General features: G+C 73.0%; 51 protein-coding genes, 1 other RNA gene and 1 pseudogene (1 of these 53 only partly in view). 26 read left to right on the top strand and 27 right to left on the bottom strand.

The features are described 5' to 3' along the window. A protein-coding gene (locus tag ACF08W_RS07000) for a polysaccharide lyase 8 family protein (RefSeq protein WP_392278692.1) crosses the window boundary here: on the top strand, positions 1-849 show its 3' end. 1,593 nt of this gene lie to the left of the window's left edge; the window shows 849 of its 2,442 coding nt (coding positions 1,594-2,442); its start codon lies off the left edge, out of view; the stop codon is at positions 847-849. A gap of 12 nt (positions 850-861) precedes the next feature. On the opposite strand, the gene ACF08W_RS06995 is transcribed toward ACF08W_RS07000, so the two are convergent. Beyond that, on the bottom strand, positions 862-1,476 hold the full coding sequence (locus tag ACF08W_RS06995) for a TetR/AcrR family transcriptional regulator (RefSeq protein ID WP_392278691.1): 615 nt from the start codon (positions 1,474-1,476) through the stop codon (positions 862-864). 106 nt (positions 1,477-1,582) lie between these two features. Between ACF08W_RS06995 and ACF08W_RS06990 the strand changes: the two genes are divergently transcribed. Beyond that, positions 1,583-2,518, top strand: a complete 936-nt coding sequence (locus ACF08W_RS06990; protein WP_392278690.1) for a class I SAM-dependent methyltransferase — start codon at positions 1,583-1,585, stop codon at positions 2,516-2,518. Between the two features lie 97 nt (positions 2,519-2,615). On the opposite strand, the gene ACF08W_RS06985 is transcribed toward ACF08W_RS06990, so the two are convergent. Continuing rightward, the gene (locus tag ACF08W_RS06985) at positions 2,616-4,058 is read right to left on the bottom strand and encodes an MFS transporter (RefSeq protein ID WP_392278689.1); all 1,443 of its coding nucleotides are present in this window, start codon (positions 4,056-4,058) and stop codon (positions 2,616-2,618) included. Positions 4,059-4,317: 259 nt separating this feature from the next. Here ACF08W_RS06985 and ACF08W_RS06980 point away from each other — a divergent pair, with 259 nt between their 5' ends. Next, positions 4,318-5,181 carry an RNA methyltransferase gene (locus tag ACF08W_RS06980; protein ID WP_392278688.1) on the top strand — a complete coding sequence of 288 codons (864 nt, stop codon included), beginning with the start codon at positions 4,318-4,320 and terminating at the stop codon, positions 5,179-5,181. Positions 5,182-5,280: 99 nt separating this feature from the next. Here ACF08W_RS06980 and ACF08W_RS06975 read toward each other — a convergent pair whose 3' ends face one another. The 3 genes from ACF08W_RS06975 to ACF08W_RS06965 all read right to left on the bottom strand — a co-directional run bounded on the left by ACF08W_RS06975 (position 5,281) and on the right by ACF08W_RS06965 (position 7,089). Next, the gene (locus ACF08W_RS06975; RefSeq protein WP_392278687.1) at positions 5,281-5,817 is read right to left on the bottom strand and encodes a hypothetical protein; all 537 of its coding nucleotides are present in this window, start codon (positions 5,815-5,817) and stop codon (positions 5,281-5,283) included. 27 nt (positions 5,818-5,844) lie between these two features. Next, positions 5,845-6,600, bottom strand: a complete 756-nt coding sequence (locus ACF08W_RS06970; RefSeq protein WP_385204867.1) for an SDR family NAD(P)-dependent oxidoreductase — start codon at positions 6,598-6,600, stop codon at positions 5,845-5,847. Between the two features lie 156 nt (positions 6,601-6,756). Further along, the gene (locus ACF08W_RS06965; protein WP_392278686.1) at positions 6,757-7,089 is read right to left on the bottom strand and encodes a hypothetical protein; all 333 of its coding nucleotides are present in this window, start codon (positions 7,087-7,089) and stop codon (positions 6,757-6,759) included. A gap of 83 nt (positions 7,090-7,172) precedes the next feature. On the opposite strand from ACF08W_RS06965, the gene ACF08W_RS06960 reads away from it, so the two are divergent. Further along, the gene (locus ACF08W_RS06960) at positions 7,173-7,637 is read left to right on the top strand and encodes a MarR family transcriptional regulator (RefSeq protein ID WP_352277749.1); all 465 of its coding nucleotides are present in this window, start codon (positions 7,173-7,175) and stop codon (positions 7,635-7,637) included. 27 nt (positions 7,638-7,664) lie between these two features. Here the strand turns inward: ACF08W_RS06960 and ACF08W_RS06955 are convergent, their stop codons facing one another. From ACF08W_RS06955 to rnpB, 10 genes and pseudogenes are all read right to left on the bottom strand, one after another. Then, a complete protein-coding gene (locus ACF08W_RS06955; RefSeq protein ID WP_385204860.1) occupies positions 7,665-8,183 on the bottom strand; it encodes a GNAT family N-acetyltransferase in 519 nt (172 codons plus the stop codon). 58 nt (positions 8,184-8,241) lie between these two features. Continuing rightward, entirely contained in the window at positions 8,242-9,486 is a 1,245-nt protein-coding gene (locus ACF08W_RS06950; RefSeq protein WP_392278685.1) for a serine hydrolase domain-containing protein, read from the bottom strand. A gap of 121 nt (positions 9,487-9,607) precedes the next feature. Next, positions 9,608-9,745 (bottom strand): annotated as a pseudogene (locus tag ACF08W_RS06945) (GNAT family N-acetyltransferase); the annotation flags it as partial. A 107-nt stretch (positions 9,746-9,852) separates the two neighbouring features. Beyond that, positions 9,853-10,212, bottom strand: coding sequence for a hypothetical protein (locus tag ACF08W_RS06940; protein ID WP_392278684.1), 360 nt, complete (start codon positions 10,210-10,212; stop codon positions 9,853-9,855). 287 nt (positions 10,213-10,499) lie between these two features. Continuing rightward, complete coding sequence (locus ACF08W_RS06935) at positions 10,500-11,519, bottom strand: HNH endonuclease (RefSeq protein ID WP_385204851.1); 1,020 nt, start codon at positions 11,517-11,519, stop codon at positions 10,500-10,502. Further along, positions 11,516-12,169 (bottom strand): class I SAM-dependent methyltransferase, encoded by a 654-nt coding sequence (locus ACF08W_RS06930; RefSeq protein WP_385204848.1) that lies wholly within the window; start codon positions 12,167-12,169, stop codon positions 11,516-11,518. Before ACF08W_RS06930 ends, ACF08W_RS06935 begins: the two co-directional genes overlap by 4 nt. A gap of 188 nt (positions 12,170-12,357) precedes the next feature. Further along, positions 12,358-13,338 (bottom strand): hypothetical protein, encoded by a 981-nt coding sequence (locus tag ACF08W_RS06925; RefSeq protein WP_392278683.1) that lies wholly within the window; start codon positions 13,336-13,338, stop codon positions 12,358-12,360. Beyond that, complete coding sequence (locus ACF08W_RS06920; protein ID WP_392278682.1) at positions 13,316-14,431, bottom strand: DUF3696 domain-containing protein; 1,116 nt, start codon at positions 14,429-14,431, stop codon at positions 13,316-13,318. The genes ACF08W_RS06925 and ACF08W_RS06920 overlap by 23 nt, the downstream gene beginning before the upstream one ends. Further along, positions 14,428-15,597, bottom strand: coding sequence for a DUF262 domain-containing protein (locus ACF08W_RS06915; protein ID WP_392278681.1), 1,170 nt, complete (start codon positions 15,595-15,597; stop codon positions 14,428-14,430). The genes ACF08W_RS06920 and ACF08W_RS06915 overlap by 4 nt, the downstream gene beginning before the upstream one ends. Positions 15,598-15,818: 221 nt before the next feature. Continuing rightward, positions 15,819-16,219, bottom strand: an RNA gene (rnpB, locus tag ACF08W_RS06910) — RNase P RNA component class A. A 77-nt stretch (positions 16,220-16,296) separates the two neighbouring features. Between rnpB and ACF08W_RS06905 the strand changes: the two genes are divergently transcribed. From ACF08W_RS06905 to eda, 3 genes are all read left to right on the top strand, one after another. After that, positions 16,297-17,040, top strand: a complete 744-nt coding sequence (locus ACF08W_RS06905) for a MerR family transcriptional regulator (protein WP_392278680.1) — start codon at positions 16,297-16,299, stop codon at positions 17,038-17,040. Positions 17,041-17,148: 108 nt separating this feature from the next. Further along, entirely contained in the window at positions 17,149-17,949 is an 801-nt protein-coding gene (gene yaaA, locus ACF08W_RS06900; protein ID WP_352277762.1) for a peroxide stress protein YaaA, read from the top strand. Between the two features lie 79 nt (positions 17,950-18,028). Further along, a complete protein-coding gene (gene eda / locus ACF08W_RS06895; protein WP_352277763.1) occupies positions 18,029-18,652 on the top strand; it encodes a bifunctional 4-hydroxy-2-oxoglutarate aldolase/2-dehydro-3-deoxy-phosphogluconate aldolase in 624 nt (207 codons plus the stop codon). Between the two features lie 212 nt (positions 18,653-18,864). On the opposite strand, the gene ACF08W_RS06890 is transcribed toward eda, so the two are convergent. The 4 genes from ACF08W_RS06890 to ACF08W_RS06875 form a co-directional block, all read right to left on the bottom strand. After that, positions 18,865-20,142 (bottom strand): bifunctional RNase H/acid phosphatase, encoded by a 1,278-nt coding sequence (locus ACF08W_RS06890; protein ID WP_392278679.1) that lies wholly within the window; start codon positions 20,140-20,142, stop codon positions 18,865-18,867. Next, positions 20,142-20,885 (bottom strand): zinc ribbon domain-containing protein, encoded by a 744-nt coding sequence (locus tag ACF08W_RS06885; RefSeq protein ID WP_392278854.1) that lies wholly within the window; start codon positions 20,883-20,885, stop codon positions 20,142-20,144. The genes ACF08W_RS06890 and ACF08W_RS06885 overlap by 1 nt, the downstream gene beginning before the upstream one ends. Next, positions 20,882-21,721, bottom strand: a complete 840-nt coding sequence (locus tag ACF08W_RS06880) for a Nif3-like dinuclear metal center hexameric protein (protein ID WP_392278678.1) — start codon at positions 21,719-21,721, stop codon at positions 20,882-20,884. Before ACF08W_RS06880 ends, ACF08W_RS06885 begins: the two co-directional genes overlap by 4 nt. A gap of 118 nt (positions 21,722-21,839) precedes the next feature. After that, positions 21,840-22,883, bottom strand: coding sequence for an ABC transporter substrate-binding protein (locus ACF08W_RS06875; RefSeq protein WP_392278677.1), 1,044 nt, complete (start codon positions 22,881-22,883; stop codon positions 21,840-21,842). A gap of 197 nt (positions 22,884-23,080) precedes the next feature. Here ACF08W_RS06875 and ACF08W_RS06870 point away from each other — a divergent pair, with 197 nt between their 5' ends. Beyond that, a complete protein-coding gene (locus ACF08W_RS06870; RefSeq protein ID WP_392278676.1) occupies positions 23,081-24,298 on the top strand; it encodes a hypothetical protein in 1,218 nt (405 codons plus the stop codon). Positions 24,299-24,438: 140 nt separating this feature from the next. Continuing rightward, positions 24,439-24,606: a hypothetical protein gene (locus ACF08W_RS06865; RefSeq protein WP_352277771.1), complete on the top strand. Its 168-nt coding sequence runs from the start codon at positions 24,439-24,441 to the stop codon at positions 24,604-24,606. Between the two features lie 163 nt (positions 24,607-24,769). Here ACF08W_RS06865 and ACF08W_RS06860 read toward each other — a convergent pair whose 3' ends face one another. The 3 genes from ACF08W_RS06860 to ACF08W_RS06850 form a co-directional block, all read right to left on the bottom strand. Then, entirely contained in the window at positions 24,770-25,711 is a 942-nt protein-coding gene (locus ACF08W_RS06860; protein WP_392278675.1) for a 3-oxoacyl-ACP reductase, read from the bottom strand. A 33-nt stretch (positions 25,712-25,744) separates the two neighbouring features. Next, positions 25,745-26,821 carry a Zn-dependent alcohol dehydrogenase gene (locus tag ACF08W_RS06855; protein ID WP_392278674.1) on the bottom strand — a complete coding sequence of 359 codons (1,077 nt, stop codon included), beginning with the start codon at positions 26,819-26,821 and terminating at the stop codon, positions 25,745-25,747. A 113-nt stretch (positions 26,822-26,934) separates the two neighbouring features. After that, positions 26,935-27,807 carry a MaoC/PaaZ C-terminal domain-containing protein gene (locus ACF08W_RS06850; RefSeq protein ID WP_352277775.1) on the bottom strand — a complete coding sequence of 291 codons (873 nt, stop codon included), beginning with the start codon at positions 27,805-27,807 and terminating at the stop codon, positions 26,935-26,937. Between the two features lie 346 nt (positions 27,808-28,153). Between ACF08W_RS06850 and ACF08W_RS06845 the strand changes: the two genes are divergently transcribed. From ACF08W_RS06845 to ACF08W_RS06835, 3 genes are read left to right on the top strand one after another with little or no spacing between them, the layout of a single operon-like run. Next, on the top strand, positions 28,154-29,125 hold the full coding sequence (locus tag ACF08W_RS06845) for an ABC transporter ATP-binding protein (protein WP_392278673.1): 972 nt from the start codon (positions 28,154-28,156) through the stop codon (positions 29,123-29,125). Beyond that, positions 29,125-29,841 (top strand): ABC transporter permease, encoded by a 717-nt coding sequence (locus tag ACF08W_RS06840; RefSeq protein ID WP_392278672.1) that lies wholly within the window; start codon positions 29,125-29,127, stop codon positions 29,839-29,841. The genes ACF08W_RS06845 and ACF08W_RS06840 overlap by 1 nt, the downstream gene beginning before the upstream one ends. A gap of 20 nt (positions 29,842-29,861) precedes the next feature. Beyond that, positions 29,862-31,115 (top strand): sensor histidine kinase, encoded by a 1,254-nt coding sequence (locus ACF08W_RS06835; protein WP_392278671.1) that lies wholly within the window; start codon positions 29,862-29,864, stop codon positions 31,113-31,115. A 29-nt stretch (positions 31,116-31,144) separates the two neighbouring features. Here ACF08W_RS06835 and ACF08W_RS06830 read toward each other — a convergent pair whose 3' ends face one another. Then, the gene (locus tag ACF08W_RS06830; RefSeq protein ID WP_392278670.1) at positions 31,145-31,525 is read right to left on the bottom strand and encodes a hypothetical protein; all 381 of its coding nucleotides are present in this window, start codon (positions 31,523-31,525) and stop codon (positions 31,145-31,147) included. A 1,012-nt stretch (positions 31,526-32,537) separates the two neighbouring features. Here ACF08W_RS06830 and ACF08W_RS06825 point away from each other — a divergent pair. The 5 genes from ACF08W_RS06825 (at position 32,538) to ACF08W_RS06805 (ending at position 40,223) form a co-directional block, all read left to right on the top strand. Further along, positions 32,538-33,170 (top strand): response regulator, encoded by a 633-nt coding sequence (locus ACF08W_RS06825; RefSeq protein ID WP_392278853.1) that lies wholly within the window; start codon positions 32,538-32,540, stop codon positions 33,168-33,170. Between the two features lie 104 nt (positions 33,171-33,274). Then, positions 33,275-33,694 carry a CU044_2847 family protein gene (locus ACF08W_RS06820; RefSeq protein WP_392278669.1) on the top strand — a complete coding sequence of 140 codons (420 nt, stop codon included), beginning with the start codon at positions 33,275-33,277 and terminating at the stop codon, positions 33,692-33,694. Between the two features lie 3 nt (positions 33,695-33,697). Further along, a complete protein-coding gene (locus tag ACF08W_RS06815) occupies positions 33,698-35,881 on the top strand; it encodes a trypsin-like peptidase domain-containing protein (RefSeq protein WP_392278668.1) in 2,184 nt (727 codons plus the stop codon). Then, the gene (locus ACF08W_RS06810; RefSeq protein WP_392278667.1) at positions 35,878-36,864 is read left to right on the top strand and encodes an AAA family ATPase; all 987 of its coding nucleotides are present in this window, start codon (positions 35,878-35,880) and stop codon (positions 36,862-36,864) included. The genes ACF08W_RS06815 and ACF08W_RS06810 overlap by 4 nt, the downstream gene beginning before the upstream one ends. Further along, positions 36,861-40,223 carry an SAV_2336 N-terminal domain-related protein gene (locus ACF08W_RS06805; protein WP_392278666.1) on the top strand — a complete coding sequence of 1,121 codons (3,363 nt, stop codon included), beginning with the start codon at positions 36,861-36,863 and terminating at the stop codon, positions 40,221-40,223. The genes ACF08W_RS06810 and ACF08W_RS06805 overlap by 4 nt, the downstream gene beginning before the upstream one ends. An 11-nt stretch (positions 40,224-40,234) precedes the next feature. Here the strand turns inward: ACF08W_RS06805 and ACF08W_RS06800 are convergent, their stop codons facing one another. After that, a complete protein-coding gene (locus ACF08W_RS06800; RefSeq protein ID WP_392278852.1) occupies positions 40,235-41,431 on the bottom strand; it encodes a lipid-transfer protein in 1,197 nt (398 codons plus the stop codon). A gap of 47 nt (positions 41,432-41,478) precedes the next feature. After that, positions 41,479-43,662, bottom strand: coding sequence for an acyl-CoA dehydrogenase (locus tag ACF08W_RS06795; RefSeq protein ID WP_392278665.1), 2,184 nt, complete (start codon positions 43,660-43,662; stop codon positions 41,479-41,481). A 271-nt stretch (positions 43,663-43,933) separates the two neighbouring features. On the opposite strand from ACF08W_RS06795, the gene ACF08W_RS06790 reads away from it, so the two are divergent. After that, entirely contained in the window at positions 43,934-45,742 is a 1,809-nt protein-coding gene (locus tag ACF08W_RS06790) for an MFS transporter (RefSeq protein ID WP_392278664.1), read from the top strand. Here the strand turns inward: ACF08W_RS06790 and pepE are convergent. Both pepE and ACF08W_RS06780 read right to left on the bottom strand, forming a co-directional pair. Beyond that, entirely contained in the window at positions 45,705-46,433 is a 729-nt protein-coding gene (pepE, locus tag ACF08W_RS06785; protein ID WP_392278663.1) for a dipeptidase PepE, read from the bottom strand. The genes ACF08W_RS06790 and pepE overlap by 38 nt on opposite strands. Positions 46,434-46,558: 125 nt before the next feature. Beyond that, positions 46,559-47,386: an IclR family transcriptional regulator gene (locus ACF08W_RS06780; RefSeq protein ID WP_385204778.1), complete on the bottom strand. Its 828-nt coding sequence runs from the start codon at positions 47,384-47,386 to the stop codon at positions 46,559-46,561. Between the two features lie 165 nt (positions 47,387-47,551). Here ACF08W_RS06780 and ACF08W_RS06775 point away from each other — a divergent pair, with 165 nt between their 5' ends. The 8 genes from ACF08W_RS06775 (at position 47,552) to ACF08W_RS06740 (ending at position 55,661) form a co-directional block, all read left to right on the top strand. Next, positions 47,552-48,508 carry a DUF1177 domain-containing protein gene (locus ACF08W_RS06775; RefSeq protein ID WP_392278662.1) on the top strand — a complete coding sequence of 319 codons (957 nt, stop codon included), beginning with the start codon at positions 47,552-47,554 and terminating at the stop codon, positions 48,506-48,508. Then, positions 48,508-49,899, top strand: coding sequence for a cytosine permease (locus tag ACF08W_RS06770; protein WP_392278661.1), 1,392 nt, complete (start codon positions 48,508-48,510; stop codon positions 49,897-49,899). Before ACF08W_RS06775 ends, ACF08W_RS06770 begins: the two co-directional genes overlap by 1 nt. After that, positions 49,896-51,248, top strand: a complete 1,353-nt coding sequence (locus ACF08W_RS06765; protein WP_392278660.1) for a M20/M25/M40 family metallo-hydrolase — start codon at positions 49,896-49,898, stop codon at positions 51,246-51,248. The genes ACF08W_RS06770 and ACF08W_RS06765 overlap by 4 nt, the downstream gene beginning before the upstream one ends. 184 nt (positions 51,249-51,432) lie before the next feature. Next, entirely contained in the window at positions 51,433-52,191 is a 759-nt protein-coding gene (locus ACF08W_RS06760; protein ID WP_392278659.1) for a MerR family transcriptional regulator, read from the top strand. Positions 52,192-52,307: 116 nt separating this feature from the next. Then, positions 52,308-52,919: a hypothetical protein gene (locus tag ACF08W_RS06755; protein ID WP_392278658.1), complete on the top strand. Its 612-nt coding sequence runs from the start codon at positions 52,308-52,310 to the stop codon at positions 52,917-52,919. A 110-nt stretch (positions 52,920-53,029) separates the two neighbouring features. Next, positions 53,030-53,836, top strand: a complete 807-nt coding sequence (locus tag ACF08W_RS06750) for a GNAT family N-acetyltransferase (RefSeq protein WP_392278851.1) — start codon at positions 53,030-53,032, stop codon at positions 53,834-53,836. Between the two features lie 135 nt (positions 53,837-53,971). Then, positions 53,972-54,325 (top strand): hypothetical protein, encoded by a 354-nt coding sequence (locus tag ACF08W_RS06745; protein WP_392278657.1) that lies wholly within the window; start codon positions 53,972-53,974, stop codon positions 54,323-54,325. Between the two features lie 100 nt (positions 54,326-54,425). Beyond that, positions 54,426-55,661 (top strand): hypothetical protein, encoded by a 1,236-nt coding sequence (locus ACF08W_RS06740; protein ID WP_392278656.1) that lies wholly within the window; start codon positions 54,426-54,428, stop codon positions 55,659-55,661. Positions 55,662-55,836 lie beyond the last annotated feature (175 nt).

Below are 55,836 nucleotides of genomic sequence, written 5' to 3'. Positions count from 1 at the left end.
GGCGACGGCGAGTTCGGCACCACCGGCCAGCACCTCCAGGGCCTGGCCAGCACGATGCACGCCCGCAAGTCCTGGTTCTGGCTGGACGACTGCGTGGTCTGCCTCGGCTCCGGGATCACCTCCACCGACGGCGCGGCGGTGGAGACGGTGATCGACAACCGCTTCCTCGGCGCCGACGGCACCCGGCGGCTGCTCCTCGACGGCCGGACGCAACCCGCCGACCAGGGCTGGACCACCACCCGCCGCACCGCCTGGGCCCACATCGACGGGCACGCGGGCTACGTCTTCCCCGGCACCACCACCCTGCGCGCCCTGCGCGAGGAGCGCACCGGCGCCTGGCGGGACGTCAACGACGACGGGCCCACCACACCGCTGACCCGCCGCTACCTCACGCTCTGGCAGGACCACGGCACCGATCCGGCGGACGGTTCCTACGCGTACGTGCTCATGCCGGGCGCGAGCGCCGCGCGCACCGCCGCCCGTGCGGCGGACACCGGCTGGCTGCGCATCCTCGCCCAGGACGCGGACCGCACCGGCATCCACGTCCCCTCGCTCGGCTTCACCGGGATCACCTTCTGGGCGGCGGGCACGGCGGGCCCGGTCACGGTGAGCGCGCCGGTCTGCGTGCAGATCCGCGAGAAGCGCGACGGCACCGCCACGGTCTGCGTCGCCGACCCGTCCCGCACCGTCACCGGCCTCACCCTCACCTGGCGCCGCCCGGTCAGGTCCGTACTGTCCCGGCCGGGCAGCGTCACCGACGCACGGACCGGATCCGCGCTGACCCTGACGTACGGCGACCTGAGCGCGAGCGCGGGGGCCACGCACACGGTGCGCGTCCGGCTGGGGTGACGGACGGTCCGGTCATCCGCCTGCGGCCGGCCCGTCCGGCCGCAGGCCCGCGTCGAGCTGGGCCACCAGCCGGGCGACCCGGTCCCGCTCGGCGCCCCGGTCGGGCCCGCCGGTCATGAGCAGGTGGTGGAGGGTGCCGACCAGGGCGAGGGCCACCGCCCCGGTGTCGGCCACCTCCGCGACCCGCCCGCCGAGGCGCTCCGCGTCCAGGTAGGCGGTGATCGCGTCCTGGACCGTACCGAAGCCCGGCGCACCGGCCAGCAAGGCGGCCCGGATCCGCGCAGCGGCCGCGGGACGGGCGAGCGCCAGGCCCGCGACGGTGGGCCCGGACGAGGCCAGCAGCGCCAGGGCGACATCGAGCAGGTTCGCCGCGACGGTCCCCTCCCCCACCCGGCCCGGCAGCCCCTCGGCGTGCCGGGCCACCCGGGCGAACCGGTCCAGCACCAACTCCGCGACGAACGCGTCGAGTCCGTCGAAGTGGGCGTGCAGCAGCCCCTTCGCGCAGCCCGCCTCGCCGGTGATCGCCCTGCTCGTCAGGGCTCCCGGCCCCTCCCGTTCCAGCACCCGCTCCGCGGCGGTGAACAGCCGCTCGCGCACGTCCGGAGTCGTCACACCACGCGGGGACATGAGCCCCTCCCTCTCGCCCTGTTTACAGTACGGGCGTTTGCCCATACCGTTGCCCGACCACGTATGGGCACTTGCCCATACTAGCCGTCTCCGTCGGGAGCAAGGGATGCGACAGATCGTCAACGAGAGCCAGAACCAGGCGTGGAACGGTTACGAGGGCACGTACTGGGCCGAGAACCAGACCCGTTGGGACGATGTGAACGACGGGTTCAACGAACTCCTGCTCTCCGCCGCCCGCATCGCGGAGCGGGACCACGTGCTCGACCTCGGCTGCGGGACGGGACGCACCACCCGGCTGGCCGCGCGACGGGCACCCCTCGGGCGGGCCACCGGGGTGGACCTGTCGGCCCCGATGCTCGCCCGCGCCCGGGAGTCGGCGCGACGGGAGGGCCTCGGGAACACCGCGTTCGAGCGGGCCGACGTCCAGGTCCATCCGTTCGCCCCCGGCTCCTACGATGTGGCGGTCAGCCGGTTCGGGGTGATGTTCTTCGCCGACCCGGTGGCCGCGTTCGCCCATGTCGGGCAGGCGCTGCGGCCCGGCGGGCGGATCGCCTTCGTGTGCTCCACGGACCCCGGCCGGACCGAGTGGCTCGGGGCGATCCAGGGGCTGCGCGGCATCCTCCCGGTCGGCGACCTCGGCGCACCCGGCGCCCCGGGGATGTTCTCGCTGGCCGATCCGGGGACCGTACGGGGGTTGCTGTCCGGCGCCGGGTACGAGGCTGTCCGCACCGAGCCGGTGGAGGCGTACGGGGTCTGGGGCCGGGACGCCGCCGACGCGGCCGCCTTCCTGCTGGGCTCGGGACCGGGCCGCCATCTGCTGGACCAGGTCGGGGCGGACGACCGGGAGCGCGCCCGGCGGCGCCTGGTCGAACTCCTGGAGCCGTACGAGCGGGACGGGGCGTTCCGGCTGCGCACCACGGCCCTGCTGGTCACCGCCCGGCGCCCGGTCTCCGGGGCGGGCGCGGAGCGGCGTCCGGCCTCCGGGGCAAACACAGAGCAGTGTCCAGCCTCCGGGACGGGCGCGGAGCGGTGTCCGGAGTGAGACACGGAGCGGCGTCCGGGGCCGGGGCGGACACCCGCCCCGGGCCGCGGACGCCGCCCGGTTCCGTCATCGCGGAAACATTCCGCCTCCTTCCGGCTCACCCGTTCGCACCCTCCTCGGCCGGTGCGGGCGCGGCGCGCAGGGTCAGCAGGGCTGCGAGGCCCCCGACCACGGCGAGCACCGCGGCGCCGGTGAAGGCGGCGGAGAAGCCCTCGGTGAGGGCCGCCGGGTCACCGAGTTCGCGGGAGCCGTGCGCGGCGGCGATCGCGGTCATCGCGGCGAGGCCGAGCGCGGAGCCCACCTGGTAGCTGGTGTTGACGATCCCCGAGGCGAGGCCGCCCTCCTCCGGGCGGGCGCTGGAGAGCGCGGTACCGAGCGACGGGATGAACGCCAGGGACATGCCGACCGCCGCGAGCAGGGAGGCGGGCAGGACGTCGACGAGGAAGCTGCCGTCCGGACGGGCCAGCGAGAGCCAGAACATGCCCGCGCCGAGCGCCAGCAGACCAAGGACGATAAGGGGCTTGGGGCCGAAGCGGGAGATCAGCCTCGGTGCCAGCACGATCATCATGATCATGATGGCGACGGTCATCGGCAGCAGCGCGGCGCCGGAGGCGAAGGCGCCCAGCCCCAGGACCTGCTGGAGATAGAGGTTGAGGAAGAACCACATGGGGATCCACGCGGCGGCCATCAGCAACTGGGCGAGGTTGGCCCCGGCCAGGTTGGGCGCCCGCAGGATCCCGAGCCGCATCAGCGGCTCGCGCCGCCTGGACTGGATCGCGACGAAGGCGGCGATCAGCGCCACCCCGGCCAGCAGGACCAGCCAGGTCTCGCCGGAGCCCCAACCGGTCTCGGGGGCCCGGACAATGGCGTAGACGGCGGCGGCCAGGCCCGCGGTGACGGTGACGGCACCGGCCAGGTCGACCGATCCGCGCCGCCCCGCGCCCGAAGGCATGACGGCGGGCGTGACGAGCAGGACGACCAGCGCGACGGGGACGTTGATGTAGAAGACCCAGGGCCAGCTGGCGTACTGGGTGATGACACCGCCGAGGAAGACCCCGGCGGTCCCGCCGGCCGGCGCGGCGGCACCGTACAGCGCGAAGGCCCGCCCCAGCTCCTTGGGGCGCGAGCCGAACAGCGTCATCAGCAGGGTGAGCGCGGACGGTGCGATGAGCGCGGCGCCCACGCCCTGGAGAGCCCGTCCGGTCAGCTCGACCCAGACCTCTCCGGCGAGGCCGGCGGCCAGGGAACCCGCGGCGAGGACGACCCACCCGGCACTGAACAGGCGCCGGGCGCCGAGCAGGTCCGAGAGCCGGCCGCCGAGCAGCAGCAGCCCGCCGAAGGCGACGACGTAGGCGTTGAACACCCACGACAGGTTCTCCTGGGAGAAGCCCAGGTCGGACTGGATCCGGGGCAGGGCCACCCCGATGATCGAGGTGTCCATGATGACGATGAACTGGGCCAGGGCGATCAGGGCGAGCGCGGACCATCTCCGCGCGTCGGACGGCGCGCCCGATGCGCTTCGTGCGGATGAAGCGGACATCACAGAACAACTCCTTTACCTGGAGGGGGTATCCATGCGGGAGAACATACCCCTAGGGGGTATCTATTTCCAGTCCTGGAGTCGAGAAGGGACGGACACACCTCTCAAGCGCACGCCCCTTTCGAGCGAACGCACCGCTCAAGCGGCCAGGCCGTCGACCGGGCGGCCGGATCGCGTCAACTGGCCTTCCGCGCACGGAGTGGGAGAGGATGCCGGAGCAAGCGCCGCGCGGCGACCGACTTAAATACGGAGGCACCGGGTGGCAGTTCAGCGGATCTCGACCCGCAACGCCCGCTTCCAGCAGCTCCAGACCCTGCTCGGCAACCGCACCAAGCGCGGGCGCGCCAAGGAGTTTTTGGTCCAGGGCGTACGCCCGATCACGATGGCGGTGGAGCACGGCTGGACCGTACGGTCCCTGATCCACGGAGCGGACCGCCCGCCCTCCCGCTGGGCCGAGGACCTGCTGCGCCGGGTCGGCACCGAACGCATCGTGATGGCGCCGGAGTTGCTCGCCGAACTGAGTGAGAAGGGCGACGGGTCGGCGGAGTTGCTGGCGGTGGTCGCGATGGAGCCGGACAGCCTGTCGCGGATCAGGGTCCACGAGGACTTCCTCGGCCTGCTCTTCGACCGGCCGACCCAGCCCGGCAACATCGGGAGCATCGCGCGGTCGGCCGACGCGATGGGGGCCGACGGGCTGATCGTCACGGGGCACGCGGCGGACCCGTACGACCCCAAGTCCGTCCGGGCCTCGACGGGTTCACTCTTCTCCGTGCCCGTGGTGCGCAGCCCCTCGCACCACGAGGTGATGGCCTGGCTGGACCAGGAGCGCGCCCGGGACCTGCCGGTGGCCGTCGTCGGCACGGACGAGAACGGGGAGGCGGACATCGCGGAGTTCGACCTGACCCGGCCGGTCCTGCTGCTGATCGGCAACGAGACCGCGGGCCTCAGCGCGGCCTGGCGCGAGCTCTGCGACCATGTGGTCAGCATCCCGATGACCGGTTCCGCCAGCTCTCTGAACGCGTCGAACGCCGCCTCCGTCGTTCTTTACGAAGCCCGCCGCCAGCGCCTGGCGCGCACCCGCCGCACCCCGCTCGCGTCGTCCGTTCCGGCGCCGCACGGATAGGAGCCTTACCGCCCGGGGCGGGCAGGAGCCGCACCGCCCGGGCCGGGCCGGGGAGGAGCCGGACTGCCCCGGGGCGTCGGGGCCGGCCGGGGCGCGGGATCAGTGCCCGGCGAGCAGTTTCACGGAGACGACCCCCGCGCCGATCGCCGCGTTGAGCACGGCGGCGACCGCCGCGCCCGCCCGACCGGATCCCACCCGTCGGCCGCCGACGAACCCCCACAGGGCCAGTGCGGCGACCTCGCTGCCCACCGAGATCCACAGCGCCGTGGTGAGCCCGAAGAGACCGGCTCCGGACGCGCCGATCAGCAGCAGGGGCCCGGCCGCGCTGCTCAGCAGCGGGCTGCTGGTGAACAGCGCGTGCCGGATCTCCCGCACGCGCGGGCGGCGCCCGTACACGACCGGATGGGCCTGGAGGTCCGCGACGAGGGTCGCCAGCCACAGCCCCAGGGCGGTCACCGCGACCGACACCGCCGCCCCCGCGGGGCCGGCGTGCCCGCCCTGCGCCAGCCCCACCAGCACCGCGAGCAGGGTGAGCGAGGCGTAGATCCGCTCCTTCAGGCGCTCGCCCTCCGCCTCGGCGCGCCGGCTCACCCGCTCACCCGGGTCCGCCCCGCCCGGCATCTCCTCGTCCGACACCCCTGCCTCCACCACTCGCCGCCGCGGTCAGCGGAGCTTGATCGCACCGCCGTCGGCCATCAGGGTCTGGCCCGTCATGTACTGGGCATCGTCACTCGCGAGGAAAGCGACGACGGGCGCGACATCCCGGTCCGGGTCGCCGAATCGGCCCAGCGGCACCTTGGCCGCGGACTGCGCGTACTGCTCGGGGCGCGCCTCGGCCCACCGGGCCACGCCCGCCGTGAGCGCCATCGGGCAGACCACGTTGACGCGGATGTCGTACGGGGCCCACTCGTTGGCCACAACCCGGCTCAGCCCACGGATCGCCTCCTTCGCCGCCGCGTAGGACGCCTGGTTGGGCTGGCCGTCGAGCCCGGCGCCCGAGCCGAAGTTGACGACCGAGGCGCCGCCGGCCCGCTTCAGCTCGGGCAGGGCCGCGAGCATGAAGTTGCGGGTGGCGTACAGGCCGGTGTCCATGGCGAGGTCCCAGTCGTCGTCCGTCTGCTCCTCGAACGGCTTCTGGCGCGACACGCTCGCGTTGTTCACCAGGACGTCGAGCTTGCCGAACCGCTCGACGGCCGTCGCGACGGCCCGGTCGGCGACGGCCCGGTCCGACACGTCCCCGCACAGGAAGGCCACGCCGTCCCCCAGCTCACGGACCAGCGCCTCCCCCGCCTCCGCCTGGAGGTCGACCACGACGACCCGGGCACCGCGTGCGACGAACAGCCTGGTGACGGCCCCGCCGATGCCGGAGGCGCCGCCGGTGACGACGGCCACCTTGCCCTGCAGACCGAGTGGGTTCATGGGGTGGTTCCTTTCCTGAGCGCCTGCACGGCAGGCGGTCCCGCCCGGCGGGCACAGCCCCCGCGCCAGACAGATGTGCACTATGCACTTCATATGCAAGATACACATGATGTGCACGGCGCACCAACTACCACCACGCGGCGGCCACCTCACCCGTCAGGGCACCTCGTCGACCACCTCCCCCGGGGCCACGCCCCGCCGCCCGGCCACCCGGCAGCCGAAGCAGTCCGGATGCCCCTCGCGCGCGGAACGGTCCCGCACCCCGAACCCCCTCCGGCCGACCGGCCGCACCCCCGGCGGCTTCCCCCAGCCCGCGAGATGCAGCCCCCACGCGACCAGCACCGCGACCACCAGAAGCGCCGACCCGATCCAGACCCCCGGCCACCAGCCGACGACCCCCAGACCGACAGCCAGCGATCCCAGGACGGCGACGGCGAAACCCGCCCACCCCGCGACGGTGTGCCCCTCGTCATGATGCGCCCCACTCATGCACCTGCCCCCTCCACTCACCCATCGAGGAACTACGATGACTTAGCAGCTAAGGAATTTATCTCACGCACTAAGGGAATTCAATGGAGAGCACCCCGCTCCCCGCCGCCTCCGCCACGGAGGCGATCGGCGCGATGAACGACCTCGTCGCGACGAACATGATCGGCAAGCAGGAGTTCGCCCGGAACCTCGGGCTGAGCGTCACGGACCTCGTCTGCTTCGCGCACGTCCTGGAGGCCGAGGGCCCGGTCACCGCCGGGGACCTGGCCGTACGCGCCCACGTCACGACGGGGGCGGTGACCGGCGTCCTCAACCGGCTGGAGCGCGGCGGATTCGTGGAACGCCGACCGGACCCGGCCGACCGCCGCCGGGTCCTCGTCACGGCGGTGCCCGCCGCCGCCGAGCGCGTACGGGCCGTCTACGGGCCGTACGACGCGCTCCTCACGGAGCTGTTCACGCGGTACTCGCCGGAGGAGACCGCGGTGATCGCCGACTGGCTCACCCGCGCCGCCGCACTGTCCCGCGCGTACCTGGAAGGGTCCTGCTGAGCCGGGTGCCCCGGCCGGTCCCCGCGGTCAGCCTCCGATGTGCCGCCGCCACCGGATCTCACCGTCGTGCTGTTCGCCGGTGCGTACGAGCCCGGCGGCAGCGGCGACACCGGCGGACGCCCGGTGCTCCGGATGGATGTGGGCGACGACCGTGTCCACCCGCTGCCCGCCGAGCCAGTCGACGAGCCCCCGGGCCGCCTCGCCCGCGATGCCCCGCCCCTGCCACGGGGTCCCCACCACCCAGGCGATCTCGGCGACGGGCCCCTGGCCGGAGGGGGAGACCGTCGCCTGGACCGTGCCCGCCGCGCGGGAATCCTCCCGGAGCCGGATCACCCAGTTCAGCCAGGACACGGCCGGATCGGGCGAGCCCGCGGTCAGCCGCCGGTAGCGTGCGCGCAGGGCCTCCGGGGTGTCCGGAGCACCGCCGATGAACGTGTGCAGGTCCGGATCGGACAGCACCGACGCCATCTCCTCGGCATCCCCCACGCGCAACGGCACCAGCTCCAGCCGCTCCGTACCGATGACCTGGGCTACGAGAGCACCCACGCCACGACCACCTTCCCGATCCGCCGGCCGATCGCCCGCTCCCCCGGGACCGTACACGTCACGCGCCGAACGCGGCCGAGACCATCCGGTTGACGAGGGCGAGGTCGTTGCCGCCGCCGGTGACGGGATTGAAGGAGTACACGAGCCGGCGGCGGAGGTCGCGGGTGGTGAACATCCCGCTGGTGTAGCCGAAGGTGCTCCCGGTCCTGCCCCAGACGGTGACGCCGCCGGGGAGGGCGACGCGCATCAGGCTCGCACCGTAGTAGGCCCGCCCCTTCCCCGGGTCCTCCGCACCGCCTCCCAGGTACGGGACGTCGGGGACGGCGAACAGTGCGGCGAGCTGCTCGGGCGGGAGAAGCCGGCCGCGGAACAGCGCCGTCATGAAACGGTCGAGGTCGGCCGTGGTGGAGATCATGCCCCCGGCGCCCGGGTTCTGCTCCGTGATGTCCACCAGGCGGTGGCTCCCGTCGGGCTGCGGGACGGCGATGTAGCCGTGTGCGTGCGGTCCGGGGATCGTCGTGTCCGTCTCCGGCGCCGTGGTGTCCTTGAGACCCAGCGGGAGGAGGATGCGCTCGGTGATCGCCCGCTGGTAGCTGTGCCCGGTCAGCTTCTCGACGAGCATCCCGGCGACGTAGTACCCGGTGGCGCCGTACACCTGCGCGCTGCCGGGCCGGTCGAACGGCCTCGGGTGCCGGACCGCCATGGCGACCAGCTCGGCCTGCGAGTGGTCGTCGAACCGGTGATCCACGATCCCCTGCGGGTCCATGGGGAGGTCGTCACCCGTCAGCTCGGGCAGACCGGCGGTGAAGTCCAGAAGCTGACGGACCGACATGGGCGGGTAGTCGTCGGGCAGGACGCCCGGGAGGTAGCCCTGCACCGGGCGGTCCAGGTCGAGGCGGTGCTCGGCGGCGAGCTGGAGGACCACGGTCGCGATGAACGTCTTCGTCACGCTGCCCAGCCGGAACCGCCCGTCGGCCGGCACCGGTTCGCCGGTCGCCGTGTCGGCCACTCCCGACACCCCCGTCCAGCTCCCCTCCCGGCCCGCCACCCGGGCCAGCACCGCCGTGGTCCGGTCCGGCGCGCTGGAGACGGCCCGCTGGAGCGCCGCCGGGTCCAGCGGAGGCAGCCCGGGACGGGGCTCAGCCGCCACGGGCGGCCGCATCACGGGAGCGGCGGACACGGCGGGCGCCGCCCCCACGACGGCCGCGACGACGGCGGTGAGCACCGGCACCGCCATGAACCGGCGCATCCGCCCGGACCGGGCCCGCGCCACACGATCTGCACGATCTGTACGTGAAGTCATGCGACCGATCCTCGCGACACACGACACCCCCGACATCGGGAACCACCCCCGCCCCACCCCGAGAACCACCCCTGGTTTCCGAGCACGCCGAACTCCCCACCCCCGCAGGGGATTCCACCCGTCAGCCGGCCTCCACCCCGCGCACCATCACCGCGTACAGCGGGGCACCCCCGGAGGGCTCGACCTCGCCCCGCTTCTCGTAGCCCCATTTCTCGTACAGGGCCTGCACCTTGGGGTGGGCGGAGTCGACGAGGAGCGTCACGAATGCGGCGTCGGCCGACCCCTCAGGCCCATAGGCGTGACTCCTCGATCCAGCTCACGACCTCGGGCGCTTCCGTACCGAACGGCCTGGCCGGGGCTACGCGTTCAGGGCCGGGCGGTCCGCTCGATGTGCTCGAAGATGTCCGCGTCCGTCTCCTGCTGCCAGGCCGGCAGGTCGGCCCAGTCGGCGACGTAACCGGGCTTCGGGTCCTCGAAGTGCTGGAACATCTGGGCGGTCCAGCAGATCGCCACGAAACGGCCCTTCTGCTCGCGAGTGAGCCGTGCCGCGTGCCCACCGCTGACCTCGATGAAGTCACGCACCTGCCCGCACACCGCCGCGGCCGCCGCACGCTCCCATTCCGGCGTTCCCTCCCACGGCGTGACGTAGCCCGGCTTCGGCTCGCCGGGATAGTGCTTGTTCACCCCGTCGATCCACGCCTCGCGGAAGATCCGGCCGTCGCTCATGAACGTGTCCCTTTCGTCATGCGGTGCGGGAAGGCGCCGCGATTCGGTGATCAAGACTTGAGACTCGGCCATCGGACAGGAGCGGGGCAAGACGCCCTCGGATTCCGGCCGGCTTCTTCCCGACGAACCCCGAGTTCGACCGGGCGGCCAGGCCGATGGCAGCCTCCGTGTAGTGCACGACCTGGTCGATGTCGCGCCGATGGACTCCGAGAACGGCGAGGTCGCTCAGGACGGCCGCGCGGCGGCGCAGCGGCAGGGGCTGGGCGAGGGCCACGGTGCACCTGGAATCAGACGATGCCTTCCACCGCCCGCAGGAACTCCGGCCAGCCGCCGGTGCGGCGGGTGGGGAAGGCCGTGCGCAGGCTCAGTTCGAGCGTCTTCCTCAGCGGGTGCGGCGAGTCCGTGATCGCCTCGTTCCGCAGGGCCAGCCGCCGCAGTTCGGCCTGGCTGGGCAGTCGATCGCTCTTGCCGCCATTGCAGGCCGTATGGGCAGGGGCGAGATTCCACAGCGCATCGAGATCCGGACCGTTCCACGCCCCGACGCTCCGCATGCGTTTCATCAGCGAGAACGGGAAGACATGGTCGACAGCGACGGAGTCGGTCGGTGAGATCACCTGGTCACAGGTGAGGCATCGCCCGTGCTGGAACCCGATCACGGCCTCGGTCACACCCGCGACGGAGCGGCGACGCCCGGTATCCATGAGCGTGTTCGACTGCCAGTCGACAACCACACCCTCCGCCATGAGGCTGCGCCCGATCCCCGTCTCGAAGGAACGCTCGACGATGCTCCACCGCGCGCCGAGTTCGGCGCGCAGACCGTCGGCCTGCTCCGACCGCGCCACCCGCAGCAGTTCGGGGGTCAGCCGCACGGTCCTTTCCCGCGCCGATCCGTCCACCTCGTAGAACGTGTGGCCGACTTCGGTTCCGCCCCGGAGGTTGTGGAACTTCCGCATCACCATGCCCGGCATGGACCGAGTCGCGGCCGACAAGAGCCGCTCCGTCGGCCGACCGGCGGCCAGGGTCTCCTCACTCTCCTGTCCGGCCACCGACAGAAAGTCGCTCTCGCCCCGCGCCGTTCGTTCGGACACCTGGGGCGCATCCGCGAGGTGGCGTACCAGACTCAGCGCGTACGGGGCCGCGAGTTCGGCGAGTGGCGCATCACGTCGGCCGCTCGCGGCGAGTTCGAGCAACGCCTCCCCCAACGCGAACTTGTACGTCCTGGAGTTCGCCCCCATCAGGATCGCGAGCCGCCACGACGCCCGCGCGGAGGAATCCTGTGCGTAAAAGCTTTCGGCGCCGTCCGTCACCGGCCCGCCCCGCGCAGTGCGAGGGCCTCCCAGGAGACGTCGTCGCGGCCGAGGTGGTCGCGCTCGCCGCCGGCCTGTCGCACGATCTCGAACCCGGCGGCCCGGCCCTGCTCCGCCACCTCGCTGGCCGGTACGTCGAACATGCGGCGTTCCCGCGGAGGTTCGCCCCGCCTCAGCGAGAACAGCAGAACACCTCCGGGCGCGAGGAGTTCGGCGAGGCGGCGCAGGGCCACCGGCCGTTCCTCGGGGAGCAGATGCATCCAGACCGCTGAGAGCAGGATCGCGTCGAATCCGCCGTTGAACTCGTCACCGAGCTCAGCGAGTTCGGGAAGCGCGCCACGGCGCCAGCTGATCCCCTCCTCCCCGTGCAGCCGCTCCGCGACCCGCCGGAGCTCCGCCACCGGCTCCACCGCCACGACCCGGTGACCCAGCCGGGCCAGCGCGGCGGCGTCACGGCCCGTTCCGGCGCCGACGTCCAGTACTCGCGCCGGGGCCTCGGGAAGCAGATCGAGCAGCGCGGCATGCACATGCTCGAACGAGACGCTCTCGTACCGTTCCGCCAGGGTCTCCGCGAACTGCGCGTAATACGCCTGAACCCCCGGGCCGGACCCGGATCCGTCGTCCTCGGCCACTTCAGAAATCCGCATCATGCCGAAACGGTACGACGCGGCCCCGACATCCCGGTACAGCCGAACCAAACGCCTCCCACGAGGACGTTGGCCGGCCCGGACCGCTTCGGCTCGGCTCGACCGTGCCGGATCGCGCGGTGTCAACCGCCCAAGGAAGACCGATCGCCACCGGTTGATCCGCACCATCGGGTGACTTGCGAAGTACGAGGCTAGGTATCCAGGTGATCGACGAAGATCCCGATGAGTACGCGGCCTTCGAGACGCTGATCCGGCAGGCTGAAGTGCACGCGGTTGCGATGCCTTTCCTTCTTCCCGTGCCACTCGCAGCGGTAGGTCTCTCCGTCGTGCTCGATCTCCCTCTGCTTCATGATGCCGGGCTTGGAGCGGGTATTGGGGCTCTCGGGAGACAGGTCCAACCCGAAGCGACCCAGCTCGGCCTGGACCGCGTGGGGTTGCCCCGCCCGCGCCGTCAGCGCGTCGACGAAGTGGTCGTTCACCACGCTCAGGACCCGTACGACCCAGTCGCGCATCTCGGAGTAGGTGCCGTCGAACTTGCGGAAGGAGAGCGAGTCCGCAAAGACCAGCTCCGGGAAGGCCTCACGTGCCCGGTCGAAGAACTCCGGCTCCGAGACGTCCTCGCGCGTGAAGAGGGGGCGCCAGAACTCCGGGATGCCGGAGGCCTCGCCGAGGAAGAAGACCTCTGCGGACCCAAGCCGCCCGTCCGCCGCCTCATCGGTCGCGGTGACCCACTGCCAGCCTCGATGGTCGCGGGATGCGAAGACCAGGCATCCGACGTGGTGTCTCTGGCGGGTGCGCCGCCAGGCATAGCCGATGGACCAGGCGAGCTCCTGAACCGCTCCACCCAACTCGACCCGGTCGGGCAGACCGGGAAGGTCCGTGTCCCAGGCCGGGCAACGGTCCATGAGACGGACCATCCTCAGCCGCGCGTCACGCCCGACCTTCGGCGTCTCACCCTCGTAGAGGACGTCGTACAGCTCCCGTCCGTCCACACACTCCATCTCGATCCAGTACGGCGAAACGGCGACCGCATGCTGCTCGCCCAAGGTTTCGAGCGCGTCACTGAAGTCGTTCAGCAGATCCGTCAGCCGCTCCTCCGTGAGCCCCCGGAAGTCGAAGGACGACTCGTCCACGACGAACCGGTACGGCTCACCGCCCCCTGCGCCTGGCACGTGCCAGCCTCCCCAAGTCCCGCTCGATCTGGTCGAAGAAGCCCTGCGGCCACTCGGTGAGCTCGCCTTTCTCGGTGAACTCGATGGGGACGGCCCCGACCTCTTCGTCACCGAAGTAGTGCACGATCGCGTCCTGCGGCGCCACAACCTGCTCCTCCGCCACGGCCAGCCGGGCGCCGTTGAGGACATGGTCGCTGTGCGTCTCCACGATCACCTGGGCTCCGGCGCCGGCAACGCGGGCCAGGAAGCGTCCGAGTTTGGACTGTCCGCCCGGGTGGAGGTGGGCCTCCGGATTCTCGACGATCAGGAGGTCTTCTGGTCCCGCGAGCAGGCCTGCGACGATCACCGGCAGGGCGTAGGAGAAGCCGAATCCCATGTTGGTGGGCCGGATCGGCTCGCTCAGCAGGCCAGGTTCCTGGAACCGGATCGTGCTCGCCGTGATCCCCGGGGGCCATTGGGCTGTGATCTTTATCGGCCGGATGATCTCGGAGGCCCACATCTCCACCTGCGTACGGAGCGTGGTGACGTTGTGCGTCGTGCGCGTCCGCGGGTGCAGCAGCTCCTCGCGTACCGCCTTCGTCTCGTGGAGGGCCAGGATCTGAGCGGTGTACTCGCCCTGGACACCGACCCCGATCAGATCGGGGTGTTCGGCGGACACACCCAGTTGGTCGCGCGGCCCCAGACGCTCGGCGCACAGGTAGGTGAAGGCGCTTCCTCCCGAACGGCCCAGTTCGGGAAGCGGCGGTCCTTCGTCTCCCGCCACCTCCAGATAGAGGGCCTGCTGGTCGGGAACCACGAGCCGCTGCAAGGTCGGGGCAGCGGCACGGGACGAGTCGATCTCGATCTCGATGGTCGAGTCGGGAGAGTCGGGGTGCAGCACCTCGTGAGCTTCGCCGAGAGCCAGTCCGTACGGGCCATTGAGCTGGACCACCCGACTGGCCGGCGCGTCGGCCAGCTGGCGGGCGAGTAGCAGCGTCTGGATGGTGGTGCTCTTGCCCGTGCCATTGAGACCGGTGAGCACGGTGAGCGGGCGCAGGGCGAAGGAGGCGTCGGCGAAGCGCTTGAAGTAGCGGATACCCAGAGAAGTGATCATTTACCGGCCTCCGCGGCCTCCGCCGTGGCTTCGAACCGGTAGGTCACCCGGCGCACATCGCCCGTGGAGGAGGTGATGGCCTCGAGGTAACGGTAGTCGTGCGTCATCAGGTCACGGGCCGCGTCGATGATCGCCTCGCGGCGGCGTTCCAGATCGCTGGTCTCGTATTGAGTGAGAGTCATCGACCAGGTCTCGAAGAGCGCCCGGTTGATCGGATTACGGCCCGCGGAGTCCCACGGCCACTTCCGGAACGCCTGGTCCTCGAAGACCAGGCAGGCGTTCACCATGGCCTTGCGGAAGTCGGCCATGAGGGCCTCTTTGCGGATGTCGTCGACCTCGTTGTCGCTGTCCAGCATGCTCGTGGTGCGCTGAAGGAACGCGTCCATCGCGGCGTGCTTCGCGTACCCCTCCGTACCAAGGAGCCAGAAGGCGGCGAAGCGCAGGGCCATTTCCCGGTCGTTCATCCGGATGTGACCGCCCATACCGTTGGTGGCCGCGTTGAACTCGGGCGTGGACGTCATGTCCTTCAGGATCGTCCGGCTGCGGTCCTTGCTCATGCAGTGCCGGATCTCTTGCGCGTTCAGGGGCGTACCGCCCGTGTTGATGCGCTTGAAGATGTCGTACATGACATCCGGCGGAGTCGTGGGGTCGATGACGTGAGTGACGATCTGTGTGTTGTAGATCCGCCGCTTCCACGGAGCGGGCAGATCCTCGAAGCGCTTGCCCTCGACGGCGTTCTGAAGGTATTCGACGCCCTTGAGCGGAAATCCTCGTTCCTCGCCGCCGCGCACGAAGTCCTGAATGGTCGAGAGACGCTGCAGCCCGTCGACGACGCGCATCAATCCGTCGGTGTCCTCGGCGAAGTAGAAGGCGGGAAGCGGAATCTGCAGGAGCACGGACTCGATGAGCCGGGACTTCTGCACCGGCTTCCAGACGCGGCCCCGTTGGAAGTCAGGGGCGAGTTCCAGCGACTCGTCCTCGATCATGTCCAGGGCATTGCGCAGCGAGAACTGCTTGGTGTTGACGCGGATCTGTTCCGGATTCCACGGCCGGTCAATCTCCGGAAGCGCTTCGTCGACCTCGGTCTCCACCTCGACACCGGTACCCGTGTCGAGGAAGTGCTCCTCCGTGATCTTCGGCGGCTCTTGGATGTCCGAGGTCGTCATGTGGTGATCGTAGCGGGGCGGCTTTCCGCCCGGAGCACCCGCTTCAGAAGCGGAAGTGGAGAAGTCCTCCACCTTCAAATGCGTCGGTCCACCACGCACACAGGGACCGAGGGACTTCCAAGGGACTTCGCCCCCGCCTGACGCGGCGAGTCACCGAAAGACCGGAAAGGGCCTCCGACTCAGGTCGGAGGCCCTTTCCGAGTTGAAGCACCGGAGAGCGGCAGACGAGTCGGGCTGTACGCCGGGTTCTGTCACCCGGTCGCCTCGCGGCGGCCGGGGAGACGGCCATCCATCTAGGACCGGCATTGCTGCCGGTCTCGTGCGGTCTACCCGCGGACTCGGGCGGGCCGCCCTCGATCATCCGCGCAGGGCCGTCTCGCGACGGCCCCTCTTGACCTTGCTCCGGGTGGGGTTTACCTAGCCGCCTGAGTCACCTCAGGCGCTGGTGGTCTCTTACACCACCGTTTCACCCTTACCGGGGACCGAAATCCCCGGCGGTCTGTTTTCTGTGGCACTGTCCCGCGGGTCACCCCGGGTGGCCGTTAGCCATCACCCTGCCCTGTGGAGCCCGGACGTTCCTCGGGGGGATCCAGGATCCCCACGCGGCCGTCCGCCCGGCTCGTCTGCCGTATCGGTCATCGTACCTCCCGGTCCCGGCGCGCTTGACCTTGCCGTGGCGTCAAGGTTTCTACTGGCCGTATGCGTATCGGAGAGATGGCGGCGCTCGTCGGGGTCACCACCCGGACGATCCGGCACTACCACCACATCGGGCTGCTGCCCGAGCCCGAGCGCCGGGCCAACGGGTACCGCGTCTACAGCGTGCGGGACGCCGTGGTGCTGGCCCGGGTACGGCGGCTCACGGAGCTGGGGCTCGGGCTGGACGAGGTACGGGACGCGCTCGCCGACTCGGCGGGGCACGAGCTGATGGAGGTGCTGGCCGAGCTGGACGCGGACCTGGCCCGGCAGGAGGACGCGATCCGGGAGCGGCGGCACCGGCTGGCGCGGTTGCTGGAGGGCCCGGTCTCCGCCGACGAGCCGGTCTCCCCGGCCCTCGCCGAGCTGCTGGGGACGGGGCCGGTGACCGGTTCGCCCATGGCGGCCAGGGACCGCGAGCACCTGGTACTGCTGGACACCTCGGGGGTCGGCGAGGAACTGCACACCGCGTTGGCGCCACTGGCCGGGGACCCGGCCGTGCACGCGCTGTACGAGCGGCTGGACGCGCTGGAGGGGGCCGCCGTGGACGATCCCCGGATCGCGCCGCTCGCCGCCGAGCTGGCGGCCGTCGTGCCGGAGGCGGCGCTGGCGGCGATTCCCTCGGACGGGCCGGTGCTGACGGGGCTGGGCGAGGCGTTGCTCGACGACTACGCGCCCGCCCAGGCCGAGACGGTGCGCCGGGTGATGGAGGCGCTCGCCGCGCGGGTGGCGGAGCGGCGGGGGCCGTAGGGGCTCGGCCGCGTCCACCCGGCGGGGGCGGGTCGGCCGGCGCGTGCCCGTACGCTGGCGCGGGGGCCCGGCCGCGCCCCCGTCCCGTGCGTACGAAGGAGAACCACCGTGCTCGTCCTGTTGCCGCCCTCCGAGGGCAAGGCCGCCTCCGGGCGGGGGGCGCCCCTGAAGCCGGAGTCGCTGTCGCTGCCCGGCCTGGCCGAGGCGCGGGCGGCGGTCCTGGACGAGCTGGTCGAGCTGTGCTCGGCGGACACGGAGAAGGCCCGCGAGGTGCTCGGGCTGAGCGAGGGGCTGCGCGGCGAGGTCGCGAAGAACGCGGAGCTGCGCACCGCCGGGACGCGTCCGGCCGGGGAGGTCTACACGGGGGTGCTGTACGACGCGCTGGACCTGGCCTCCCTGGACACGGCGGCCAAGCGGCGGGCCGGGGCGTCGCTGCTGGTCTTCTCCGGGCTGTGGGGCGCGGTGCGGGTCGGCGACCGGATCCCCTCGTACCGCTGCTCGATGGGGGTGAAGCTGCCGGGGCTGGGCGCACTGGGGGCGTACTGGCGGGCGCCGATGGCGCGGGTGATGCCGGAGGCGGCCGGGGACGGGCTCGTCCTGGACCTGCGGTCCTCCGCGTACACCTCGGCCTGGAAGCCGAAGGGGGAGGTGGCGGAGCGCACGGCGAGCGTGCGGGTGCTGCACTCCCAGCGGGTGGACGGGGTGGAGAAGCGGTCGGTGGTCAGCCACTTCAACAAGGCGACGAAGGGCCGGCTCGTCCGCGACCTGCTGGTCTCCGGCGCCCGGCCGAAACGGCCCGCCGAGCTGGTGGAGATCCTGCGGGAGCTGGGGTACGTGGTGGAGGCCGAGGCTCCGGCGCGGGCCGGGCGGGCGTGGTCGCTGGATGTCGTGGTGACGGAGATCCACTGAGCCGGGGACGGCGAGAGATCTATTGCGCCCTGCGCAACGCTCGTTGCGTACGGCGCTGTCCGCGCGGCAGGATGATGCCATGACCTCCTTCTCCGTGCTGGATCTCGCCCCCGTCGTGCCTGTCGTCGTGCTGGAGGACGCCGCCGACGCGGTGCCGCTCGCCCGTGCCCTGGTCGCGGGCGGGCTGCCGGCCATCGAGGTGACGCTGCGGACCCCCGCCGCCCTGGACGCGATCGGGGCGATCGCGGCGGAGGTGCCGGACGCCGTGGTCGGGGCGGGCACGGTGATCTCCGGGGGCCAGGTCGCCGACACCCTGGCGGCGGGGGCGCGGTTCCTGGTCAGTCCGGGCTGGACGGAGCGGCTGCTGGGCGCGATGCGGGAGTCGGGGCTGCCGTTCCTGCCCGGTGTCTCGACGACGTCCGAGGTGGTCGCGCTGCTGGAGCACGGGGTCACGGACATGAAGTTCTTCCCGGCCGGGGCGGCGGGCGGCACGCCGTATCTGAAGTCGCTCGCCGCGCCGCTGCCGCAGGCCCGGTTCTGCCCGACCGGCGGAATCTCGGCCGCCTCCGCGCCGTCCTATCTGGCGCTGCCCAACGTCGGCTGCGTGGGCGGCAGTTGGATGGTCCCGGCGGACGCGGTCGCCGCGAAGGACTGGGCGCGGGTGGAGCGGCTGGCGGGCGAGGCGGCGGCCCTGCGCGGCTGAGAGCCTGCCGGGTGACCTTCGATCGATGAGCGGACGCGGTCCGGTGCGTGTGGTTCCAAGGCGCCGGGACGCCTTGCGGCGGAGCTGCTCTGGCACCCCGGCAGCGCCGGAAGCGCGCGTGCCAGGACGGGGCAGCCCGGCCAGAGGTCACCCGGCAGGCTCTGCGCCGCCCCGGGCCCCGCCCGTCCCGCCACCCGGGGTGCGGGTGCCCGCTACCTGAGGTGCGAAGTGTCGTTGACCAGCCGGACCGACGCGTTGCCGTCCGCGTAGTACGCCACCGCCGAGACCGAGGCCGCCGAGAGCTCCATCCGGAACATGGCCTCGGGCGGGGCGCCGAGCGCCAGCCGGATCAGGGTCTTGATCGGCGTGACATGGGTGACCAGAAGGACCGTACGACCGGCGTAGCGGGCGGTGAGGCGGTCGCGGGCGGCGGCCACCCGGCGGGCGACCTCGGCGAAGCTCTCGCCGCCGCCGGTCGGGGCGGCCTTCGCGGAGGCCAGCCAGGCGTCCAGGTCGGGGCCGTGACGCTCGCGGACCTCGGCGAAGGTCAGCCCCTCCCAGGCACCGAAGTCCGTCTCCCGCAGCCCGTCCTCGACGAGGACCTCCAGGCCGAGCCGGGCCGCGACCGCCGCCGCCGTCTCGCGGCAGCGGCGCAGCGGGGAGGTGACGATCGCCTCGACGGTGCCCCGGGCGGCCAGCGCAGCGGCGATCCGCTCGGCCTGCTCGCGGCCGGTCGCGGAGAGTTCGGGGTCGCCGCCGCCGCTGCCGGAGAAGCGTTTCTCGGGGGTGAGGGCCGTCTCGCCGTGCCGGAGCAGGACGAAGGTGGCGGGGGCGCCGAGGTCGGGCGCCGCGCCCCAGCCGACCTGCGGGGTGGCGGAAGCCTGGGCGGCCGGGACCGCCGGGGTGGCCGGGGCCTGCTTGTGGGCGGCCAGTGCCGCGCGGGCCTTCGCCGCGCCCGCCGCCGCGTCACCGGGCGGACCGGACGGGGGCGGCGGGCCTCCGGCGCGCGCGGTGCCGAGGTCGGCGGTCGAGGCGGACGGCTGCCACTGCTCGCCGCGCTTGCCCGCGTCCATCGCCTCGTTGGCGAGCCGGTCGGCGTGCTTGTTCCGCTCGCGCGGGATCCACTCGTACGTGACGGCGGAGCGCGGCAGGACCGCGGCGGCCCGGGCGGCGAGCGGCTTCATGTCGGGGTGCTTGATCTTCCAGCGGCCCGACATCTGCTCGACGACCAGCTTGGAGTCCATCCGGACCCGCACCTGGACCGCGCCGTCCGCCGAGGCGTCCGGCACCAGCGCCTTCACCGCCTCCAGGCCCGCGACCAGGCCCCGGTACTCGGCGACGTTGTTCGTCGCGACGCCGATGTACTCGGCGGCCTCGGCCAGGGTCTCCCCCGTCACCGGGTCGATGACGACGGCCCCGTAGCCGGCGGGGCCCGGGTTGCCCCGGGAACCTCCGTCGGCCTCGACGACGAACTGGCGCGGCCGGTCCATTACAGGCCCGACTCCGCCGTACGGACCAGGATGCGGCGGCAGTTCTCGCAGCGCAGCACGGTGTCCGGGGAGGCCGCCTTCACCTCGTTGATCTCGGTGATGTTCAGCTCCAGGCGGCAGCCCTCGCAGCGGCGCTGGTAGAGGCGGGCGGCACCCACCCCGCCCTGCTGGCCGCGGAGCTTGTCGTACAGCTTCAGCAGGTCGGCGGGGACGGAGGCGGCGACGACCTCGCGCTCCTTGGTGACGGAGGCGGCCTCGTCGTCGAGCTCCTTGGTCGCGGCGTCGCGGCGGGCGGAGGCCGCGTCGAACTTGGCCTGGACGGCGGAGACCCGGTCGGAGAGCTCGGTGACGCGCTCCTGGGCGGACTCGCGGCGCTCCATCACTTCGAGGACGACGTCCTCCAGGTCGCCCTGGCGCTTGGCCAGCGAGGCGATCTCGCGCTGGAGGTTCTCCAGGTCCTTGGGCGAGGTGACCGCGCCGGAGTCCAGGCGCTGCTGGTCGCGGGCGGCGCGCTGGCGCACCTGGTCGACGTCCTGCTCGGCCTTGGCCTGCTCGCGGGCGGTGTCGCTCTCCTCGGTCTGCGAGGCGACCAGCAGGTCGCGCAGTTGCGCGAGGTCGCTGGTGAGCGCGTCGATCTCGGCGTGCTCGGGGAGCGACGTGCGGCGGTGGGCGAGCTGCGACAGGCGGACGTCGAGGGCCTGGACGTCGAGGAGTCGGATCTGGTCGGCGGGCGCGGCGTTCAGTTGGGGGCTCCAGAAGAGTGGTGGGTGGTGGTCCAGGGGTCGGTGACCTGCTTCGAGACATGGACCCTCAGGTCCCATCCGTGGCGGTCGGAGATCGCGTCGAGCTGTGCCGCGGCCTGCTCGCACCAGGGCCATTCGGTGGCCCAGTGGGCGGCGTCGACCAGGCCGAGCGGGGAGTGCTGGACGGCCTCGGAGGCCGGGTGGTGGCGCAGGTCGGCGGTGAGGAAGGCGTCGACCCCCGCGGCGCGGACCGCGTCGAAGAGGCTGTCGCCGGAGCCGCCGCTGACGGCGACCCGGCGCACCGTCGCCGAGGGGTCCCCGGCCAGCCGGATGCCCTGCGCGGTGGCGGGCAGCCGGGCGGCGGCGCGGGCGGCGAACGCGGCCAGCGTCTCGGGGTGGTCGAGCACGCAGATCCGGCCGAGGCCGCGGTGGCCCTTCGGGTCGGTGGGGTCCGGGACGAGCGGGCCCTCGACGCGCAGGTCGAGCGCGCCGGCCAGGGCGTCGGAGACGCCGGGGTCGGCGGTGTCGGCGTTGGTGTGGGCCACGTGCAGCGCGATGTCGTGCTTGATGAGGGTGTGCACGACCCGGCCCTTGAAGGTGTCGGCGGCGACCGTCGTCGTCCCCCGCAGGTAGAGCGGGTGGTGGGTGACGATCAGCTGGGCGCCGAGCCTGATCGCCTCCTCGGCGATCGTGTGGACGGGGTCGACGGCGAAGAGCACGCGGTCCACGGCGGCGTCCGGGTCGCCGCAGACGGTGCCGACCGCGTCCCAGCTCTCGGCCCGCTCGGGCGGCCAGAGGGCGTCGAGCTCGGCAAGGACTTCAGACAGACGGGGCACAGGCAGAAGGCTACCTGCCCGCCGCGCCCGGCCGCCCATGGCTGTGGCCGGTCCGTACGGACCGGCCACGGGCTGTTCCGCCTCCGTCACGTCACGCCATCGGGCGCCGCGGGGAGGGCTACTTCTTCACCAGGTCGGCGCGGAGGTCGTCGAGGACCAGGTTCGCGGCCGTGACGCCGAGGCCGAGGTACCAGGTCTCGTCGGGGACGTCCTTGGCCCGGCCCTCCTTGACGGCCTGGAGGTTCTTCCACAGCGGGTTGGCCTGCGTGGTGTCGCGCTTGGTGGCCTTCACGTCGCCGTAGACGCCGGTGAAGATCCAGTCGGCGTCGGCCTCGTCGATCTTCTCCGGGCTGATCTCCGCGGCGAGGTCGTCGATCTGCTGGTTCTTCGGCCGGGGCAGGCCGACGTCCTCCAGGATGGTGCCGATGAAGGACGCCTTGGCGTAGAGGCGGATCCGGTCGGGCATGTAGCGGACCATGGAGATGGTCGGCTTGTCCGCGCCGATGTCCTCGCCGAGCTTCTCCGCCCTGGTCCGGTACTCCGCGAGCTCACTCTCGGCCTTGTCGGTCCTGTCGAGCGCGGCGGCGTTGAGGAGGTAGTTCTCCTTCCAGGTGAAGCCCGGACGGATGGAGAACACGGTCGGCGCGATCTTGGAGAGGGCGTCGTACTTGTCGGCGGCGCGCAGCTGGCTGCCCAGGATCAGGTCGGGCTTCAGGTTGGCGATCGCCTCGAGGTTGAGGTTGTTGATCGTGCCGACGTTCTTCGGGTCGCCCGCTTCCTTCTTCAGGTACGAGGGGATCGCCGCGTCGCCCTCGGAGGGGGCGTAGCCGACCGGCTTCACACCCAGCGAGACCACGTTGTCGAACTCGCCGACGTCCAGCACGACGACGCGCTTGGGGGCGGCCTTGATCTCCGTCTTGCCCATGGCGTGGGTGAGGGTGCGGGGGAACTGGCCGGTCTTGGCGTCCGTGCCGTACTCCGCCGTCTTCTTCGCGGCGTCGCCGAAGTCCTTGCCGCCGGTGGCGACGGCCGCCTTCTTGTCGCCGCCGTCGGACTTGGCCGAGCCGCCCGAGCCACCGTCGTCGCTGCCGCAGGACGAAAGGGTGAGGGCGGCGGCCACCGCCAGGCCGACTGCGGCGGTGCCGCGGCGACGAAGGGACATCACGTGCTCCAGTCGAAGATCACACAGATAACGCTTAGGAGTGCCTAACCTTACTGACCCACTCAACGCGCAGCACAGCCACCCCCTCCCGCTCAAGGAAATCCCGACATCACCACCCTTATGGGTGAAGTGGCGAGTCACGCGTTGTTCGGCTGGAAGTGCGATAACTACCTTCGGTCGCCGGAGGTGAGCATTCGATGACTCTCTGTGCCGCCGAGAACGAGACCTCGGCGGGTCCGGAAGCGGCGGGGCGGCCGTACGCACCCGCGTTCACGATCGCCGCGGACGGCTCGTACGCGGCCCGGCTGGCGCTCGCGGACGCGGCGGGCGGGTCCGGCGGCGACGGGGCGGACGGTACGGGCGAGGGGGCCTGGTTCGTGGAGCGGTGGACGCTCGACGGGCCCGAGCCCTACGCCGTGCCGCTCCCCCTCGACCAGCCGGAGGAGCCCGACTCCGAGGTGCTGCCGCTGGCCGACGGCCGGGTGCTGGTCCGGCGCCGGGTCGCGGACCGGCACACGGTGTCGCTGCTCTACCCGACCGGTCCGGGGACGGGCGAACTGCTGCTGGGCACCGTCGCCCGCGCCGAACTGCGCCTGCTGCCGCCGGTGCCGGACGGGACGTGCGCGTACGCCCTCTCGGCCGACGCGCACAGCACGTCCGTCTGGCGGGTGGCGGGCGGCGCCCCCGGACCCGAGCAGGTCGCGCGGGTGCCGGGGCGGTGCTCGGGCGGGGTCTGGCTGGACCGGGCGGGCCGGATGCTGGCCCTGGACCGCGCGATGCCGGGCGGCGGCCCGGTCAAGGCGGTCGCGGTGGACCTGGAGCGGGGCGGCGAGGTGTCGCCGCTGCTCCAGATCGCGCCGGGGAGCAACGACCGGCTGCTGCTGGCCGATCCGGGCAGCGGGCTGCTGCTGATCCGCTCGGACGCGCCGGGCCACGAACGGCTCGGCTGGGGGGTGCTCGGCAGCTGTCTGCCGGTGCGCTTCCCGGAGTGCCTGCGACTGCCCGACGCGGCGGTGACCCCGTTCGCCGTGCAGCCGGGCCAGATGCTCACGCCGGAGAGCTGTGCGGTGGCGCTGCGGGTCGACGGGGCGTCGGGGAGCTGGATCGGCGTATGGCGTCCGGCCGGGCGCCGGCTGCACCCGTTCGCCGCCCCCGGGGGCTGGCAGTCCGGCCGCGGGGTGTGGACCCGGGACGGCCTGCTGAGACTGCCGTACGCCGACGGGGACACGGCCTGCGGGGTGGCGCTGCTCCGGGCCCCGGAGGACGACGGGCCCGACGCCCAGCCGGGGCCGGGGGCGTGCGGCGGGGGCGCCGCGGTCGGTGCGGGGGCCCTGCCCGCGGCCGTCCCGCTGCCCGTGTGCAGGCCGGTGCCGTTGGGTCAGGCGCCGCTCACGGGGCGGGTGTTACCCGGTTAAAATCTGGGCCGGGCCGATCAGCACGAGGCCCTGCGCAGCCGTGCCCGCGCGGTCGTCCAGGCGACCGCACCGGGCCGCGGTGTGGCGTGATCGGCCCAGGTGACCACACGCAAGCGATCGCAACGGGGTGAACTTCCCACATGTCTGAAGCCCGAACCGACACGACCCAGCCGCGTCTCGCGGACGCGGAGCGGGCCGAAGCCGGCGGCTCCGGAAAGCACCGAGGGGGTGAGTCGAGGGACGACGCGTCGGCACAGCCGCACGGCCGCCACCGCCGCCCCTCCGAGGGGGACAACCGCGCGGCCTGACCGCGCGGTGACAGCAGCAGGAAGGAACGGGTGGGCCCCGGCAGCCGTCTGGCCGCCGGGGCCCATCCCCGTTCCCGTGGGCGGCCGGTCCCGTGACCGCCCCGGGCGGGTCGGCCCCCGGGCGCCTTCGGAACCGGCCGGCTCCGAAGGCGCCCGGGGATGCTCAGCCCCGCTTGAGACCGAGGACCTCCGCCGCGGCGAAGGTCTCGTTCGGGGGGCGGTCCGCGTAGTACGGGGAGATCAGCTCGTCCAGCTCGTCGTAGCTGAAGGTCTCCTTCGCGGCGTCGAACTTCGCCGCGACCCTGGGGCGTTCGACGATCGCGACCATGCCGCCGTGGACCACGAGCAGCTGCCCGTTGACCTTGGCCGCGGCCGGGGAGGCCAGGTAGCCGACGAGCGGGGCCACGTGCTCGGGGGCGAGCGCGTCGAGCCGCCCCTCCTCCGGCTCCTGGAAGCCGGCGAAGACGTCCTCGGTCATCCTGGTGCGGGCGCGCGGGCAGATGACGTTGGCGGTGACCCCGTAGCGGGCCAGGGCGAGGGCCGTGGAGGTGGTGAGGCCGACGATGCCGCCCTTGGCCGCCGCGTAGTTCGGCTGGCCCGCCGAACCGGCCAGGAACGCCTCCGACGAGGTGTTGACGATCCGGCCGTGGACCGGGCCGCCGGACTCCTTCGAGCGGGCCCGCCAGTGCGCGGCGGCGAAGCGGGTGGTGTTGAAGTGGCCCTTGAGGTGGACCCGGATGACGGAGTCCCACTCGTCCTCGGTCATCGAGAAGATCATCCGGTCGCGCAGGATGCCCGCGTTGTTGACCAGGACGTCGAGCTTTCCGTAGGTGTCCACGGCCAGGTCGACCAGGGCGCGGGCCTGTTCGTGGTCGGCGACGTCGCCGAGGTGCGCGACCGCCCGGCCGCCCGCGGCCCGGATCTCCTCGGCGACCTCCTCCGCGGGGGTGGCGGACGCAGCGCCGGAGCCGTCGCGTCCCGGCTGCCCGTAGTCGTTGACGACCACGGCCGCGCCCAGCCGGGCCAGTTCGAGCGCCTCGGCGCGGCCGAGGCCGCGGCCCGCGCCGGTGACGATCGCGGACAGTCCGTCCAGGGGAAGTGACATCGGATCCGGGTTCCTCTCGGAAGGGGACGGGGGTCAGAGTTCGATGCAGGTGCGCAGCGACTCGCCGGTCCGCATCTGGTCGAGCGCGTCGTTGACGCCGTCCAGCCGGACCCGGTGGGTGATCATCGATTCGAGGTCGATCCGGCCGGCCCGCCAGAGCGCGATGGCGCGTTCGTAGGAGCGGAGCACGTCGCCGCCGCCGTACATGGAGGGCAGGATCCGCTTCTCGTCGAAGAACAGCTCGAACATGTTGACCTGGAAGTTGTCGTCCAGCGCCCCCGCGCCGACGATGCACAGGGTGCCGCCGCGCCGGGTGTGCTCGTACGCGGTGCGCGCGGTGGCCGACTTGCCGACGACCTCGAAGACGTAGTCGAAGCCCTCGTTCGCGGTGATCCGCTGCTTGGCGTCGGTGAACTCCTCGGGCGATACCGCCTCGGTCGCGCCGAACCGCAGCGCCGCCTCGCGCCGGGAGGCGACCGGGTCCACGGCCACGATCTGGGCGGCGCCCTGCACCCGGGCCCCCTGGATCGTGGAGATGCCGACGCCGCCGCAGCCGATCACGGCCACCGACGAACCGGCCTCCACCCGCGCGGTGTTGATCGCCGCGCCGAGCCCGGTGGTCACCCCGCAGCCGATCAGCGCGGCGATCTCGAACGGTACGTCGTCGGGGATCGGCACCGCGCAGCCCGCGCCGACGACGACCTCCTCGGTGAAGGTGCCGGTGCCCGCGAAGCCGAAGACGTCACCGCCCGAGCGCTTGAAGTTGGGGGTGCCCGCGTTCATGAAGCCGGCCAGGCAGAGGTGGGTCTGGCCGCGCTTGCAGGACGGGCACGCCCCGCAGGCGGGCAGCCAGCAGACCAGGACCCGGTCCCCGGCGCTCAGCCCGGTGACGCCGTCGCCGACGTCCAGGACCTCGCCGGCGCCCTCGTGGCCGGGGATGAACGGGGCGGGCTGCGGCAGCACCCCGCTCATCGCGGAGACGTCGGAGTGGCAGAGTCCGGTGGCCCTGATGCGGAGCCTGACCTTGCCGGGGCCGAAACCCACCGCCTCGACGTCGTCGAGGACCTCCAGCTTCTCCTGGCCTATCTCGTGCAGTACGGCTGCGCGCATGGTGCGGCTCCCTCTGGTTCGGGCGGCTTCGGGTTCGGGTTCGGGGTCCGGCTCGCGGGCACCGGGGCCGGACGTGCCCGGGGTCGGACGCGCCCGGGCTCGGCGTGCCCGGGTCAGGCGTACGCGACGAAGGTGTCGGCGAGGACCGGCGCGTTCTCCCGCTCGACGGCGCTCACCTCCACGCGCACCTCGTTCCCGGCGTCCCACATCTCGATGCGGAGGGTCTCGCCCGGGAAGAAGATCCCGGCGAACCGGGTCCGGTAGGAGCGGACGCGGGAGGCGTCGCCGTCGAGGAGCGTGTCGGTGACGGCCTTGAGCGTGATCCCGTAGGTGCAGAGCCCGTGCAGGATCGGCCGGTCGAATCCGGCCAGCGCGGCGAACTCGGGGTCGGCGTGGAGCGGGTTCCAGTCCCCCGACAGCCGGTAGAGCAGCGCCTGGTCGGGGCGGACGGGCCGCTCCACGACGTGGTCCGGAGCGGTCGCGGGGCGGGGGCTGCGCTCGGAGGGGCCGCGCTCGCCGCCGAAGCCGCCCTCGCCCCGGACGAAGATTTGGGAGTCGTTGGTCCACAGCGGGCCCTCGTCGTCGGCCGCCTCGCTGCGCAGCACGATCACGGCCGCCTTGCCCTTGTCGTACACCGCGGCGATCTTCGAGGTCTGTACGGCGCTGCCGCGCACCGGGATCGGCCGGTGCACCTGGACGGTCTGCCCGCCGTGCAGGACGGCGGCGAGGTCGATGTCGATACCGGGTGCGGCGAGGCCGCCGAAGCCGCCCATCCCGGCGCCCGCGACGGTGGCGAAGGAGGGCAGCACCTGGAGCCGGGACTCCAGGGTGTAGCGCAGCTCCCGGGGGTCGACGGCGGGGTCGGTCCGGTCCGGGTCGGAGCCGGCGCCGATCCCGAGGTGGTAGAGCTGGACGTCCTTGTGGTCCCAGCCGATCCGGCTGGTACGGGGTTCGGCGGCGAGGGCCTTTTCGGCATCGATGGGCATGGCGGGGCTGCTCCTTGGCGGTGGGAGGACCGGGGGCCTTTCGTCCGGGTCGTGCCGGGCGCGCGCCCCGGACGGAAAGACCTCGGCACGGCCGTCCGCACCGTCGGCCGCACCGAGGTCGCGCGGGACCGGCCGTGACGCCCCTTCCAGGACACGACCTAGAACGCGTTCTAGCCGATGGACCCATGTATAACGCAGCCCCCGGTCGTTGGGAAGACCGTCACTGACGGAACGTCAGATCTCTTGTGCGGCCCGGCTCGCGGCCCCGGCCCATGACATTTGTCATCGCCGGTTCCGTACGCACGCCCCTGCCCGGCCGCCCCCCGCACTCCGTAGCGTCGTCCCCATGACACGGACAACGGGGAAGTCGGGGGACGGGACGGCGCTGGCCGTCACGGGTGCGGTGCGGACGTTCGGCCGCGCGGGGGCCGAGGTGCGGGCGGTGGACGGGATCACCCTCGCCGTCGACCGGGGCGAGACGGTGGCGCTGCTCGGGCGCAACGGCGCGGGCAAGTCCACCACCATCAGGCTGCTGCTCGGCCTCGACCGGCCGGACTCCGGCACGGTGCGGGTGCTGGGGCGCAGCGCCGAGCAGGCGGTGCGCGACGGACTGATCGGCGCGATGCTCCAGGACGGGCGGCCGATCCAGAAGGTCACCGTCCGCGAGCTGGTCGCCTTCGTCGCCTCGACGTATCCGGCGCCGATGCCGGTGGCCGAGGCGCTCGAACTGGCCGGGCTGACCGCGTACGCGGGCCGGCGGGTCGACAAGCTCTCCGGCGGCCAGACCCAGCGCGTCCGCTTCGCCGTCGCGCTGGCGGGCAACCCGGAGCTGCTCGTGCTGGACGAGCCGACCGCCGCGCTGGACGTGGAGGCGCGCCGCGTCCTGTGGGAGTCGATACGGACGTACGCCCGGCGCGGCAACACCGTCCTCTTCTCCACGCACTACCTGGAGGAGGCCGACCGGCACGCGGACCGGATCGTCGTCATCGACCGGGGCCGGATCGTCGCGGACGGCACCGCCGACGCGCTCCGGGGCTCGGCGGGCGCGAGCCTCGTCTCCTTCGACCTGGCGGGCGGAGGCACGGCGGGGCTGGAGCGGCTGCCCGGCGTGGTCTCGGTCGAGGTGTCCGGGGACCGGGCGCTGCTGCGCACCGACGACTCCGACGCCACGGTCCGCGAGCTGGCCCGGCGGGACGCGATCCGCGGCCTCCAGGTCTCCCGGGCCACTCTGGAGGACGCCTTCCTCGCCCTCACCTCGCCCGCGGGCGAGGCCACCGCCGCCGATTCCGACTCCGACTCCGAGAGGGAGGCCGTGTGATGTTCCGCTACACCGTGCTCGAAGTCCGCCGCACCCTGCGCGACTCCTTCTTCCTGGTCTTCGGCACCGGAATGCCGGTGATGATGTACCTGCTCTTCACCAACCTCGGTGACAACGACGGCAGTTGGAGCGTCTCGTCGATGGTCGGCATGGCCGCGTACGGGGCGCTGGGCTCCGCGATGTCGATCGGTACGGGGGTGGCGTCCGACCGGCAGCTCGGCTGGCTGGACCAGTTGCGGGTCACCCCGCTCTCCCCCGGCCGGGCGGTCGTGGGCCGGGCGATCAGCGGTTCGGTGACGGTCCTGCCGACGATCCTGGCGGTGCTGCTGGCCGGTGCGCTGGTCAACGGGGTGCGGCTGGCGGCCTGGCAGTGGGGCGCGCTGGTGGTGCTGCTGTGGGTCGGGGCGCTGCCCTTCACCATGCTCGGCCTCGGCAACGGATACCGGCTCACCCCACAGGGCACCGGCGTGGTCAACATGACCTGCCTGATGGGCTTCGCGGTCGTCGGCGGGCTGTGGTTCCCGCGGGAGGCGCTGCCCGGGTGGCTCGGCACCATCGGCGGCTTCACCCCCGCCAACCGTTTCGCCGAACTGGGGTGGGCGACCACCCAGGGCCATGCGCCCGGTATGGGAACCGTCGCGGTGCTCTGCGGGTGGCTGCTGTGCTTCGGGGCGTACGCCGTGGTCTCCTACCGTCGGTCGACCAGGACCGTGTGACGGGATCGGGGGAGACGGTCATGACCGGGAACCGGACGGACGAGGCGTGCGAGGGCCGGCGGCCGCGCCTGTGGCGGCGGGGCGGGAAGGCGGGGCGGCGGCCCGGTCCGCCCGGTCCGTTCACGCTGCTGCCCTGGCTGCTGCTGGGTCTCGGCGCCTTCTCCAACCTCTTCCAGGGCGAAGCGCCCAACCCCTGGCTCGGCGGTCTCGGGCTGCTCGCCTTCAACTCCCTCTACGTCTCCGTGGTGTTCCGGGGCTTCGACCGGAGACGGCGCGAGAGCCCGGTGTCGTACGCGCTCCTCGGCGCGCTGGGCCTCGTCACGCTGGCACTGGCCGGCGGGTACGGCGGGAGCTGGCTGCTGTTCTTCCCGCTGCTCTCGCTGGCCTGTGGGACCGTTCTGCGCGGCCGGCGGCTGGGGGCGGGGCTGTTGCTGCTGGCCCTGGTCGCCACGGCGGTGGCGGTGTGGCGCGGCGTCTCGGAGCCGTGGACGATCGGCTACGGCACGTTCATCTCCGGGGCGGTGACCTCCGCGATCCTGGCCCTCTCGGAGACCGTGATGGAACTGCGGGCCACCCGGCAGGAGCTGGCCCGTACGGCCGTGGAGAAGGAGCGGCTGCGGTTCTCCCGGGACCTGCACGATCTGCTGGGCCACACGCTCTCGGTGATCGTGGTCAAGTCGGAGGCCGCGCGCCGGCTCGCCCCGCGCGATCTGGACGCGGCGCTGTCCCAGGTGTCCGACATCGAGGCGGTCGGCCGTCAGGCGCTCACCGAGATCCGGGAGGCGGTCACCGGCTACCGGGAGGGCAGCCTCGCCACCGAGCTGGACCGGGCGCGCTCGGCACTGACCGCCGCCGGGATCGAGCCGGTGCTCCGCCGCTCGGGGCCGCCGCTCGCCCCGCAGACGGAGGCGCTGCTGGGCTGGGTGGTCCGGGAGGCCGTCACCAACGTCGTACGCCACTCCCGCGCCACGAGCTGCTCGTTCGTCCTGGAGGGCGCGGCCGGCCGGGTCCGGCTGACGGTGACGGACGACGGCCCCGGCCCGGACGTTCCACCGGACCCCGGCGTCGGCGGCACCGGCCTGACCGGCCTCACCGAACGCCTGGCCGCGGCGGGCGGCAGCCTCCGCGCGGGCCCCCGTCCGGGCCGCGGCTTCGTGGTGACGGCGGAGCTCCCGGCGGACGGACCGGACGCGCACGGGCCGGACGCGGACGGGTCCGAGCCGGACGGGGAGGAGCGGAGCGGGAGTTGGGCGGAGCCGGACCGGACCCAGTGAGTCACGAACGGACGAGGAGAGACGACTTCTCAGGGCGGGCCGCAGAACCCGGCTTCCGCGAGCGCCTCCCTGACGAGTTGGCGCAGGTATTCGGGGTTGGGCAGGTCGCCGGGGTCGCCCTTGGGCCCGCGGGGCCCCCGTGGGCCCACCTGGCCCTCGGGGCCGGGATCCCCCCGGAGCCCTTGCGGCCCTCGGGGTCCGGCCGGGCCCTCGCGGCCATCGGCGCCCGGGAGGCCGTTCACCCCCGGCTTTCCGTCCCTGCCGTCCGCGCCGGGCTGCCCCTCGGCGCCCTTCGCCCCGACGGCGCCTTCGGGACCGGCCGGGCCGCTCGGGCCCTCGGGGCCCGCGGGGCCCTCGATGCCGCGGGGCCCCTGTTCGCCGACCAGGCCCCTCGGCCCGGTCGCACCCACGGGTCCGGCGGGCCCCATCGGACCCGCGGGCCCGGCGGGACCCGCTGGTCCGGTGCAGCCCGGACGTCCGCCCGGCCCCTGCGGTCCGGGCGGTCCCTGCGGCCCGGGCGGCCCCGGTTCCCCTTCGGGCGGAAGGGGATCGCACATCGGGTCGAGGTCCTCCGTGGTGGTCGGCTGTGGGTCGTCCCCGGCGCTCTGCGCGGGGATCGGTCGGTCTGGGGATGTGGGGGTGGACGTGGGCGTCGCGGCCATGCCGCCTCCTGATGCTCTACGCGCCTGTGGAGTGCGTCCGGTGGGCGCCGTCCCGCCCGCGAGAGGCGGGACGGCTGACGGGAACGGAAAGCGGGGTCTGTTCACTCTTTGGACAGATGGTCAAAGAGCCAACCATGAAGTGGCTTTTCGCTTTCCTTGCTTATGGTGAATATTTCCTCGTTACTCAATGAGGTAACCGCACCAGAGAGTGATACAAAAGTGATATTTAGGGCTCATGACACGTTCCTGTTCGGCGGTGGGGCGAGAGGGCCGATGGAAGCCGGTGCGAGCCGGATCTTGCAGGGTCGTTTCCGCAGCCAACGATGTTCCCCACTCCGCCTCCAGAGCCGCCGCCAAGGGATTTTGACCGTTATTCCGGCATGAAGACCGGCACGGACTCAGGCCGTGGGTGGAGTTCCGATGGGTGAGTAACAGAGGCGCCCATTCAGACCGTCATGAGGCGCGCTTTAATGTCCGAGGCGTTGAACTGGACACGAATGCACGACTGCTGCAGGGATTTCGATCAATTCCCCGCACTTCTGGAACAGGCAGAGCTTGAGAACGAGCACCGGGCCGGAGTCGGTGACCGGCCGGCACCCGGCGGTGGTCGGCGGCGGCCCCGGGGAGGCCGGGCTTGGCGAGGATGCTGTCGATGTGCTCGGCCACGGCGCTCCCGCCGGCCACGAGCCGGGCGGCGATGCCCGCGCCGTACACGGCCCCGAACGGCGGGGCAGCGCTTAACCTGTCCCGCGTGAACGAGATGCCGCAGGACCACCGCCCGGCACGGCTCACCCGGGTGCTCCTCGCCGAGGACCAGGGGATGATGCGCGGCGCGCTCGCGTTGCTGCTGGGGCTGGAGCCGGACATCGAGGTGGTGGCGCAGGTGGGGTCCGGGGACGAGATCGTGCCGACCGCGGTGCGGGTCCGGCCGGACGTGGCACTGCTCGACATCGAGCTGCCGGGGTGCAGCGGGCTGGACGCCGCCGCGCGGTTGCGCGCGGCGGTGCCGGACTGCCGGGTGCTGATCCTCACCACCTTCGGCCGCCCCGGCTATCTGCGCCGGGCGATGGAGGCCGGGGCGGCCGGTTTCCTGGTCAAGGACGGCCCGGTCGAGGAGCTCGCGGTGGCGGTGCGGCGGGTGCTGGCCGGGGAGACGGTGATCGATCCGGCGCTGGCGGCCGCCGCGCTCAGCGCCGGGCCCAGCCCGCTCACCGCCCGCGAGCGGGACGCGCTGAACGCCTCGGTGGACGGTGCCACGGTCGCCGACATCGCGGCGAAGCTGCATCTGTCGGAGTCCACCGTGCGCAACTACCTGTCCGCGGCGATCGGCAAGACCGGCACCCGCAACCGGATGGAGGCGGTGCGGGCGGCGCGGCAGCAGGGCTGGCTCTGAGGGGGTGACCGGGAGAAACGGCCGGGCGGCGTCAATGTATCGATGACGTAACCGAGTTGGCCATCGGTCCGTGCGGCGGGCGCCCGCGCGGTGAGAATGCGGTCGTGTCCACAACACCTGACTTCGCACTCGACGACGGCACGCCCGTCCGCTTCCTGCTCGCGCCGGCCGACGGAACGTCGGAGTCCGCGCCCTCCCCCGCGTACGACGAGGGGGACCTGCCGGAAGGGATGGGGCGGGCGGTACCGGTGGCCTCCGGGGGCGGCCGGGCCGTGGCCAGCCTGGCGATCGGGGCCCTGCGCGGCGCGCTCAAGCCGGTCGGCCCGCTGCTCCAGGAGGTGCACGACGCCGCGGTGGCCTCGCCGAACCCGCCCACCGAGCTGAGCGTCACGTTCGGCGTCCAGATCGGGCAGGACCTCAAGCTGGGGATCGTCGGCGGCAGCGGGCAGGCCCATCTCACGGTCACCGCCGGCTGGAACCCGGTCCCGGCCCGGGGCGCCGACGCCGGACCGGCCGCCGAGTAGCGCATGGGGTGGTTCGGGCTCAGCGGCGCCGCCCCGGTCGAGGAGCCGTCCCGGCTCGTCGTCACGGTGCGCCGGGGTGGGGACGGCCGGGTCGCGGGCGCGGGATTCGCGCTCGGCCCCGATACGGTCCTGACCTGCGCCCACGTCGTGAACGAGGCGTTGGGACGGCCCCTGCTCGATCCCCGGACGCCTCGGCGGGAGGCGATCCGGGTCGAGGTGCGGGGCGCCGCCGTCACGTCCTGCTCGGCGCGGCTGCTCCACTGGGTCGCCCCGCGTTCCCCGGGCGGCGGCCCGGTCCGGGAGACCGACCAGGAGTGGCTGGGCGACCTGGCCGTGCTGCGGATCGACGAGCCGGCCGGGCGGGAGGTGCTGCCCGCCGTCCCCGGGCGGGCCGACATGGCGGCCGGTCAGCCGGTGCACGCCTGGCACGGCGGCGGGCACCCGTCCACCCTGGCCCGGCTCACCGTCGCCGCGCTCCACGCCCCGCTCGGCCACCTCGACCCCGCGCTCGGCTATCTCGACGGCGAGGCCACCGGCATGGCGGTCGGCCCCGGGTACAGCGGCGGCCCCGTCTGGTGCCCCGGGGAAGGGGCGGTCGTCGGCCTGGTCGTGGCGCACTTCCTGCCGCCCCGGTCCGCCGCCACCGGGGAGCCCCTCGCGTACAGCCCGCAGCAGCTCGTCCGGCGCAGCTGGGCGGTCCCCTGGCAGCGGGTCAGGGACGAGCTGGCCGCGGTGGGCGGCCTCCCGCAGGAGCTGGAGCGGGACGAGGACGGCGGGCTCGATCCCGGGGACCCGGCGCTGATCCTCCTGGAGGAGGCCGTCGAGGAGATCCTGTACTCGTCGACCGAGCGCTCGACGGCCGCCGCGCGGCTGGCCCGGCAGTGCGGGGTCGGGGAGGGCAGTTCCGTCACCCCGCCCACGCACGCGGAGTTCGCCCGGTTCCTGCTCACCCACCCACGGGCCCTGGCCGCCTTCTCGGGCATGCTGCGGCGTGACAGCCCGGCCTGGGCCGACCGGGTGCTGGCCGCCGGTTCGCTCAGCGGCACGCCCCGGCTGCTGTCCCCGGCGGAGTACGCGGCCCTGCGCCGGCTGCTGCGGGACCTCGACCGGGCGGTGCTGGCCCGGATCCCGGAGGCCGTGCGCGCCGCGCTGCCCCACGTACCGGCCGCCCCCGGCGAGGAGCCCCTCGACCTGCTCCTGGACCGGCTGGAGGCGCTGCCGGGGGACGGCCACGCGGCGGGCGGGGAGCGCCGCGTCCCGGCCCTGCTGCGGGTCATGGAGTACGTCGGCGCGCTGTCCTCGTCGGGGAAGCGGGCCGAGCAGCGGCTGTGGGCCGACGGGGTCGCCCAGCGGCTGGGCATCTCGCGGGCGGCGCTGGGCGAGCGCCGGACGGACTCCCAGGCGTGGGGGCGTTCGGTGCGCGGCCGGGCCACGCGGACCCGGGTGCTGGTCCAGGTGACGCGGGCCGAGCGGGGGCTGCACCGGCTGCGGATCTGGTGCGACGAGGGCGCGGGCCTGCGGCAGGTCTCCACGGACAGTCTGACGGCGTACTCGGCGTCGGACGGGGCACGGGAGGTGCTGCGGGTCCTGGACTCGCTGACCCCGGCGGCCGACGACGAGCGGGCGCCGCTGGTGGAGGTGCTCGTCGACCGGGCGAGCCTGAACCTGCCGGTCGACGAGTGGACGGCGTACGACGCCGACGAGATCGTTCCCGGGGTCCTCGGGGTGGAGTTCCCCCTGGTCGTGCACTGCCCCGAACTCGTGCGCAAGCACCGGCGGTTCGACTCGCACTGGCGCGGCCGGTGGCGTCGGCTCGACTCGGGGAAGACGCTGGTCGTCTCCGACGCCGTGGCCCCGGGGTCCCTGTACCCGATGCTGGTCAACCAACTGGACACGGTGCGCGTCTGTGTGGACGTGCCGCCCGGCCCCCGGGACGGCATCGTGCAGACCTGTCTCGTGCTGGGGGTCCCCGTGGTGGTGTGGGACCGGGGCCAGGACGGCGCGTCCCACCTCGTCCGGCACATGGCGGACGTCGCCACCCCCGAACTGCCCGACGGGGTACGCGACTACCGGGCGAACGCCCACGCCCGGCCGCCCGACTTCCCCGGCCGCCCGGTCCTCGCCTGGGCCGACGCCGACCGCACCGTGCCCCGGCTCCATCTGACCGAACCACAGGAGAGCTCATGACTTCCGCTGCCGGAGCGTCCGGAGCCCCCGGTACCCCTGCCGCTCCCGCGACCGACTGGCGCCTCTTCCACGGTGACGGCGAGCCCCGGGACGTGGCCCTGCCCCCGGCCCCGCCGTGGCGCCGCTTCACCCCGGAGCGGCCGGACCGCCCCGGCATGCCGTACGTGATCGAGCCGGGCCACGCGGACATCGTGAACGCGGCGCTGCTGCTGCGCCGTCCGCTGCTGGTCACCGGCCCGGCGGGGACCGGGAAGTCGTCGCTCGCCCACGCCGTCGCCCGGGAGCTGCGCCTGGGCGAGCTGCTGCGCTGGCCGGTCAACAGCCGCTCCACGGTGAAGGACGCGCTCTACCAGTACGACGCGATCGGGCGGCTGCGCGAGACGACGCTCAGCCGGGACCGGGGCGAGGCGGAGCCGTCGATCGGCACGTTCGTGCGGCTCGGCCCGCTCGGGACCGCCCTGGTGCCGTCGGCGACCCCGAGGGCGCTGCTCGTCGACGAGATGGACAAGGGCGACGTCGATCTCCCCAACGACCTGCTGACGGTCTTCGAGGACGGGGTCTTCGACATCCCGGAGCTGACCCGGCTCCCGGAGGACATGGCCGACGTGGAGGTGCGGACCCTGGACCACCGGGGGACCGTCGTGGTGCACCAGGGTGTCGTGCGGTGCTCCGAGTTCCCGGTCGTCGTCATCACCAGCAACGGTGAGCGCGACTTCCCGCCCGCGTTCCTGCGCCGCTGCGTCCGGCTGGATCTGCCGGTGCCCGACGAGGAGCGGCTGCGGTCCATCGTGGCGGCCCATCTCGGGGAGGAGGCGCTGCGGGCGGCCGACGACCTTATCGAGGCGTTCCTGCGCCGCCGCGCCCCCGGGGAGCTGGCCACCGACCAGTTGCTCAACGCGGTGTTCCTGCGGACCGGCGGCGTCGACCTGGACGCGGAGGGGCTGCTGGACGCCGTGCTCCACCAGCTCACCGGGGCGATGTGACCGTGTCCGGCGACGGGGCGCGGCTGGCCGAGGCGTTGCGGGTGCTGTCGGCCTGCGGGCACGAGCTGGACGCGGACCAGTTGCTGGACGTGCTGTGGCTGGCGCGGAGCCTGCCCGCGGGGCCCGGTGCCCCGCTGCGCCGGGAGCGGTCCGAGCCGGCCCCGCCCGCCGCCGGGCCGGATTCCGGGGCGGAGGGGGCGCGGGAGGCACCGGGACCCTCGCCGAAGCCGGGGCCGGACGACGACCTGCCCGATCTGACCGCCCCGTCGCTGTACGCGGCGGCGCGGCGGTCCCCGGCGCCGGAGCCCGTCCGTCACCGCCCCGCCGGGGACGGACGCCGGGCCATGCCGGTCCGGGTTCCCGAGGAGAAGGCGCTCGCCGACGAGCTGGCGCTCGGCCGGGCGCTGCGGCCGCTGCGCCGCCGCCGGGAGAGCCTGCACCGGCTGGAGGTCGACGAGGAGCTGACGGCCACCGAGTTCGCCCGGACGGGGCTGGCCGACGTGGTGCAGCGGCCGGTGCGGGAGCGCTGGCTGGATCTGGTGCTGCTCGTCGACGACGGGCTGTCCATGCTGTTGTGGCACCGGCTCGGGGCGGAGCTGCGGGCCCTGCTGGAGCGGCTGGGCGCCTTCCGGACCATCCGGGTGCTGGGGCTGGACGCGGGGGGCGTGCGGCCCCGGCTGCATGCCCGGCCGTTCCGTGCCGACGGCCCGGAGCTGGCGCCGAGCGCGGTGAACGACGCCTCGGGCCGGACGCTGCTGCTGGTGGTGAGCGACGGGATGGGGGCGGCCTGGCGGTCCGGTGCGATGCACGGTCTGCTCGCCCGGCGGGCGGCGCGGGGCCCGGTCGCGGTGGTGCACACGCTGCCGCCGGAGATGTGGGAGGCGTCGGGGATCTCCGCCGAGCGCTGGCGGGCGACCACCCGGCGGATCGGCGGGGCCAACGCGTCCTGGCGGATCGTCGACCCGGTGCTGCCGCCGGAGATCGCCGCCTTCGAGGGGGTCCCGGTGCCGGTGCTGGCGCCGGAGCCGGCCGCGTTGCACGACTGGGCGCGGCTGCTGGCCTCGCCGGGGGCGACGGTGGAGCTGCCGTTGCTGGTCCGGCCGGACGCGTACGCGGCGCCGGACGTGCCGCCCCGGGGTTCGGGCGGCGCCCAGCACTTCCGGGACGCGGCGACCCCGGAGGCGTACCGGCTGGCGGCGCATCTGGCGGCGGTGGCGCCGCTGTCGGTGCCGGTGATGCGGCTGGTGCGGGGCGCGGTGCCGTGGCGGGCCAGTACCGCGCATCTGGCGGAGGTGTTCCTGGGCGGGCTGATGCAGCCGCGTCGGGCGCCGGTGCCGGGTCCGGTGCCCGCGAAGCACCGGATCTTCGACTTCTCCGACGAGACCAGGACCGTGCTGCTGGACGCGGTGCCGCCGGCGGAGCTGTTGCGGACGAGCCGGCGGATCGGGCTCCGGCTCGACGAGCTGGCGGGGCGTTCGCCGGACTTCCCGGCCTGGCTGTCGCACCCGGAGGGTCCGGCCGAACTCCTGGACGCGCAGCTGCCGTTCACCAGTGTGGAGCGGCGACTGCTGTCCCGGTTCGGGGTGTCGTCGGGTGGCGGCCCGTCCGGTCCGGGGCCCGGTCCGGACGCGGAGCCGGAGGAGGCGGACGGCTGGCGGCCGCTGCGGCCGGAGGACCCGCGCCGGCTCGGCGCGTACACCCTGCGCGGGCGGCGCCGGGGCCATCGCACCGTGGTCTACCGGGGGTTCGACGCCCGGGGCGGCGAGGCGGCGCTGCGCATGACGCATCCGGGGGTGCCTCCGGTCCACCGGTGGCTGGTCGAGGTGGAGGCGGAGGCCCTGTCCCGGCTCCAGGGGCAGTACGCGCCCGCCCTGCTCGCCACCGGTGAGCAGGACTCCGCCCCCTGGCTGGCGATGACCACGGTCGCGGACGCGGACGCCCCGGGGACGGAGCCGCTGCGGCTGGAGGACCTCCTCAACCGGGCGCTCACCGACGGGGTCGCGCCCTTCGACACGCTGCGCGGGCTCATCGTGGCGTTCTACCTCGCGAACGCGGTGGCGCTCTGCCATGTCAACGGGCTGGTCCCGGCGTCCCTGGGCGCCGACAGCGTCTTCGTGCTGCGGCGTTCGGTGGTGCTGGCCGATCTGTCGGACTGCGCGGTGGACGGGGAGTACGCGGGTCCGGGGCCGGTGCCGACCCGCGAGGACAACATGTACGCGCTCGGGGAGCTGCTCCAGCTCATCAGCAGCAAGCCCGGTGCGCGCCTGCCGGGCATGCCGGAGGGGATGCACCTGTGGCAGGGCGACACCTGGACGGAGCTGCGGCTGCTGGTGCTGCGCTGTCTCGACCCGGACCCGGCGCGGCGGCCCACGGCGGGCGAGGTCGGGGAGGTGCTCGGCAAGTACGTCGCCCGGGCCCGCGCCCAGTACCGGGATCCGGCCTCGGGGACGGGGCTTCCGGCCCCCGCCCGGCGGGCGGTCCCGGTGCGGCGGGAGGCACCCGTTCCGCTGACCCCGCCGCCGCTGCCCGACACCCCGGGGGACGAGGCGGCCGGGCCGCGCGTCGCCCGGTTCGGGGCGGCCCGGCGCAGGGCACTGGAGCAACTGGCCCGGTTGCGGGCGCCGATGACGTACGGCAGGCGGCTGGCCCTGATGGGCGCGCACCGCTACAGCGGGCGGGCCACCACCACGATGGTGCTCGGGCGGTTGCTGGCGGCGGTGCGGAGCGAACCGGTCCTGGCGATGGACGCCGCCGGGGACTCCGGGGCGCTGGCCGCCTTCCTCCCGTCCGGGGCCCGGCCCGTCCCGCGCGGGCTCGCCGCGCTGGCGCCGTCGTCCCCGTACGAGGAGATCAGCGCCCGGACGGCCCGGCTGGACCCGGGGCTGGAGGTGGTCGCGCATCCGCCGGGCCATTTCAGCCCGAGCCCCACGCACGACCACGACTACGTCGCCGTCCTGGGGCTGCTCGCCCCGTACTACTCCTTCGTGCTGAGCGACTGGGCCCCGCTGGGGCTGAGCGGATCGGCGGACGTTCTCCTGGACCACACCGACGAGTTGCTGGTCTGCGGCAGCACCGCCGAGGCATCCGTCGGGGAGACGGCGCGGCTGCTCGCGCGGCTGCGGGGAACGGGGTACGCGCACCTGGCGGACCGGGCGCTCGTGGTGGTCACCGATGTCGACGGCCACCGGGGGCAGCTTCCCCACGGGACGGCCGAACGGCTGGGGGTGGCCCCGGACCGGCTGGTGCGCGTCCCCCACGACCCGGCGCTCCGCTCCCCCGACTGGGACCTCGGCCGGCTGCGGACCGCCACCACGGAGGCGTTCCTGGACCTCGCGGAGCTGGTGCTGCCACCCGCGTGACCGGGCGAGGTTCAGCGGCGCAGCAGGGTCACCACGGCGGCGCCGCCGAGCCCGATGTTGTGGGTCAGTCCGGTGCGGGCACCGTGCACCTGGCGGTCGCCCGCCTCGCCGCGCAGCTGCCAGGTGACCTCCGCGACCTGGGCGATGCCGGTGGCGCCGAGCGGGTGGCCCTTGGAGATCAGCCCGCCGGACGGGTTGACAACCCAGCGGCCGCCGTAGGTGGTGGCGCCGGACTCGACGAGTTTCCCGGACTCCCCCTCGTCGCAGAGGCCGAGCGCCTCGTAGGTGAGGAGTTCGTTGATGGAGAAGCAGTCGTGGAGCTCGATGACGTCCAGGTCGGCGGCCGAGACCCCGGCGGCCTCGTACACCTGGCGGGCGGCGGCCCGCGACATCGCCGGGCCCACCACGTCGATGCAGGTGCCCGAGGCGAAGGAGTCGCCGGTGTCGGTGGTCATGGCCTGGGCGGCGATCTCCACCGCCCGGTCGCCGAGGCCGTGGCGTTCGACGAAGCGTTCCGAGACGACGACGGCGGCGGCCGCGCCGTCCGAGGTGGGTGAGCACTGGAGCTTGGTGAGCGGGCGGTGGACGGGCTTCGCGGCGAGAACCTCCTCGACCGTGTACGGGTCCTGGAACTGGGCGTACGGGTTGTTCACCGAGTGCCGGTGGTTCTTGGCGCCGACGGCGGCGAGCTGCGCCTCGGTGGTCCCGTACCGCGCCATGTGCTCGCGGGCCGCGTTGCCGAAGATCTGGGCGGTGGGCGGGCCCGCCTCGAAGCCGTGGGCGGCGGCCATGATCCCGTAGTGGCGGGCGACCGGCGAGGTCTTGAAGTCGGCGGCCGCGCCGCCCGCGCCCCCGCCGCCGAGCGGGCCGCGCGTCATCTTCTCGAAGCCGAGCGCGAGGACGCAGTCGCTGCCGCCGCCCTCGACGAACTGGCGGGCCGTCATCAGGGCGGTGGAGCCGGTGGCGCAGTTGTTGTTGACGTTGTAGACGGGGATGCCGGTCAGACCGAGTCCGTAGACGGCGCGCTGGCCTGCGGTGGAGGGCTGGAAGCAGTAGCCGACGACGGCCTGCTGGATCCGCTCGTAGTCGAGCGAGGCGTCGGCGAGCGCCGCCGTTCCGGCCTCCTTCACCATGTCCCAGTACTGCCAGTCGCGGGTCTCGGGCTTCTCGAACTTCGTCATGCCGACGCCGACGACGTACGCCTTCATGAGCTTCACGGGTTTCACGGGGGCGGTCCCTTCGGTTTCGTTCGTGTTCAGTCGCGCGGGAGGCCGAGGATGCGCTCGGCGACGACGTTGAGCTGGACCTGGGTGGTGCCGCCCGCGATGGTCAGGCAGCGGGACATCAGGAAGCCGTGCAGGGCCCGTTCCCGGGGTCCTTCGCCGGTGGCGCCCGCCGGGCCGAGCAGTTCGAGGACGAGTTCGGCGACCTTCTGCTGGTGGGTGGTCTGGAGGAGTTTGCGTACCGAGGCCCCGGCGCCGGGTTCGAGTCCGGAGACCTGCCGCAGGGTGGTGCGCAGTCCGATGCAGCCGAGCGCGTGGGCCTCGGCGGCGAGCGCCCCGATCCGGGCCCGGCAGGCGCCGTCGAGCTCGCCGGAGCGGGCGATCAGCGCTTCGAGGCCGGTGTCGAAGGTCATCTGGTCGGCCATGTGGACGCGTTCGTTGCCCAGGGTGTGGCGGGCGACCTTCCAGCCGTCCTGGGGTGCGCCGACGACGGCGTCGGCGGGCAGCAGGACGTCGTCGAAGTACACCTCGTTGAAGAGCCGGTCGCCGGTGATCTCGCGCAGTGGCCGGATGTCGATGCCCGGGGTGTTCTTCATGTCGACGAGGAAGTAGCCGATGCCCCGGTGCTTGGGGGCGTCGGGGTCGGTGCGGGCGAGGAGGATGCCGTGGTCGGCCCCCTGGGCGGCGCTGGTCCACACCTTCTGGCCGTTGATCCGCCAGCCCTCCTCGGTCCGCTCCGCCTTCGTGCGGAGGGAGGCGAGGTCGGAGCCGGCGCCGGGCTCGGAGAAGAGCTGGCACCACAGGAGTTCGCCGCGCAGGGTGGGCAGCAGGTAGCGCTCCTGCTGCTCGGGCGTTCCGTGGGCGATGAGCGAGGGCACCACCCAGGTGGCGATCCCGAGGTCGCTCAGCCGGATGCCCTGTTCGGCCAACTCTCTCTGAATGGCGAGCTGTTGGACGGGACCCGCGTCCAGTCCGTGGGGGGCCGGGAGGTGCGGGGCGGCATAGCCGGTCGGGGCGAGGGCGCGGCGGGCGGCCTTCGGGTCGAGCCCCCGGGCCCCGGCCACGGCCTCCCGGGCGGCCTCCCGGTACGGGCCGGCCTCGGCGGGCAGTTCGAGGGCGAGCCCGCGCCGGGTCCCGGCCTCGGCGAGCCGGGCGGCGCGCAGCCGGTGGGTGTCGCCGGAGCCGAGCAGCTGGCGGGCGACGAGGGCGCGGCGCAGATACAGATGGGCGTCGTGCTCCCAGGTGAAGCCGATGCCGCCGAGGATCTGGATGCAGTCCTTGGCGCAGCCGAACGCGGCTTCGAGGGCTTCGGACGCGGCGAGGGCGGCGGTCAGGGACCGCACGTCGGGCCCGGTCCCCTCCTCGTCGGCGGCGCGGGCGGCGTCCCAGACGAGCGCGCGGGCCCGTTCGACCCGTACGAGCATGTCGGCACAGAGGTGCTTGATGCCCTGGAACTGCCCGATGGGGCGACCGAACTGCTCACGCACCTTGGCGTGTTCGGACGCCAGGTGCAGCGCCTGGGCGGCGGTTCCGCAGGCTTCGGCGGCGAACAGGACGGCGGCGAGGTCGCGGACGCGCACGGAGTCGGTCGCGACGATCCGGGCGGCGGGGACGAGCACTCCGGCGGCGCGGACCTCGGCGGTGGGCCGGGTCGGGTCGGCGCCGTGGTGCGCCCGGACGGTCAGCCCCTCGGTGGCGGTGTCGACGGCGAACCAGAGGGTCCCGGCGGCCGATGCGGCGGGCAGGAGCAGCAGGTCGGCGTCGGCGGCGGAGAGGACGGGGGGTGCGGCGCCGTCGAGGAGGTGGCCGTCGCCGTGCTCGACGGCGGTGAGGGTGCCGGGTGCGAGTGCGACGGCGCCGATGCGCTCCCCCGCCGCGAGGGCCCGCGCCAGGCCGGGCGGTCCGGACTCGGCAAGCACGGTGGAGGCGAGGGAGGTGGCCTGGTAGGGGCCGGGGAGGGCGGCGCGTCCGGCCTCTTCGAGGACCACGGCCAGGTCGAGGAGGCGGCCGCCGTCGCCGCCGTGCTCCTCGGGGAGGTGGAGGGAGAGCAGGCCCTGTTCGGCGAGCGCGTCCCAGTACTTGGGGCGCGCGCCGGGGGTGCCCGGGGTGTCCGCGTCGAGCAGGGCGCGGATCTCCTCCGGTGGTACGGCGCGCGCCAGGCGGCCCCGTACGGCCCGTGCCAGTTCCCTGTGTTCTTCGGTGATTCCGATGCCCATGCGGATCCTCGCCGGTCGCAGCCACTGGAACGGCCGCAAGAGTAGAACACGTTCCATTCTGACGGAAGGTCAGATGACGGGTGGATCGGGACCGGTCCGCCCCCGTGCGCCCAACACGTGCGCCACCGCGCCCCGTTCGCGCCACGTTCACCGGAATACACCGGACGCCTGAAAGGTTTCACAGTGCACACAGTCGGCGGCCGGAGCTGCCCGCCCGCACCGCCCGTACCTCTCCTCCCGACCTCGACCACGCCGCCCGGAGGCCGCACGCATGCCACAGACGACGAACGAACAGCACCCCGGGGAGCTCCCCGATCCCCGTCCGCGCAAGGCCGGTCGCGGGATCGTCCCCGTGCTCGCCTTCGCGGGCATCACCGTCGCGGTGATGCAGACCCTGCTCGTCCCCGTCATCAAGGACCTGCCCGCCCTGCTGCACACCGCCCCGTCGAACGCCACCTGGGTGATGACGGCGACGCTGCTCGCGGGGGCCGTCGCCACCCCGATCATGGGTCGGCTCGGTGATCTCCGCGGGAAGCGGAAGATGCTGCTCGCCAGTCTCGCCGTGATGGTGGTCGGCTCCCTGATATGCGCCTTCACCGACGAACTCGTGGTCATGATCGTGGGGCGCGCCCTCCAGGGCTTCGCGATGGGCGCCATTCCGCTGGGCATCGGCATCATGCGCGACGAACTGCCCCGGGAGCGGCTCGGTTCGGCGATGGCGCTGATGAGTTCGTCGATCGGGGTGGGCGGCGGGCTGGCGCTGCCCGCCGCCGCGCTGGTCGCCCAGCACGCCGACTGGCACGCCCTGTTCCTCGGCTCGGCCGGTCTCGGGGTGCTGTCGATGGCGCTCACCGTCCTCGCCGTGCCGGAGACCTCGCTGCGCGCCCCCGGCCGTTTCGACCTGCCCGGGGCGCTGGGGCTCTCGCTCGGACTGGTCTGCCTGCTGCTGCCGATCACCAAGGGCGCCGACTGGGGCTGGACCTCGCCCGCCACGCTCGGCCTGATCGCCACCGCGCTGCTGGTCCTGGTCCTGTGGGGCCTGTTCGAGCTGCGCAGCCCGACCCCGCTGGTCGATCTGCGCACCAGCGCCCGGCGCGAGGTGCTGCTGACCAACCTCGCCTCGATCATGGTCGGGGTGGCGTTCTACGCGGTCTCGCTGGTCCTGCCGCAACTGCTCCAGCTCCCGGAGTCCACGGGGTACGGGCTCGGGCGGTCGATGGTGGTCGCGGGGCTGTGCGTGGCGCCGCTCGGCATCACGATGATGCTCGTCGCCCCGCTGTACGCCCGGCTCTCCGCCCGCCGGGGCCCCAAGGTCTCCCTGATGCTCGGCATGCTGGTGATGGCCGTCGGCTACGGGGCGGGGCTCGGGCTGATGAGCGCCGCCTGGCAGACCGTGGTGATCGCGGTGGTGCTCGGTGCGGGCATCGGACTGGCGTACTCCTCGCTGCCCGCGCTGATCATCGGCGCGGTCGACCCGTCCGAGACCGGTGCGGCCAACGGGCTGAACACCCTGATGCGGTCGATCGGCACATCGGTGTCGAGCGCGGTCATCGGCATGGTGCTGGCCAACACCTCGATCCGTACGGGCGGGACCGTGCTGCCCTCGATGGAGGGGTTCCGCATCTCGTTCCTGATCGCCACGGGCGCGGTGGTGGCGGGGCTGGTGCTGGCCTCGTTCCTGCCGTCCCGCCGCGCGCCGGCGCGCCCGGTCCTGCTGGCGAGCAGCGAGGACGGGGCCCCGGCGCCCACGGCCCCCGTTTCCCCCGCGGCCTCCCGCCCGGTGGCCGGTTCGGGCGGCTTCCGGGGGCGGGTGCTGGACGCGGACGGCGCCCCGGTGGCCCGCGCCAATGTGACGCTGATCGACCACCGGGGGCGCCAGGCCGGCCTGACCGTGGCGGGCGAGGACGGCCACTACGCCCTGGCCGCCCCGCACGGCGGCAGCTACGTACTGGCCGGCTCGGCGGCCGGTTTCGCCCCGTGCGCCCGCCCGGCGGCCCACCCGGGCGACGGCCTGCCGGTCGAGGCCGATCTGGTGCTGGAGCTCAGCGCGCCGGAGCGTCGAACCGCGGTGCCGTCGTGAGGAGCCACGAGACGTCCGACCCCGCCGCCAGCTCCCGCGGCGGGGTGTCGCGGGTGAACAGCCGGGCCGGGTGGGCGCCGTCGACGGCGGCCCGGTCGCCCTCCACACGCAGCCAGGAGCCCTCGCGCAGCCCGAGCACCAGCACGTCGTTCTCCTCCAGGAACTCCGTCAGCCGCTCCTCGCGGGTCTCGCCCTTGTGGGTGCTGGCCGGATCCGGGTCCTGGTAGTGCGGGTTGATCTGGAACGGGACGAGCCCGAGCGTCTCGAAGGACGGCGGCTGCACGATCGGCATGTCGTTGGTGGTCCGCAGGGTCGGCGCCGCCATGTTCGTGCCCGCGCTGGCGCCCATGTACGGCAGCCCCTCCCGTACCGCCTCGGTCACGGCCTCGCGCAGACCGGTCCGGTACAGCGCGCTCAGCAGCCGGAAGGAGTTGCCGCCTCCGATGAACACGGCGTCGGACGCGGCGAGTTCGGCGACCGGGTCGGTGTTCTCGTGCACCCCGCGCACGGTGATCCCGGCCGGTTCGAGGGCGGTGCGGACCCGGGCGGTGTACGTGTCGTGGTCGGCGAGCGCGTACGGGACGAAGGCCAGCCGGGCGCCTTCGGGCAGGAACGCGGTGACGGTGTCGAGGGCGTGTTCCAGGTAACCCCGGCCGTACTGGGTGGAGTTGGAGAGCAGCAGCAGATTCATCGGTACCTCTCGGTTCTCTTCCGGTCTCTAGCGGACTCGTGTCTCTGGCGGACTCATGACGGTCCCTCGGGGACTCATGACGGCCCGCGGACCCTTGGCGGTCTCTTGCGGTGCGGTGACGGGCGTCAGGCCGTACGGGGGCGGCGGGCGCGGGGCCTGGGGCGCTGCGGCGGGCGGGTGAGCCGCTGCTCCAGCAGCCCGGCCGCGTGGCGCAGCGCGTCGAGCCGGTCGTCCGGCGCCCCCGCGAAGAGCTGCTCGGCGCCGCCGAGGCTGAGGCTGCCGTAGGGCTCGCGCCCCAGGAAGACGGGGACGGCGACGGTGGCGATGCCGGTGTCGTACTCGCCGACCGTCCAGGCGTACCCCTGGGCGCGGATCCGGAGGAACTCCTCCTCCAGCCGGTCCGGGTCGGTGACCGTCCGCTCGGTGAAGCGGGCCATCGGACGGCCCCGGAAGAGCCGGTGGCGCTGCTCGTCGGGCAGGTAGGCGTAGTACGACTTGCTGGTCGCCCCGGCGTGCGCCGGGTAGAGCTCGCCGACCAGCGGGTAGTAGCGCAGCGGCCCGGCCTCGCCCTCCTCGGCGGCGACGCACCGCATGTGGAAGCTGTCCGGCAGGCAGAACAGCACGGTGTCGCCGGTGACCCGGCACAGCTCCTCCAGGACCGGCCCGGCCAGCAGCTCCAGCGAGCCGGAGCGCTCCCAGAGCCTGCCCAGGCGGAGCACGGCGGGGCCGATGCGGTAGCGGCGGGTGGCCGGGTCGGAGACGAGGAAGCCGCGTCCGGCGAGGGTGGCGAGCAGCCGCTGGGCCACCGAGGTGTCCCAGCCGAACTCCTCGGCGACCTCGGTGACGCCCCAGTCGGGCCGGGTCCGCTCGAAGGCGAGCAGCACGAGGAGCGCCCGGTCGACGGTTTGCAGGGCTCCGGCGGGGGTGCGCCGGTCCAGATCGAACTCCGCCATCGTCATCTCACCATTCAGACCTGAATTGCAAATAACGGGAAACTGTTGCGCTCAACGCTATCCGATCCCGAATGTGGCCTCAGCACCCCGCCCCGCGCCTCTCCCCCGTCGAGCGCCGGCCGGGGGCCCCGGTCAGCGGGACCGGACGAGCGAGAAAGGCCCCCCATGTTGAAGTACGTACTGGACATCGTCGATCTTCTGGACGATCCCCAGGCCAACGGCAAGGCGGTCGTCGAGTACCTCGACTCCGTGAGCGGTGCCGAGGGCTCGTCCGCGCAGGTCACCACGGTCATCGGCGAGCAGGGCTCGACGGACTTCGTGATGGTCCGCGTCCCCGGCTCCCGAGGACGTTCGTCCGGCGGCGACGCCCGCACACTCGGCGTGGTCGGCCGGCTCGGCGGCATCGGCGCCCGGCCCGAGGTGACCGGCCTGGTCTCCGACGCCGACGGCGCGGTCGCCGCCGTCGCCACCGCCGCCAAGCTGCTCGACATGCGCCGCCGCGGCGACGTGCTGCCCGGTGATGTGATCGTCGCCACCCACATCTGCCCGAACGCGCCGACCGAGCCGCACGACCCGGTGCCGTTCATGGGCTCGCCGGTGGACATCGCGACGATGAACCGCCACGAGGTGACCGACGAGATGGAGGCCGTGCTCTCCATCGACACCACCAAGGGCAACCGCATCATCAACCACAAGGGCCTCGCCCTCTCGCCCACCGTCAAGGAGGGCTGGGTGCTCCGGGTCAGCGAGCGCCTCGGCGAGCTCCTGGCCGTGGTGACCGGTGAGCCGTTGGTCACGTACCCCGTGACCACACAGGACATCACCCCGTACGGTAATGGTGCACACCACATCAATTCGATCCTCCAGCCCGCCACCGCGACGGCTGCCCCGGTCGTCGGTCTGGCCATCACCTCGGCCGCCGCGGTGCCCGGCTGCGGTACGGGCGCGAGCCACGAGACGGACATCGCGTCCGCCGCCCGCTACGCCGTCGAGGTCGCCAAGTCCTTCGGCGGCGGCCACCTGGACTTCCACGACGCGGTGGAGTTCGACAACCTCGTCAACCGCTACGGGTCCCTGGCACACCTCCAGACCCTCGGCCGTACCCCCCAGCAGGAGTCCTGATGGCAGCCACCCCGCAGGCCGAGGCCGGGGCCCACGAGACCAAGGCCATCGGCAGCGACGACTACGCGCTCTCCCGCGTCCCGCGCGACAAGCGCTTCGGCTTCTGGTCCATGCTGCTCCAGTGGCTGGCCCAGTCCGGTTCGATCTCGCAGTTCACCCTCGGCGCCACCATCGGCGTCGGGATGACCTTCGGCGACGCCTTCCTCGCCTTCACCCTCGGCGCGGTGATCCTGGAGATCGTGATCTTCGCGATCGGTCTGGCCGGGATGCGCGAGGGGCTGGCGACCCCGATGCTGACCCGCTGGGTCGGCTTCGGCAGAAACGGTTCCGCACTGGTCAGCTTCGTGATCGCGGTCAGCCTGGTCGGCTGGTTCGGCGTCCAGAACACGATCTTCGGCAACAGCGTCTCGGCACTGGTCGGCGGCCCGTCCTGGATGTGGTGCGTGCTGGCCGGAGTGGGCATCACCGCCCTGGTGATCTTCGGCTTCAAGTACATGGCCGTCTTCGCCAAGATCGTCACGCCGCTGTTCTTCGCGATGGTCGCCTGGTCGGTGATCTCCACGCTGAAGGACCACTCCCTGAGCGACCTGATCAGCTCCCCGCCGCCCGGCCAGACCATCCCGCTGGCCGTCGCCGCCACCGCCATCGCGGGCGGCTTCATGACCGGCGCGATCGTGGCCCCGGAAATGACCCGGTACAACCGGAAGGGCTCGCACGTCTTCGTCCAGAGCGCCTCGTCGATGATCCTCTCCGAGTACATCGTCGGCATGACGGGTGTGCTCCTGGGCCACCTGGTGAAGAGCAGCGAGGTGTCGCACATCGTGCTCTCCACCTCGGGCGTCTTCGGTGTGCTGGTGGTCCTGATGTCCACCGCGAAGATCAACGACTGGAACCTGTACGGCTCCTCGCTCGGCGTCGTCAACTTCTTCCAGGTCGTCTTCGGCAAGCGGCTGCACCGCGGTGTGGTCACGATCGTCCTCGGCGTCGCCGGCACGGTCCTGTCCGCCGTCGGGATCATGACCCACTTCACCGAGTTCCTCTCCGTCCTCGGCGTCGCCATCCCGCCGATCGGCGGGATCATCGTGGCCGAGTACTGGATCGTGAAGCGGATGCGCAAGCCGCTGGACGAGACGCGCGCCTCGGAGACCCTTCCGGCCTCCTCGCCGACCTGGGTGCCGATGTCCCTCGCCATCTGGATCGCCGCGTTCTGCGTCGGCAAGTTCTACGACGGCGGCATACCGGCCCTGAACTCGCTGGCCACCGCCTTCGTCCTGTACAGCGTCCTCGGCCTGCTGGGCTGGGTGAAGCCGTACGGCACCTCCGCCCTGGACGACGAGGACGACACCACCGCCCCCGCCACCCCCGCGACGACCCCTGTGGGAGCAGCATGACCACCCCCGACCCCACCACCACCGGCTCCACTCCCGGCTCCACCCCGCTCGTCCCGGCGTCCGCCGAGGCCCAGGACGAGGTGATCGGGCTCTGCGCCGAGCTGATCCGCTTCGACACCTCCAACCCCACCAGCGACGAGCGCGCCTGCGCGGACTGGGTGGTGGCCCGCCTCGCGGAGGTGGGCATCGCCTCCGAGCTGGTCGAGTCGGCCCCGGGCCGGGCCAGTGTGATCGCCCGGATCGCGGGCGCCGACCCCGGACGCGGCGCGCTGCTGGTCCACGGCCACCTGGACGTCGTACCGGCCGACGCCGCCGAGTGGCGGGTGCCGCCGTTCTCCGGTGAGATCCGCGACGGCTACCTGTGGGGGCGCGGCGCGATCGACATGAAGGACACGGTGGCCGTGATGCTGGCCACCGCCCGGCACTTCGCCCGCACCGGCACCCGCCCCTCCCGCGACCTGGTCCTGGCCTTCCTCGCCGACGAGGAGGCGGGCGGAAAGTTCGGCGCGCACTGGCTGGTCGAGCACCGCCCGGAGCTGTTCGCCGGGGTCACCGAGGCGATCGGCGAGGGCGGCGGCTTCTCCTTCGCGATCGACGACACCCGCCGCCTGTACCCGATCGAGAACGCCCAGCGCGGCATGGCCTGGATGGAGCTGACCGCCACCGGCCGGGCCGGCCACGGCTCGTCCCCCAACGACGAGAACGCCGTCACCGACCTCGCCGAGTCGCTGGCCCGGATCGGCCGCGAGACCTTCCCGATCCGGCTGATCGAACCGGTCCGCGCCCTCCTGGAGGAGGCCGCCCGGCTCTACGGCGTCGAGTTCGACGAGGACGACATCGAGGGCAGCCTCGCCAGGCTGGGCCCGGTCTCCGACTTCATGCAGGTGGTGCTCCGCAACTCGGCCAACCCCACCATGTTCACCGCGGGCTACCAGACCAACGTGATCCCGGGGAAGGCGACCGCCCGGGTGGACGGCCGCTTCCTGCCCGGCCACGAGCAGGAGCTGATCGACACGATCGACCGCCTCCTGCTGCCCTCGGTCCGCCGGGAGTGGGTCAACCACGACATCGCGATGGAGACCACGTTCGACGGCCCGCTGGTCGACGCCATGTGCGCCGCCGTCCGCGCCGAGGACCCGGACGGCCACCCCGTCCCGTACTGCAACCCGGGCGGCACCGACGCCAAGGCGTTCACCCACCTCGGCATCCGCTGCTTCGGCTTCAAGGGGCTGAAGCTCCCGCACGACCTGGACTACGGCCGTCTCTTCCACGGCGTGGACGAGCGCGTCCCGCTGGAGGGACTGCGCTTCGGCGTCCGCGTCATGACCCGGCTCTGGCAGAGCTGCTGATCCTCCACTCGGCACCCCGACCCGGGCCCACCCCTCGTACGCCCCCTCCGGAACCATGCCTCCGGCGGGGGCGTACGTATGCGACGGCGCGGATTCCCGGTTCCGGCTTGCGGCTTCCGCTGCGTCAACTCCTACCGTCCTGGGTGTGGCCGGAAAGACCGGCCCGGCGAGGTGAGGCGGGGCGATGACCTGGTCGATCGCGGATGTGGCCCGGATGTCCGGCGTGACCTCCCGGACGCTGCGGCATTACGACGAGATCGGCCTGCTGCCACCGGCACGGATCGGGAGCAACGGGCACCGCCAGTACGACGAGCCCGGACTGCTGCGGTTGCAGCAGATCCTGCTGATGCGGGAGCTGGGCCTGGGACTGCGCGAGATCCAGGCGGTCCTGGACAGCCAGGTGGATCAGTTGGCCGCGCTCCGCGAGCACCACCATCGGCTGCTCACGGAACGCGACCGGCTGGAGACGCTCGCCCGCACCGTGAGCCGGACCATCGCCGAACTGGAGAGAGGCAAGGAGGACGGCATGGCAGAGATCAACAGGCCGGAGAACCTGTTCGAGGGGTTCGAGGCGGGACAGCACGACGCGGAGGCACGCGAGCGGTGGCCGGAGCAGTGGGAGCAGTCCCAGCAGGCCATCGCGGGAATGACCCCCGAGGGCATGGAGCAGTGGCAGCGTGACGTGACGGCGCAGATGATCCGCATGGCGGAGTTCATGACGGCCGGCACACCCGTCACCGACCCGGTGGTGCAGGCCGAGGTGGACACCCTCTACCAGGGCGTGTGCCGGTTCTGGACCCCGTGCGCGGAGGCGTACAAGGGGCTCGCCCAGACGTACGTCGACGACCCCCGGTTCCGGGCGAACTTCGACCGGATCGCCGACGGGCTGGCCGAGTACCAGCGCGACGCGATGGTCGTCTACGCGGACACCCGGCTGAACTGACCGACCGGCCGCGCCGCCGCCCGCTCCCCGGCCGCCCGGCCTTGAGCTGCCCGGTCGGGAACCGCCACGCCTACCGGCGGGGGTGCGCCCGTGCCCCCGCCGGTAGGCTTCCGGGCATGGCTGCGACCTCTGCCCGGCCCGCCGGGCGCCCCGCCTCGTGGTGGCGCGAACAGTGTCTCGGGCTGCTCGACGCGGGTGACTGGTACGGGCTGTACCGCGCGGCGCAGTCCTGGCGCGTCGGTGGCGGGGGCTCGTTCACCCCGGACGCCTGGCTGATGGATGTCTGCTCGGCCCTGCTGCACCACCAGCCGAAGACCGCGCTGCACTGCTGCGACATGGCGCTGAGCACCTGGATCGAGCGGCCCGGCGACCGGGCCGTGCTGCGCTACGTCCGTGGTCTGGTGATCGCCGACCACGTCAAGGATCCGCTGCGCGCCCTGGACGACCTGGAATCCGCGCTGCACGGCCCGGACTGGCTGGCACGGCAGGCCGCGCCCGAGCTGGACCGGGTGGCGGCGGAGGCGGAACGTTCACGGGTACGCAAGCCCCGCGCGGCCCCCGCGCCCGAACTGGACGCGGACTACCGTGAGTTGATCTCCTCCGAGACGTCGTCCCCCGCCCCGGCCCGGCCGGCCGACCTGCCGCCGGACGGAGCGGTCCCCCCGCTCTGGGACCCGGCGATGCGCCACCTCCGGCGCGCGGCCGGGACCGGGACCGGGACCGGGTGACCGCCGGACGGCCAGAATCCGGATGCGGTTCCGGTCCGGTCGTGCTGGGATCAAGCACCATGAAGAAACATTCCCTCGATGCCGCCGACCTGGCGGACCTGGCCGACCGGATGGAGCGGAATCTGGCGGAACACGCCTGCCACCTGCACCGGAGCATGTCCGGTGCGACCGTCGCGGAGACCGGCGATCTACTGGTCGCCGACAGCGGTCTGGCCGACGACACGTTCAACATCGTCGCCGCGGCCCGCTTCACCGTCACCGACGCCACGGCGCGGATCGCCGAAACCGTCCGGACGCTGGAACGCACCGGCCGCCCGTTCTCCTGGTGGGTGGGGCCCGCCTCGACACCGCCGGACCTCACCGCCCGGCTGACGGCGGCCGGCCTGCCCGCGTCCGAGCAGGAGACGGCGATGTGGGCCGAGCTGGACGACACCCTGCCGACGCCCGCCGTCCGGGACCTGGACATCCAGCCGGTGACCACGCCCGAGCAGCTCGCCGACTACGCCACGGTCCTCGCCGCGAACTGGGACCCACCCGCCGACACCGTCCGCCGCTTCTTGGCACGGGCCGCCCCGCAGGCGCTGGCCGCCACCTGCCCGGCCCGGTACCTGGTCGGCTACGTGGCGGGCCGTCCGGTCTGTTCCGCCGAGGTGTTCCACCACGCGGGGGTCGCCGGGATCTACAACATCTCCACCCTGGCATCCCACCGACGACGGGGCTACGGCGGCGCCATCACCCTCGCGGCACTCCACACGGCCCGCGACCGGGACCAGGACCTCAGCCTCGATTTCGGCCTCGACCTCGACCGGAACCACCGCATCGCGGTCCTCCAGGCGTCGGCCGACGGCGAACCCGTATACCGCCGCCTGGGGTTCCACCCCTGCGGCCGGTTCACCGAACACGCCGTCGGCCCCTGAGCCGGATCGGCATCCGCGGTGCCGGCCGCCCCGAGCCCTGGCGCTATCGTTCCCCTGGTCACGGACTGAACGATTCGGCCGGGGTGCCGACACCGGGGTTCGGTGTCCGAGGTCACCGGCGTGGGGGGCGGGGAGATGGCGGAAGCGCGTCCGGAGGTCACGTGGACCGAGCGGCTGACGGAGGGAGTGACCGTTGCCGTGGCCTTGGGCCTCTCGTTCTATCTGTCGGCCGGCCCCGCCGTGCTCTTCTGCAACGCCTCCTGGAGTCTGATCAACGACTCCGGCGCCCCCATGGCCGCCCGGATCCTCGTGCCACTGGTCGTCCTCGTCCTCCTGGTGGCACCGCTCGTTCTCACCTTCAAGGTGTTCCGCTCCGGCCTCCGCAAGGGCAAGCGGCGACTGACGGCGGCGGTCCCGGCGGCACTGACCCTGCTCGGCGGATCCGCCGTGCTCTTCGTGGTGCTGTTCCTGGCCTACGTGTACGGCTGACCCCGGCCAGGGCCCGCCCCCGTCCTCCTCGTCCGCGCGTCACGGCCGAGGCGGAGGAGCGCGGTCCGTTCCCACGCCACGAAAGGGCGGGTACCACTCGATGAACAACACGGCAGAACCGGCGGAAGCCCGCGTCGACGATACGGGCAACATCCTGGTCGCGCCTTCGGCGTTGCGGGACGACGACCGGCTCGGGGACTTCTTCGGCACGGTGATCGCCCCGGACGACCTCGCCTCCACTCCGACCGCCCTCACGGGCAGGACCGTCTACCTGTGCGGCGACCTGTCCGGGATCGACCGACACCAACTGCGTTCGGCGGAGCGGGTGTTCGCCGTCCGCGAGCTGTCGCACGGTGACGACGAGGACGACGCGGCGGCGCCGTGGGACGCCGTCGGGATCGGCCGGGTCCCGGTCCGCGTGCACGGCGCCGGGGTGTACTACCCCCGGTTCTTCGAACCCGGTGACGACCACTTCGGGCGGATCGTCGCGGAGCACGCGTTCCAGTCCCTGACGGAGTCCACCAAGCCCGGCACGGCGCACCGCAGCGGAATCTATCTGACCCCCGTCACCCGCGACGGCGACGACCTCCGCTTCCGCCTGCTGCGGTGCTCCACGAACCTCTCGGGGCCGACCGAGAACTTCCGCCCCACCGACACGCACATCGTCGAGGCCCTGAACCGCGAGGCCGCCACCGTGTTCCGGGGCCAGGCGCCGCTGAACCACGTGCTCGCGCAGATCTACCACAACACCCACGCGACGGCGGAACGCAAGCAGTCCAAGGCCAGGATCTCGGCCCACGCCGACAAGACCAAGGACATGCCCGCCAACGGCATCATGGCCTTCTGCACCTTCTACGACCGGCTCGACGGACTGCGCCCCCTGCCCGGGGACCCCTTCGACCACGGCGTACGGGGCACCAGCGGGCTGACCAGGCTCCGCTTCCGCCTCAAGGACCCGGCCGGGCAGCCTGCCGGGGCCGCGCTCCCCGCGCGGTTCACGCTGACCCTCCACCCCGGCTCCGTCTTCTTCATGCCGTTGTCCACCAACCGGCTGTACACGCACGAGATCCGCCCCTCGGGGCTGGCCGCCGAGCTGCTCCCGACCCGCCTGGGATACGTGGTGCGCTGCTCGGACACCGAGGCCGTCCACCGGAACGGCCGTACGTTCATCCAAGTGGCGGGAGAATCTGTGGAGTTGGGGCCGCCCACACCCTCCGGAACGGACGAGCTGCGCAGGCTGTACGCCGAGGAGAACAGCACGTCGTCCTTCATCGACTACGGCGACAGGTTCCGCTTCAGCATGAACACGGGAGATTACCTTGCGCCACGGCCCTAGGACCTGTCTTCAAACTGCCGTCGTCCGGCCGGAGGCCGGGCCGTGCGGTGTCCGGTGCGTGCGATCGCAAGGCGGAGGGGCACCCCGATACTGGATGTATCGGGGTGACCCCGACAACGCGGCGAGCGTGCGTGCCGGGCGCCGCACGGCAGGCGGCAGTTTGAAGACAGGTCCT

Origin of the sequence: Streptomyces sp. NPDC015144 (assembly GCF_043079735.1) — a bacterium.
Lineage (GTDB): Bacteria > Actinomycetota > Actinomycetes > Streptomycetales > Streptomycetaceae > Streptomyces.
Note: the sequence above shows the minus strand (reverse complement) of the source record. Positions and strands in the feature narration are given on the sequence as shown.

Excerpts from the sequence above, each read along its gene's own strand:
- ACF08W_RS06875 (WP_392278677.1), bottom strand. The coding sequence starts at position 22,883 with ATGTCCCTTCGTCGCCGCGGCACCGCCGCAGTCGGCCTGGCGGTGGCC.
- ACF08W_RS06740 (WP_392278656.1), top strand. The coding sequence starts at position 54,426 with ATGAACAACACGGCAGAACCGGCGGAAGCCCGCGTCGACGATACGGGC.
- ACF08W_RS06780 (WP_385204778.1), bottom strand. The coding sequence starts at position 47,386 with ATGGCGGAGTTCGATCTGGACCGGCGCACCCCCGCCGGAGCCCTGCAA.
- ACF08W_RS06930 (WP_385204848.1), bottom strand. The coding sequence starts at position 12,169 with ATGATGCGGATTTCTGAAGTGGCCGAGGACGACGGATCCGGGTCCGGC.
- ACF08W_RS06870 (WP_392278676.1), top strand. The coding sequence starts at position 23,081 with ATGACTCTCTGTGCCGCCGAGAACGAGACCTCGGCGGGTCCGGAAGCG.
- ACF08W_RS06750 (WP_392278851.1), top strand. The coding sequence starts at position 53,030 with ATGGAGCGGAATCTGGCGGAACACGCCTGCCACCTGCACCGGAGCATG.
- ACF08W_RS06840 (WP_392278672.1), top strand. The coding sequence starts at position 29,125 with ATGTTCCGCTACACCGTGCTCGAAGTCCGCCGCACCCTGCGCGACTCC.
- ACF08W_RS06890 (WP_392278679.1), bottom strand. The coding sequence starts at position 20,142 with ATGGACCGGCCGCGCCAGTTCGTCGTCGAGGCCGACGGAGGTTCCCGG.
- ACF08W_RS06770 (WP_392278661.1), top strand. The coding sequence starts at position 48,508 with ATGGCAGCCACCCCGCAGGCCGAGGCCGGGGCCCACGAGACCAAGGCC.
- ACF08W_RS06795 (WP_392278665.1), bottom strand. The coding sequence starts at position 43,662 with ATGGGCATCGGAATCACCGAAGAACACAGGGAACTGGCACGGGCCGTA.
- ACF08W_RS06835 (WP_392278671.1), top strand. The coding sequence starts at position 29,862 with ATGACCGGGAACCGGACGGACGAGGCGTGCGAGGGCCGGCGGCCGCGC.
- ACF08W_RS06865 (WP_352277771.1), top strand. The coding sequence starts at position 24,439 with ATGTCTGAAGCCCGAACCGACACGACCCAGCCGCGTCTCGCGGACGCG.
- ACF08W_RS06775 (WP_392278662.1), top strand. The coding sequence starts at position 47,552 with ATGTTGAAGTACGTACTGGACATCGTCGATCTTCTGGACGATCCCCAG.
- ACF08W_RS06825 (WP_392278853.1), top strand. The coding sequence starts at position 32,538 with ATGCCGCAGGACCACCGCCCGGCACGGCTCACCCGGGTGCTCCTCGCC.
- ACF08W_RS06745 (WP_392278657.1), top strand. The coding sequence starts at position 53,972 with ATGGCGGAAGCGCGTCCGGAGGTCACGTGGACCGAGCGGCTGACGGAG.
- ACF08W_RS06845 (WP_392278673.1), top strand. The coding sequence starts at position 28,154 with ATGACACGGACAACGGGGAAGTCGGGGGACGGGACGGCGCTGGCCGTC.
- ACF08W_RS06815 (WP_392278668.1), top strand. The coding sequence starts at position 33,698 with ATGGGGTGGTTCGGGCTCAGCGGCGCCGCCCCGGTCGAGGAGCCGTCC.
- ACF08W_RS06960 (WP_352277749.1), top strand. The coding sequence starts at position 7,173 with ATGGAGAGCACCCCGCTCCCCGCCGCCTCCGCCACGGAGGCGATCGGC.
- ACF08W_RS06800 (WP_392278852.1), bottom strand. The coding sequence starts at position 41,431 with ATGAAGGCGTACGTCGTCGGCGTCGGCATGACGAAGTTCGAGAAGCCC.
- ACF08W_RS06790 (WP_392278664.1), top strand. The coding sequence starts at position 43,934 with ATGCCACAGACGACGAACGAACAGCACCCCGGGGAGCTCCCCGATCCC.
- ACF08W_RS06850 (WP_352277775.1), bottom strand. The coding sequence starts at position 27,807 with ATGCCCATCGATGCCGAAAAGGCCCTCGCCGCCGAACCCCGTACCAGC.
- ACF08W_RS06940 (WP_392278684.1), bottom strand. The coding sequence starts at position 10,212 with ATGAGCGACGGCCGGATCTTCCGCGAGGCGTGGATCGACGGGGTGAAC.
- ACF08W_RS06760 (WP_392278659.1), top strand. The coding sequence starts at position 51,433 with ATGACCTGGTCGATCGCGGATGTGGCCCGGATGTCCGGCGTGACCTCC.
- ACF08W_RS06765 (WP_392278660.1), top strand. The coding sequence starts at position 49,896 with ATGACCACCCCCGACCCCACCACCACCGGCTCCACTCCCGGCTCCACC.
- ACF08W_RS06995 (WP_392278691.1), bottom strand. The coding sequence starts at position 1,476 with ATGTCCCCGCGTGGTGTGACGACTCCGGACGTGCGCGAGCGGCTGTTC.
- ACF08W_RS06810 (WP_392278667.1), top strand. The coding sequence starts at position 35,878 with ATGACTTCCGCTGCCGGAGCGTCCGGAGCCCCCGGTACCCCTGCCGCT.
- ACF08W_RS06905 (WP_392278680.1), top strand. The coding sequence starts at position 16,297 with ATGCGTATCGGAGAGATGGCGGCGCTCGTCGGGGTCACCACCCGGACG.
- ACF08W_RS06920 (WP_392278682.1), bottom strand. The coding sequence starts at position 14,431 with ATGATCACTTCTCTGGGTATCCGCTACTTCAAGCGCTTCGCCGACGCC.
- ACF08W_RS06755 (WP_392278658.1), top strand. The coding sequence starts at position 52,308 with ATGGCTGCGACCTCTGCCCGGCCCGCCGGGCGCCCCGCCTCGTGGTGG.
- eda (WP_352277763.1), top strand. The coding sequence starts at position 18,029 with ATGACCTCCTTCTCCGTGCTGGATCTCGCCCCCGTCGTGCCTGTCGTC.
- ACF08W_RS06950 (WP_392278685.1), bottom strand. The coding sequence starts at position 9,486 with ATGACTTCACGTACAGATCGTGCAGATCGTGTGGCGCGGGCCCGGTCC.
- ACF08W_RS06860 (WP_392278675.1), bottom strand. The coding sequence starts at position 25,711 with ATGTCACTTCCCCTGGACGGACTGTCCGCGATCGTCACCGGCGCGGGC.
- ACF08W_RS06985 (WP_392278689.1), bottom strand. The coding sequence starts at position 4,058 with ATGTCCGCTTCATCCGCACGAAGCGCATCGGGCGCGCCGTCCGACGCG.
- ACF08W_RS06855 (WP_392278674.1), bottom strand. The coding sequence starts at position 26,821 with ATGCGCGCAGCCGTACTGCACGAGATAGGCCAGGAGAAGCTGGAGGTC.
- ACF08W_RS06990 (WP_392278690.1), top strand. The coding sequence starts at position 1,583 with ATGCGACAGATCGTCAACGAGAGCCAGAACCAGGCGTGGAACGGTTAC.
- ACF08W_RS06965 (WP_392278686.1), bottom strand. The coding sequence starts at position 7,089 with ATGAGTGGGGCGCATCATGACGAGGGGCACACCGTCGCGGGGTGGGCG.
- pepE (WP_392278663.1), bottom strand. The coding sequence starts at position 46,433 with ATGAATCTGCTGCTGCTCTCCAACTCCACCCAGTACGGCCGGGGTTAC.
- ACF08W_RS06915 (WP_392278681.1), bottom strand. The coding sequence starts at position 15,597 with ATGACGACCTCGGACATCCAAGAGCCGCCGAAGATCACGGAGGAGCAC.
- ACF08W_RS06970 (WP_385204867.1), bottom strand. The coding sequence starts at position 6,600 with ATGAACCCACTCGGTCTGCAGGGCAAGGTGGCCGTCGTCACCGGCGGC.